43 protein-coding genes and 2 pseudogenes (1 of these 45 only partly in view) are annotated in these 44,423 nt (G+C 63.1%); 22 read left to right on the top strand and 23 right to left on the bottom strand.

What is annotated here, in order from left to right:
* Positions 1–353 precede the first annotated feature (353 nt).
* Both V7E26_RS05000 and V7E26_RS04995 read right to left on the bottom strand, forming a co-directional pair.
* Entirely contained in the window at positions 354–545 is a 192-nt protein-coding gene (locus V7E26_RS05000; RefSeq protein WP_324414091.1) for a hypothetical protein, read from the bottom strand.
* A 141-nt stretch (positions 546–686) separates the two neighbouring features.
* A complete protein-coding gene (locus V7E26_RS04995; RefSeq protein WP_324414089.1) occupies positions 687–881 on the bottom strand; it encodes a hypothetical protein in 195 nt (64 codons plus the stop codon).
* A 999-nt stretch (positions 882–1,880) separates the two neighbouring features.
* On the opposite strand from V7E26_RS04995, the gene V7E26_RS04990 reads away from it, so the two are divergent.
* Complete coding sequence (locus V7E26_RS04990) at positions 1,881–2,804, top strand: septal ring lytic transglycosylase RlpA family protein (RefSeq protein ID WP_324414102.1); 924 nt, start codon at positions 1,881–1,883, stop codon at positions 2,802–2,804.
* Here V7E26_RS04990 and V7E26_RS30005 read toward each other — a convergent pair.
* Positions 2,801–2,974, bottom strand: a pseudogene (locus V7E26_RS30005) (alpha/beta fold hydrolase); the annotation flags it as partial. The gene V7E26_RS04990 and the pseudogene V7E26_RS30005 sit on opposite strands and share 4 nt — an antisense overlap.
* A gap of 58 nt (positions 2,975–3,032) precedes the next feature.
* Positions 3,033–3,173 (bottom strand): annotated as a pseudogene (locus V7E26_RS30000) (alpha/beta fold hydrolase); the annotation flags it as partial.
* 168 nt (positions 3,174–3,341) lie between these two features.
* Here V7E26_RS30000 and V7E26_RS04980 point away from each other — a divergent pair.
* The 7 genes from V7E26_RS04980 (at position 3,342) to V7E26_RS04950 (ending at position 10,716) form a co-directional block, all read left to right on the top strand.
* Positions 3,342–4,604 (top strand): D-alanyl-D-alanine carboxypeptidase family protein, encoded by a 1,263-nt coding sequence (locus tag V7E26_RS04980; protein WP_324414087.1) that lies wholly within the window; start codon positions 3,342–3,344, stop codon positions 4,602–4,604.
* 2 nt (positions 4,605–4,606) lie between these two features.
* Positions 4,607–5,293: a dTMP kinase gene (gene tmk, locus V7E26_RS04975; RefSeq protein WP_324414085.1), complete on the top strand. Its 687-nt coding sequence runs from the start codon at positions 4,607–4,609 to the stop codon at positions 5,291–5,293.
* The gene (locus V7E26_RS04970) at positions 5,290–6,330 is read left to right on the top strand and encodes a DNA polymerase III subunit delta' (RefSeq protein ID WP_324414083.1); all 1,041 of its coding nucleotides are present in this window, start codon (positions 5,290–5,292) and stop codon (positions 6,328–6,330) included. The genes tmk and V7E26_RS04970 overlap by 4 nt, the downstream gene beginning before the upstream one ends.
* Positions 6,331–6,383: 53 nt before the next feature.
* Positions 6,384–8,303 carry a methionine--tRNA ligase gene (gene metG / locus V7E26_RS04965; protein WP_324414081.1) on the top strand — a complete coding sequence of 640 codons (1,920 nt, stop codon included), beginning with the start codon at positions 6,384–6,386 and terminating at the stop codon, positions 8,301–8,303.
* 14 nt (positions 8,304–8,317) lie between these two features.
* Entirely contained in the window at positions 8,318–9,109 is a 792-nt protein-coding gene (locus tag V7E26_RS04960) for a TatD family hydrolase (protein ID WP_324414079.1), read from the top strand.
* Complete coding sequence (locus V7E26_RS04955; RefSeq protein ID WP_324414077.1) at positions 9,106–9,903, top strand: MBL fold metallo-hydrolase; 798 nt, start codon at positions 9,106–9,108, stop codon at positions 9,901–9,903. Before V7E26_RS04960 ends, V7E26_RS04955 begins: the two co-directional genes overlap by 4 nt.
* Before the next feature lie 192 nt (positions 9,904–10,095).
* Positions 10,096–10,716, top strand: coding sequence for an antibiotic biosynthesis monooxygenase family protein (locus V7E26_RS04950; RefSeq protein ID WP_324414075.1), 621 nt, complete (start codon positions 10,096–10,098; stop codon positions 10,714–10,716).
* A 126-nt stretch (positions 10,717–10,842) separates the two neighbouring features.
* Here the strand turns inward: V7E26_RS04950 and V7E26_RS04945 are convergent, their stop codons facing one another.
* The 5 genes from V7E26_RS04945 to V7E26_RS04925 all read right to left on the bottom strand — a co-directional run bounded on the left by V7E26_RS04945 (position 10,843) and on the right by V7E26_RS04925 (position 17,099).
* Positions 10,843–12,492, bottom strand: coding sequence for an acyl-CoA synthetase (locus V7E26_RS04945; RefSeq protein ID WP_324414073.1), 1,650 nt, complete (start codon positions 12,490–12,492; stop codon positions 10,843–10,845).
* A 29-nt stretch (positions 12,493–12,521) separates the two neighbouring features.
* Positions 12,522–14,420, bottom strand: a complete 1,899-nt coding sequence (locus tag V7E26_RS04940; protein ID WP_324414071.1) for a TRAP transporter large permease — start codon at positions 14,418–14,420, stop codon at positions 12,522–12,524.
* A 75-nt stretch (positions 14,421–14,495) separates the two neighbouring features.
* Entirely contained in the window at positions 14,496–15,515 is a 1,020-nt protein-coding gene (locus V7E26_RS04935; protein WP_324414069.1) for a TRAP transporter substrate-binding protein, read from the bottom strand.
* Positions 15,516–16,076: 561 nt separating this feature from the next.
* Positions 16,077–16,523, bottom strand: coding sequence for a nucleoside diphosphate kinase regulator (gene rnk / locus V7E26_RS04930; RefSeq protein WP_324414068.1), 447 nt, complete (start codon positions 16,521–16,523; stop codon positions 16,077–16,079).
* A gap of 15 nt (positions 16,524–16,538) precedes the next feature.
* Complete coding sequence (locus V7E26_RS04925) at positions 16,539–17,099, bottom strand: GreA/GreB family elongation factor (protein WP_324414066.1); 561 nt, start codon at positions 17,097–17,099, stop codon at positions 16,539–16,541.
* Between the two features lie 284 nt (positions 17,100–17,383).
* Between V7E26_RS04925 and V7E26_RS04920 the strand changes: the two genes are divergently transcribed.
* Genes V7E26_RS04920 through mnhG form a run of 6 tightly spaced genes read left to right on the top strand, consistent with a single transcriptional unit; the run spans position 17,384 to position 23,387 of the window.
* Entirely contained in the window at positions 17,384–20,305 is a 2,922-nt protein-coding gene (locus V7E26_RS04920; protein ID WP_324414064.1) for a monovalent cation/H+ antiporter subunit A, read from the top strand.
* On the top strand, positions 20,305–20,646 hold the full coding sequence (locus tag V7E26_RS04915) for a Na+/H+ antiporter subunit C (protein ID WP_324414062.1): 342 nt from the start codon (positions 20,305–20,307) through the stop codon (positions 20,644–20,646). The genes V7E26_RS04920 and V7E26_RS04915 overlap by 1 nt, the downstream gene beginning before the upstream one ends.
* 17 nt (positions 20,647–20,663) lie before the next feature.
* Entirely contained in the window at positions 20,664–22,277 is a 1,614-nt protein-coding gene (locus tag V7E26_RS04910) for a monovalent cation/H+ antiporter subunit D (protein WP_324414101.1), read from the top strand.
* A complete protein-coding gene (locus V7E26_RS04905) occupies positions 22,274–22,762 on the top strand; it encodes a Na+/H+ antiporter subunit E (RefSeq protein WP_324414060.1) in 489 nt (162 codons plus the stop codon). The genes V7E26_RS04910 and V7E26_RS04905 overlap by 4 nt, the downstream gene beginning before the upstream one ends.
* Complete coding sequence (locus V7E26_RS04900; protein ID WP_324414058.1) at positions 22,759–23,040, top strand: K+/H+ antiporter subunit F; 282 nt, start codon at positions 22,759–22,761, stop codon at positions 23,038–23,040. Before V7E26_RS04905 ends, V7E26_RS04900 begins: the two co-directional genes overlap by 4 nt.
* A complete protein-coding gene (gene mnhG, locus V7E26_RS04895; RefSeq protein WP_324414055.1) occupies positions 23,037–23,387 on the top strand; it encodes a monovalent cation/H(+) antiporter subunit G in 351 nt (116 codons plus the stop codon). The genes V7E26_RS04900 and mnhG overlap by 4 nt, the downstream gene beginning before the upstream one ends.
* 54 nt (positions 23,388–23,441) lie before the next feature.
* On the opposite strand, the gene V7E26_RS04890 is transcribed toward mnhG, so the two are convergent.
* Positions 23,442–24,302 (bottom strand): universal stress protein, encoded by an 861-nt coding sequence (locus tag V7E26_RS04890; RefSeq protein ID WP_324414053.1) that lies wholly within the window; start codon positions 24,300–24,302, stop codon positions 23,442–23,444.
* A 443-nt stretch (positions 24,303–24,745) separates the two neighbouring features.
* Here V7E26_RS04890 and V7E26_RS04885 point away from each other — a divergent pair, with 443 nt between their 5' ends.
* The gene (locus V7E26_RS04885; RefSeq protein WP_324414051.1) at positions 24,746–25,012 is read left to right on the top strand and encodes a hypothetical protein; all 267 of its coding nucleotides are present in this window, start codon (positions 24,746–24,748) and stop codon (positions 25,010–25,012) included.
* Between the two features lie 42 nt (positions 25,013–25,054).
* Here V7E26_RS04885 and V7E26_RS04880 read toward each other — a convergent pair whose 3' ends face one another.
* The 3 genes from V7E26_RS04880 to V7E26_RS04870 form a co-directional block, all read right to left on the bottom strand.
* Complete coding sequence (locus V7E26_RS04880) at positions 25,055–25,837, bottom strand: peptidoglycan recognition protein family protein (RefSeq protein ID WP_324414050.1); 783 nt, start codon at positions 25,835–25,837, stop codon at positions 25,055–25,057.
* A gap of 78 nt (positions 25,838–25,915) precedes the next feature.
* Complete coding sequence (locus tag V7E26_RS04875) at positions 25,916–26,134, bottom strand: hypothetical protein (RefSeq protein ID WP_324414048.1); 219 nt, start codon at positions 26,132–26,134, stop codon at positions 25,916–25,918.
* Between the two features lie 140 nt (positions 26,135–26,274).
* Positions 26,275–27,081: an NAD-dependent protein deacetylase gene (locus V7E26_RS04870; RefSeq protein ID WP_324414046.1), complete on the bottom strand. Its 807-nt coding sequence runs from the start codon at positions 27,079–27,081 to the stop codon at positions 26,275–26,277.
* 381 nt (positions 27,082–27,462) lie between these two features.
* On the opposite strand from V7E26_RS04870, the gene V7E26_RS04865 reads away from it, so the two are divergent.
* Complete coding sequence (locus V7E26_RS04865; protein WP_324414044.1) at positions 27,463–28,098, top strand: hypothetical protein; 636 nt, start codon at positions 27,463–27,465, stop codon at positions 28,096–28,098.
* A gap of 37 nt (positions 28,099–28,135) precedes the next feature.
* On the opposite strand, the gene V7E26_RS04860 is transcribed toward V7E26_RS04865, so the two are convergent.
* Both V7E26_RS04860 and V7E26_RS04855 read right to left on the bottom strand, forming a co-directional pair.
* Positions 28,136–28,942: an enoyl-CoA hydratase/isomerase family protein gene (locus V7E26_RS04860; RefSeq protein WP_324414042.1), complete on the bottom strand. Its 807-nt coding sequence runs from the start codon at positions 28,940–28,942 to the stop codon at positions 28,136–28,138.
* Between the two features lie 72 nt (positions 28,943–29,014).
* The gene (locus V7E26_RS04855; RefSeq protein WP_324414040.1) at positions 29,015–29,776 is read right to left on the bottom strand and encodes a hypothetical protein; all 762 of its coding nucleotides are present in this window, start codon (positions 29,774–29,776) and stop codon (positions 29,015–29,017) included.
* A 62-nt stretch (positions 29,777–29,838) separates the two neighbouring features.
* Here V7E26_RS04855 and nthA point away from each other — a divergent pair, with 62 nt between their 5' ends.
* The 3 genes from nthA to V7E26_RS04840 are packed head-to-tail and all read left to right on the top strand — an operon-like array spanning position 29,839 to position 31,513.
* On the top strand, positions 29,839–30,477 hold the full coding sequence (gene nthA, locus V7E26_RS04850; protein WP_324414037.1) for a nitrile hydratase subunit alpha: 639 nt from the start codon (positions 29,839–29,841) through the stop codon (positions 30,475–30,477).
* Positions 30,474–31,133 carry a nitrile hydratase subunit beta gene (gene nthB / locus V7E26_RS04845; protein ID WP_324414035.1) on the top strand — a complete coding sequence of 220 codons (660 nt, stop codon included), beginning with the start codon at positions 30,474–30,476 and terminating at the stop codon, positions 31,131–31,133. The genes nthA and nthB overlap by 4 nt, the downstream gene beginning before the upstream one ends.
* Complete coding sequence (locus V7E26_RS04840) at positions 31,133–31,513, top strand: nitrile hydratase accessory protein (RefSeq protein WP_324414034.1); 381 nt, start codon at positions 31,133–31,135, stop codon at positions 31,511–31,513. The genes nthB and V7E26_RS04840 overlap by 1 nt, the downstream gene beginning before the upstream one ends.
* Here V7E26_RS04840 and queC read toward each other — a convergent pair.
* The gene (gene queC / locus V7E26_RS04835; RefSeq protein WP_324414032.1) at positions 31,510–32,223 is read right to left on the bottom strand and encodes a 7-cyano-7-deazaguanine synthase QueC; all 714 of its coding nucleotides are present in this window, start codon (positions 32,221–32,223) and stop codon (positions 31,510–31,512) included. The two genes, V7E26_RS04840 and queC, sit on opposite strands and share 4 nt — an antisense overlap.
* A gap of 132 nt (positions 32,224–32,355) precedes the next feature.
* Here queC and mazG point away from each other — a divergent pair, with 132 nt between their 5' ends.
* Complete coding sequence (mazG, locus tag V7E26_RS04830) at positions 32,356–33,174, top strand: nucleoside triphosphate pyrophosphohydrolase (protein WP_324414030.1); 819 nt, start codon at positions 32,356–32,358, stop codon at positions 33,172–33,174.
* A 9-nt stretch (positions 33,175–33,183) separates the two neighbouring features.
* Here mazG and hflX read toward each other — a convergent pair whose 3' ends face one another.
* The 7 genes from hflX to dusB all read right to left on the bottom strand — a co-directional run bounded on the left by hflX (position 33,184) and on the right by dusB (position 42,641).
* Positions 33,184–34,560, bottom strand: a complete 1,377-nt coding sequence (gene hflX, locus V7E26_RS04825) for a GTPase HflX (RefSeq protein ID WP_324414028.1) — start codon at positions 34,558–34,560, stop codon at positions 33,184–33,186.
* 11 nt (positions 34,561–34,571) lie between these two features.
* The gene (gene hfq / locus V7E26_RS04820) at positions 34,572–34,820 is read right to left on the bottom strand and encodes an RNA chaperone Hfq (protein WP_006020546.1); all 249 of its coding nucleotides are present in this window, start codon (positions 34,818–34,820) and stop codon (positions 34,572–34,574) included.
* A 303-nt stretch (positions 34,821–35,123) separates the two neighbouring features.
* Positions 35,124–36,494: a nitrogen assimilation response regulator NtrX gene (ntrX, locus tag V7E26_RS04815; RefSeq protein ID WP_324414026.1), complete on the bottom strand. Its 1,371-nt coding sequence runs from the start codon at positions 36,492–36,494 to the stop codon at positions 35,124–35,126.
* Between the two features lie 17 nt (positions 36,495–36,511).
* Positions 36,512–38,848 (bottom strand): sensor histidine kinase NtrY-like, encoded by a 2,337-nt coding sequence (locus V7E26_RS04810; protein ID WP_324414024.1) that lies wholly within the window; start codon positions 38,846–38,848, stop codon positions 36,512–36,514.
* A 167-nt stretch (positions 38,849–39,015) separates the two neighbouring features.
* A complete protein-coding gene (ntrC, locus tag V7E26_RS04805) occupies positions 39,016–40,458 on the bottom strand; it encodes a nitrogen regulation protein NR(I) (protein ID WP_324414022.1) in 1,443 nt (480 codons plus the stop codon).
* A gap of 9 nt (positions 40,459–40,467) precedes the next feature.
* Entirely contained in the window at positions 40,468–41,643 is a 1,176-nt protein-coding gene (locus V7E26_RS04800; RefSeq protein ID WP_324414020.1) for a two-component system sensor histidine kinase NtrB, read from the bottom strand.
* Complete coding sequence (gene dusB, locus V7E26_RS04795; protein ID WP_324414099.1) at positions 41,640–42,641, bottom strand: tRNA dihydrouridine synthase DusB; 1,002 nt, start codon at positions 42,639–42,641, stop codon at positions 41,640–41,642. Before dusB ends, V7E26_RS04800 begins: the two co-directional genes overlap by 4 nt.
* 284 nt (positions 42,642–42,925) lie before the next feature.
* On the opposite strand from dusB, the gene V7E26_RS04790 reads away from it, so the two are divergent.
* Positions 42,926–44,122: a bifunctional 2-C-methyl-D-erythritol 4-phosphate cytidylyltransferase/2-C-methyl-D-erythritol 2,4-cyclodiphosphate synthase gene (locus V7E26_RS04790; protein ID WP_324414018.1), complete on the top strand. Its 1,197-nt coding sequence runs from the start codon at positions 42,926–42,928 to the stop codon at positions 44,120–44,122.
* A gap of 1 nt (position 44,123) precedes the next feature.
* A protein-coding gene (locus tag V7E26_RS04785) for a CinA family protein (RefSeq protein WP_324414016.1) crosses the window boundary here: on the top strand, positions 44,124–44,423 show its start. It continues 303 nt past the right edge of the window; only the first 300 of its 603 coding nucleotides appear in the window; the start codon lies at positions 44,124–44,126; its stop codon lies beyond the right edge, outside the window.

The raw sequence follows: 44,423 nt of genomic DNA, 5'->3' as shown, positions 1-44,423 counted from the left end.
CCATCCTCGAGTGGCTCGGTATCAAAACGTCAAAACCACTGTGATGAACCACTAGATGGAATGCCGAGCCGGCGCTCGGCTGATCGGACCATCTCTCTCAATCGGCGAATTTCCGTCATCTTTCTGGAAATCTCGGACTCACGCCTAGTCAGATGCTGCTCAAAAGCGAAACGCTCAAACTGCCCCATCTAGAACACTCCGCCAGACGCAATGGCCGGGGATATAGGCCGACCTCTCTGACGGTCCGATGAACAAATTGGTTCGAATTTTAGACAGGGGAAAGGCGCTGGGCGCGCATCGGAGTCACTTTGGTGTCAGCGGGAAAACAGCCGCCCGCCAGCCTGGATGCGAACTCACTGCTCGGTGCTGGTGATGCGGCCTTTGAATTCGAGATCGGCTGATGGCGGCGACGTGCGAGTGACAGCACCATCATCATATCTCGACAACAAGGCGAGGAGACGCCGCTTGATGAACGGGTCCGTCGTACTTTCCGCCAGATCGCGGACGACCTTGGCGCGCTGTCGCTTGAATTCGGCTTCCAACATCGACGATCTTCAATTGCAATTATTTGATGGCTTCATCCTAGCAGAATGGTGTTCGGGACAAACAGGCACGTGCGTTGGGCATGTGGATAACCATGAAAATGCGGTCGCATCACTGCGCCCCAACGCTCGATTCCAGGGTCCCTAGGCGGCTTGAGGATCCCAGGATAACGCCGCGGGCAACGTCGCAGAGAGCTTCTCGACAGAAGAAAGTTCTTCCGAAAGGCGCCGGTCAATAAATTGGCGCTCAAGGTCTGTCAGGTTGGTTTCCAGCAATTGGCGATACCGTTGAATATTGCTGCGGTGTGTTCGCAGCAGCGTGACAGTCTCCTCAAACATCTTGTACTCCGAGACGCGTGTTCAAAATGGATGATGCAAAAGTGGCGCGAGATGCATGCAGCATCCCGGCTGGGTCAAGCACAAATTGGGCCATTGCTTAATGTAGGTGCCTAACGCTTCAGTTTCGCGACAGTGGAAACTCAATCGCGACAGGAAGGCGTTTATATAGGGTATCAGGATACTCCATCTGATATCGCACGACCGTTGCTTCGTGGCTGCAGAGTTAGAGCAGGCGACCCGCGCGCAATGTGGAGCAGGTCACAGATGTCCGGAAAAAAATAACAGGGAGCCGCATCGGCCCTGCTCCAGGGGTGTGGCCTGGCGCGTCTCTAGCCGAATGCCATCGCCAGCAGGCTCGAGCACAGAAGCACGAGGCTGGCTGTCGTCAGGGCAAGAAAACCGCTGGAGACGATGTCGTGGTTGCGCATGATACACCTACCACCAGAGATTCTCGTCCAAATTTATTAAAGCTTTCCGAATCCCTACTGAGCCAAATATTCCAAAGCCCGGCGGTCCCCCGACCGCCAGACGTTCAAAATTCACGCCCTGTAACGATAGCCTTCAAATGCGTGAGCAATAAAAATGCCTGCGCTCACCAGGCCCATCAATGCTGTAACCGTCTCGATCATCGCACAAATCCTTATGCGCCCCTGCATCCACAGAACGACTGCAGGCTTGCACAGTCAAAAAGATTCACGGAAGGATTCGTAGAAGGGGCGTGAGTGATGATTTGCTGCAACAGATTGTCTGAAAGCGGCACAAACAGACGGCATGCTCTGCCGATATCGATAGCGTAGGCCCCCAAATCAACGGATGCGCGCAGCAACCATTCATTCACCACGCAGGGGCAGACATTCACCATGCGCGACCACACCCCATTTCCGCCGTGTTCCGGTTGCGATATCTTCATCACGTGATGCGGAGGGTGGGCCGCATCCTGGGGTTCAGGCCGCAAGCTTCGATATGGGCAGCCGGCCGCTGTAAATGGTAATTGGGGTGATGGGGATTCGACGGCCAAAAACGATTGTTCTGGCAGTTCGCGGGACTGTTGCCGTGGCAACCTGCCTCATCCTCGCCAATTGCGCCTCATCCGAGAAGTTCGCCAAGCGCATCGATCCGAAATATGGCGTCTCCTCCAGCCCTCGCGTGGTGGCGCTGGGCGATCCCGTTCCGAAGGGCGGCGGAACCTACCGGATCGGCAAGCCCTATACCGTCGCAGGCCGGGTCTATGTGCCGGAAGAGGATCCGAACTATCGCGCAGAGGGAATGGCGTCGTGGTACGGCGATGACTTCCATGGCCGGCTGACTGCGAACGGCGAAGTCTTTGACATGGGATCGCTGACGGCGGCCCATCCGACCCTGCCGATCCCGAGCTACGCCCGCGTCACCAATGTCCGGAACGGCAAGTCGCTGATCGTGCGTGTCAACGATCGCGGCCCCTATCACGGCAACCGCCTTATCGATGTCTCCAACAAGGCCGCGGAACTCCTTGAGTTCAAAGCGAACGGTGTCGCCAAGGTCCGGGTTGAATACGTCGGACGGGCGCCGCTGGAAGGTTCTGACGACCGCCAGCTGCTGGCGACGCTGCGAACCGGGGAGCCGGCGCCGTCACCATCCACGGTCAGGATCGCTTCGGCCCATCCGTTTGTTCCTGACATGCCGACCTCCGCGTCCCGAATCCGGGGCGAAGTTCCGCTGCCGGAGGGCAGGCCCTACAGCCTCGGCAATACCTCGGCTGACCACGCCTCGATCAACGCAACCTCGGAAATGTCGGCTTCCAGCCGCTCGCGCGGCCGGCATATGGAAAATCCGCGCGCCGTGTCCTACGAGAACGACGCCAATTATGCCGCTCCCGGTCAGGCCTACGTGCCGGTCGATCCGCGTGGGCCGAGCGAAGTCCTCAGCGGCCGCGGGTTGTATTAGCCTTTGAGGAAGTCGATCAGGGCGGCGTCGACCTCGCCGGGCCGCTCCTGCTGAATCCAGTGACCGGCCCCGTCCAGGATGAGCTTCTGCCGCAGGTTCGGCAGCACGCGCTCCATCTCCTTGACCTGCTTGGCGCCGATCAGCCCGGTGATGACCCCATCCTTCGAGCCCATGCGCGCTGGTCCGTCCGAACCCGCGCATGTCAGGCGCCATGACGTGGAAGCCGGCTTCCGCAATGGCGGGGATCTGGTGCCGCCAGAAGTAGGATAGTTCGGGCCAGCCGTGCCAGAGCACCACCAGCGGACCGCGGCCTTCCTCGACGACGAAGAAGTCGAGCCCGTTGGCGGAAATAGTGCGTGAGGATGGCATCGCGTTTCCGCCCTGTTTTTCGTATCCTGTACGGAAGTTGCCGCATCGCCACGATACGTTCCCTGGATTGATTGGTGCCGCAATCCGGTCGGCACGGCGGCACGTCCAAAACCTGTGTTGTTTGCGATACTTCCAACTGTTAGAACGCGCGGATTCAGGACATTGCCGATGGCTGCAGCGACTTCCGTTCCCCGCACATCCCGCGCCGCGGATCTCATCCCGTGGCGCGGCCTGACGGCGGCCGTCCTGGCGCTCGCGGTCGGCTGGGGCGGGATCGTCTATGCCGCCAACAACAGCGTGCAGGGCGCCCCGAAGAAAGAGGATGGCGGCTTCGACGGCGATGCGCCGACCGCGATCCTGATGGAAGCCTCCAGCGGCAGCGTGCTGTGGGAAAAGAACGCCGACGAATTGCGGGCGCCGTCCAGCATGATGAAGCTGATGACGGTCGAGGTGGTCTTCAACGCCCTCAAGGAAGGCAAGGTCGCGCTGACCGACGAATACCGGATCAGCGAGAACGCCTGGCGCAAGGGCGGCGCGCCGGCCGGCGGCTCCACCATGTTTGCCGTTCTCAACAGCAAGGTGCCGGTCGAGGACCTCTTGAAGGGCGCGATCATCCAGAGCGGCAATGATTCCTGCATTGCGCTCGCCGAAGGCATGGCCGGCAACGAGCGGATCTTTGCCGCCGACTTCATGACCAGGCGCGCCCGCGAACTCGGCCTGACGAAATCGACCTTCGGCAATTCCAACGGTCTGCCTGATCCCGCCAACAAGATGACGGTGCGAGAGCTGGGCAAGCTCGCCCGCCACCTGATCGTGGCCTATCCGGACATGTACAAATTGTTCGGCGAGCGGGAATTCACCTGGAACAAGATCCGGCAGCAGAACCGCAATCCGCTGCTCAACTCGCTCAACGGCGCCGACGGGTTGAAGACCGGCTACACCAAGGAGGGGGGCTACGGCATGGTCGGCTCGGCCGTACAGAACGACACGCGGCTGATCGTCGTGGTCAACGGGCTCGAGGATTCCGACGATCGCGCCTCCGAAGCCAAGAAGATGCTGGAATGGGGTTTTCGCAATTTCGAGACGCGCACCCTGTTCGCAGCCGACCAGCCTGTCGGCTACGCAAAGGTGTTCGGCGGTGAAAGCCGTTCGGTGAAGCTTGCCAGCCCGGTGCCGGTCAAGGTGATGGTGCCGAAGAACGGCAGCGAAAAACTGATCGCGCGGATCGTCTACAGCGGTCCGGTGCGGGCGCCGGTGCAGGCCGGCCAGCCGGTCGGTGTCGTCAGGGTGTGGCGCGGCACCCACGTTGCGGGGGAGACGCCGGTCTTTGCAGCCGAATCGATCGGCACCGGCTCGACAATGCGCCGCGCGCTCGACGGCGCCAGCGAACTTGTCATCGGCATGTTCCGCGCGAGTGCAGAGAAGCTCTGAGCATGAACCAGGCAACGCGGCAGCGGCCATCCGGGCGCGGCAAGTTCATTACCTTTGAGGGTGGTGAGGGCTCCGGCAAGTCCACGCAGATCAAGAAGCTCGCCGAGCGCCTTGCCGCGAAAAAGCTGCGCGCCATCGTTACCCGCGAACCGGGCGGCTCGCCCGGCGCCGAAATCATGCGCCATCTCGTGCTGTCGGGCATGGGCAAGCTGCTTGGGCCCGACGCGGAGACCTTGCTGTTCGCGGCCGCCCGCGACGATCACGTCCGCACGGTGATCCAGCCCGCGCTGAACCAGGGTACCTGGGTGCTGTGCGACCGCTTCTCGGATTCGACCCGCGCCTACCAGGGCCGTCTGGGGAAGGTCGCGCCCGGCGTCCTCAACGCCATGCAGCGCGTCACGATCGGCGATCTCAAGCCGGACCTGACCATCATCCTGGATATCCCCGTGGAGGTCGGCCTGCAGCGGGCCGCGGCCCGCCGCGGCAGCGGGACGCCCGACCGGTTTGAGGCGGAAGATCTGCAGTTTCACAGGGATCTGCGCGATGCCTACCGCCAGATCGCCACGGAGGATCCGCAGCGCTGCGTGCTGATCGACGCCGATGCCGACGCCGATACGGTCGCCACGCGGGTCTGGGACGCATTGCGCGATCATGTACCAACGCTTCGCAGCAAGGCGGGGACGGCATGAGCGCACGCAAGACCGAGCAGGAGGTGGCGGTCAGGCATCCCCGCGAAACGGCCGACCTGTTCGGCCACCGCGAGGCGGAGGCGGCGCTGCTCAACGCCTATCGCAGCGGTCGCATTCCGCACGCCTGGCTGATCGGCGGCCCGCAGGGCATCGGCAAGGCGACGTTGGCCTATCGCATGGCGCGCTTTGTGCTCGCCCATCCGAGGCCCGATGCGCGTTCGGTGCAGCGTGCCGAGACGCTTGCGATCGACCCGAACGATCCCGTCACGCGCCAGATTACGGCCGGCGCGCATGGCGGGCTGCTCGTCCTCGAACGCGGCCTCAACGATCGCGGCGTGATGCGGACGGTGATCACCGTCGACGAGACGCGGGAGACGATTTCGTTCTTCGGCTCGACCGCCGCGGTGGACGGCTGGCGCGTCTGCATCGTCGACACCGTCGATGAGCTCAACCCGAACGCCGCCAATGCGCTGCTCAAGATCCTCGAGGAGCCGCCGCTGCGATCATTGTTCCTGCTGGTCAGCCATTCGCCGGCACGGGCCTTGCCGACTATCCTGTCGCGCTGCCGCAAGCTGCCGCTGCGCCCGCTTGCGACCGACGACGTCATGCGCGCGGCGTCGCGTGCCGCCGACATCGCGCCCGGGGATGCGGCGCTGTCGGAGGCGGCCGATGCCTCGGAGGGAAGCGTGTCGCGCGCGCTGGCGCTGCTCGGCGGCGATGCGCTGAAACTGCAGCAGCGGACCGCGGCGCTGCTGGCGACGCTGCCGCAGGTCGACCCGCGCGAGCTGCACGCGCTTGGCGATGCGCTCGGCACCAGCGACCGCGTAGCGCTGGCCGCCTTCATCGACGGCATCGATCGCTGGATCGGCGAAAAACTGCGCGCCGGCGATGCCAACGCGAATCTGCCCCGCCTTGCACGGCTGGCGGAGGTATGGGAAAAGATCGTCCGCGCCGCGCGCGACACCGAATCCTACAATCTGGAGCGAAAACCACTGGTTTTCTCGGTGTTCGGGATGCTCGCGGAAGCAACGCGGTAACGCGCCGTCCCGACAACAATCTCGGCAATTTTTGATACATAAAGGAATTCGTGGTGGCGAAGGCTGCAAGGAAAGCTTCGAAAAAGCGCAAGGCGAACAAGGTTCGCAAGGCGCCACCCGCGCGCGCCGGCAAGAAGGCGGCGGCGAAGAAGAAGACGGCCAGGACCAGCGCAACCAAAAGCAAACGTTCCGCGAAAAAGGGCGCCAAGGCGTCGAAAAAGCCCGCCGGCAAAGTCGCGAAAAAAGCGCCAAAGAAAACAGCGAAGAAGGCTGCCAGGAAAGCTTCACCGCCTTCCGCCAACAAGGCGCCTGCCGGAAAGGCTGCGCCGAAGCCGCCCAGGAAGGCGGCACCGAAGAAGCGTGCCGTAGCGAGCGAGACGAAGGTCGAGGTGCAGGCGACGCCAGTCCCCGCGGCTGCGCCGACGACGGCTACCGAGCGCAACACCTATTTCATCACCACCGCGATCGCCTATCCCAACGGCCTCCCGCATATCGGCCACGCCTATGAAGCGATCGCGACCGACGCGCTGGCGCGGTTTCAACGGCTCAATGGCAAGGACGTGTTCTTCCTGACCGGCACCGACGAGCACGGCTTGAAGATGGTGCAAACGGCTGAAGCGGAAGGAATGAGCGTTGCCGATCTCGCCGCTCGCAACGCCGACCGGTTCAGGGAGATGGACCAGCGCCTCAACGTCTCGTTCGACCGCTTTATCCGGACCACGGAGCCTGATCATCACCGTTCGGTCCAGGCGGTCTGGAACCGGATGCAGCAGAACGGCGACATCTATATCGACACCTATTCCGGCTGGTACTCGGTGCGCGACGAGGCCTATTACGCCGAGGAGGAGACCGTCCTCGGCGAGGACAATGTGCGCCGCGGCCCGCAGGGTTCGCCGGTCGAGTGGGTCGAGGAGAAGAGCTACTTCTTCCGCCTCTCGGCCTATCAGGACCGCCTGCTGAAGCTCTATGAGAGCCAACCGGATTTCATCGGCCCGGATTCGCGCCGCAACGAAGTCACCAGCTTCGTCAAAAGCGGGCTGAAGGACCTCTCGATCTCGCGCACCACGTTCGACTGGGGCGTGAAGGTGCCGAACGACCCGGACCACGTGATGTATGTCTGGGTCGATGCGCTGACCAACTACATCACCGGCGTCGGCTTTCCGGACGAGAGCAGTCCGAACTGGCGCTACTGGCCGGCGGACGTGCACATCATCGGCAAGGACATCATCCGCTTCCATGCGGTGTACTGGCCGGCTTTCCTGATGTCGGCGGGCATCCCCGTGCAGAAGCGGGTCTATGCGCACGGCTTCCTGTTCAACAGGGGCGAGAAGATGTCGAAGTCGGTCGGCAACGTGGTCGATCCCTTCAACCTGGCCGACCAGTACGGCGTCGACCAGATGCGCTATTTCTTCCTGCGCGAGGTGCCGTTCGGACAGGACGGCAACTACAACCACGAAGCCATCGTCGCGCGCATCAATGCCGACCTTGCCAACGATCTCGGCAATCTGGCGCAACGCTCACTGTCGATGATCGCCAAGCAGCTCGGTGGCGTGCTGCCGGAGCCCGGCGAGTTCTCCGGCAACGACAAGGAGATCCTGGCGGAAGCCGATGCGATGCTGGAGGCGTCGCGGACGGCGATGGCGAGCCAGCAGATCCATCAATGGCTGAACGTGGTCTGGGCCGTGGTGGCGGAAGCCAACCGCTATTTCGCGGGCGAGGCGCCGTGGGCATTGGCCAAAACCGATCCCGACAGGCAGAAAACCGTGCTCTACGTCACCGCCGAAGTGGTGCGCCAGGTCGCGATCCTGACCCAGCCGGTGATGCCGGATGCGTCGAGCAAGCTGCTCGACAGCCTGGGTGTCCCCTCGGATGCCCGGGACTTCACGGCGATCGGCACGCGGATCAAGGCGGGCGCGACGCTGCCCGCGCCGGTCGGCGTATTTCCGCGCTACGTCGAACCAAAGGCGGATTGATCCGTTTGCCAGCCATGCTCGTCGACAGCCACTGCCATCTCGACTTTCCGGACTTCGCCGAGGATCTCGACGCGCTGGTCGCGCGCGCCGAGACCGCGGGCGTCGGCCGAATCGTCACCATCTCGACCCGGGTGAGGCGGCTTGCCGGCCTGCTGGCGATCGCCGAGCGGTTTCCCAACGTCTATTGCTCGGTCGGCACTCATCCGCATCATGCCAATGAGGAAGACGGCATTCCCGCCGGCGAACTGGTCGAGCTGACGAAGCATCCGAAGGTCGTGGCGCTCGGCGAGGCGGGGCTGGATTATTTCTATCAGCACGGCTCGCGCGAGGCGCAGGAGCGCGGCTTTCGCGCTCATATCGCCGCGGCGCGCGAGACTGGGCTGCCGCTGGTGATCCACACCCGCGAAGCCGACGAGGATTGCGGCCGCATTCTCGAAGACGAAGTCGCGAAAGGGCCGTTCCGCGCGGTGCTGCATTGCTACACCGGCGGGCGCGAACTGGCGACGAAGGCGATCGACCTCGGCCTGTCGATCTCGTTCACGGGCATATTGACCTTCAAGAAGTCGGAAGCATTGCGGGAGCTTGCCGCCGAACTGCCGGCCGACCGCATCATGGTCGAAACCGATGCGCCATATCTGGCGCCCGGCAAGTTTCGCGGCAAACGCAATGAGCCGTCCTATGTGGTGGAGGTCGCAAAGGTGCTGGCGGAAACGCGCGGCGTTTCGCTCGAGGAGATGTCGCGGCAGACCACTGAAAATTTCTTCCGCCTGTTCTCGAAAGTTCCGGCACCGAAGGTTACGGCATGACGGTGACGCTGACGATCCTCGGCTGCGGCTCCTCGGCCGGCGTGCCGCGCCCGGCGCTCGGCTGGGGCGCCTGTGACCCGAAGAACCCCAAGAACCGCCGGCGCCGCTGCTCGCTGCTGGTCGAACGCACCGGCGCGCACGGCACCACACGGATCGTGATCGATACGTCGCCAGATCTGCGCGAGCAACTGATCGATGCCGAGGTCGACCATATCGATGCTGTGTATCTGACGCATGAGCACGCCGACCAGACCCACGGCATCGACGACCTCCGTTCGGTCGTGCTGCACCAGCGCCGCCGGATTCCGGTCTATTTCAACCAGTCGACCGCCAAGGACATCATGGCGCGGTTCTCCTACTGCTTCATCGCGCCGGAGGGCAGCGACTACCCGCCGATCCTGGCGCGCCATTCGATCGAGGCGGGCGAGAGCCACACCACCGAAGGGAAGGGCGGTCCGGTCAGGCTCTCCGCCTTCCTGGTCCACCACGGCAAGATACCCGCGCTGGGTTTTCGTGTCGGCAACGCCGCCTACTCGCCCGATCTCCACGACATTCCCGAGGAGAGCTGGCCGGCGCTGGAAAATCTCGACCTCTGGATCGTCGACGGGCTGCGCTATGCCGGCCATCCCAGCCATTTCAGCGTCAACGATGCGTTGGCCTGGATCGAGCGCTTCAAGCCGAAGCGCGCGGTTCTCACCAACATGCATTCCGACCTCGATTACGAGGTATTGCGGCAGAGCCTGCCGGCGGGGGTGATCCCCGCTTATGACGGAATGCGGCTCGAACTCGGCTAGAGGCCGCAGCGAGGAGTGCGCGGCCAAATATGCCATCCTCATCAACTCGCGTTGTAGACTAAATGACACCGCGGCGGGACCTTCCGCAGGACCTCACAGCGGCCTATGAGGGAGACAGGCTGGCGCTTGAGAACCGGATAGAGCAGGTCGGTTGCGCATTGCATCCCGATCGCATGCGGCGGAGGAACGTCGATGATTGGCCTGTTCTTTGAAGTGCAGACGAAGCCCGGGCATCGCGAACAATATCTCGACCTGGCGGCCTCGCTGAAACCCGACCTTGAGGCAATGGGTGGCTGCCTCTTCATCGATCGCTTCAGGAGCCTGACGCGGGAGAACCTGCTGCTCTCCTACCAGATCTGGCAGGACGAGGCCGCTCTGACGGCCTGGCGGGCGCACGCGCGTCACCATGATGTGCAGACCATCGGCCGCGAGAGGGTCTTTTCGGACTACCGTATCCGCGTCGCCCAGCTCATTCACGAAGCAAAGCCGGGACAGCCGGTCTGGCAGCCGGCGCGGCGCACGCCCTACAACGATCCGGCGAGGCGCAAGCCCACCTACATGCTCGCCGCGGAATCCAAACATGCCACGCTTCCGGCGGAGACCGAATGGCTCGGCGAATCGTTCGCCAGCGTCTATCGCGACGGGCACTTTGCGCATCTGGTCGACCTGCCGGACGATCACGCCGGCGTCGAATTCGGCCCCCGCCTGTTTACCGACCCGACGGTCCAGTACTTTCGCGTTTTCGAAGTGATGCGCGACTACGCAATGCACGAGCGAGCTGAAGCGCCGCAGTACTATCCGCCGGTCAGATGAAGGCAGCCGTAGGCCTGTCAGGTCGTCATTGCGAGCGTAGCGAAGCAATCCATCGTGCTGCTGGCGCAAGAGGAGAGATGGATTGCTTCGTCGCTTGCGCTCCTCGCAATGACGGCAATAGGTGGACTACGCCGAGATCGCTTTCGCCGAGTCCACCTGGTTGCGCAGCATGAACTTCTGGATCTTGCCGGTGGAGGTCTTCGGGATCGGACCGAACACGACCGCCTTCGGCGTCTTGAAGCCGGACATGTGACTGCGGCAGAACGCGATGATCTCGGCTTCCGTCGCCTTAGCACCGTCCTTCAACTCGACGAAGGCGCAGGGTACCTCGCCCCATTTGGGATCGGGCTTTGCGACGACGGCCGCGAACAGCACGGCCGGATGCTTGTAGAGGATGTCCTCGACCTCGACAGAGGAGATGTTCTCGCCGCCGGAAATGATGATGTCCTTGGAGCGATCCTTGATGATGACGTAGCCGTGCTCGTCGAGCACGCCGAGATCTCCGGTGTGAAACCAGCCGCCGGCGAAAGCTTCCTCGGTCGCCTTCTCGTTCTTCAGATAGCCCTTCATGACGATATTGCCGCGGAACATCACCTCGCCGATGGTCTCGCCGTCGCGCGGCACTTCCTGCATGGTCGCGGGGTCGAGCACGGTGACGGCTTCTTCCAGCGGGTAGGGGACGCCCTGCCGCCGCTTCAACTGGGCGCGCTGGTCGGCCGGCAGTTCGTCCCAGCCGGGCTGTTCGGCACAGACCGAGGCGGGGCCATAGACTTCGGTCAGGCCGTAAACATGCGTCAGCTTGATGCCGATGCTTTCGGCGCCTTCCAGCACGGCTACCGGCGGCGCCGCGCCGGCGATCAATCCGACCACGGGTCGCGCGGCCTTGCCCTTGGGCGCGTCGGGTGCGTTAATCAGCGTGTTGTACACGATCGGCGCGCCGCACATGTGGGTGACGCCGTGCTTGGGGATCAACTCAAAGATCTTGGCAGGATCGACCTTGCGCAGGCAGACATTGATGCCGGCGGACGCCGCGACCGTCCACGGGAAGCACCAGCCGTTGCAGTGGAACATCGGCAGCGTCCACAGATACACCGGATGCTGGCCGAGATTACCGGCCAGGATGTTGCTGACGGCATTGAGATAGGCGCCACGGTGATGGGTGACGACGCCCTTTGGATTGCCCGTGGTGCCTGAAGTGTAGCTCAACGCGATGGCGTCCCATTCGTCACCGGGAAGTCTTGCGATGAATCCCGGATCGCCTGCGGCGACGGCAGCCTCATATTCGATTTCGCCGATGCGCTTGCCGCCGGAAAACGCTGCGTCATCAACATCGACGACGAAAGGCTTCGACCCTTTCATCAGCGTCAACGCCTCGGCGATCACCGCGGAGAATTCGGGATCGACCAGGATGATCTTTGCGCCGCCATGGTCGAGCTGGAACGCGATCGAGGGCGCATCGAGGCGAATGTTCAGCGCGTTCAGCACGGCACCCGCCATCGGAACCGCGAAGTGCACTTCGTTCATGGCAGGAATGTTCGGCAGCATCGCCGCCACCGTGTCGCCGGTTCCGATGCCGCGGCCGGCGAGCCAGGACGCAAAGCGCCGGCAACGCGCATGGGTCTCGGCCCAGGTGAAGCTGCGGCCTTCATAGACCGTGCTGACATGATCCGGATAGACGGCAGCGCTGCGCGCAAGGAAGCTCAGCGGCGTCAGCGGCACGTAGTTCGCCGGCGTCTTGTCCAATCCGATCGAATACTGGTTCTGGGCTGCGCTCATCGGCTTTGTCCCACCTGAAATGTCTTACGCTACAGGAACCCGATGGAAATCCACGGGAAGATCGCCACGATGATCAGGCCGACCATCAGCGCCATCAGGTAGCCCCAGATCGGTCGGATACCCTCCGCCGGATCGACGCGTCCGATGGCGCAGGCCGCATAATAGCCCACTCCGAAGGGAGGTGCGAATAGTCCGATGCCCATCGCGAGGATGACGATCATCGCATAATGGACCTCGTGGACGCCGACCGCGCGGGCGATCGGAAACAGCAGCGGCCCGAACAGCACGATCGCCGGGATACCCTCGAGCACGCTGCCCAGAATCACGAAGGCCACGATCGACACCGCAATGAACGTCGCCGAGCCGCCGGGCAGGCCGGTCATGGCCGCCGCCAGCGTCCGCGAGAAGCCTGACTGGGTGAGCCCCCAGGCCATGCCGGTGGCGCAGCCGATGATCAGCAGGATCGCGCCCGACAGGCAGGCGGTCTCGACCAGCATCGGCATGATCCGCCGCCAATCGAAATTGCGGTAGATCAGCAGGCCATAAATCAGATAGCCGACGACGAAGGCATACACGATGCCGATGGTGGAGACCTCGGTCGCGGTGGCGATGCCTTCGACCACGGCGTAGCGGATCACGAAGGGGAGCGCGATCGCGGGCAGGGCGATGGCGAAGGCGCGGGCGATCTCTCCGCCGCTCGCCCGCGTAACATGCCTGAGATCCTCGTGCCGGTAACGCCACCACACCAGCGCCGACAGGGTGATCGCCAGCACCAGGCCCGGCAGCAGGCCGCCGGTGAACAGCGCCGCGATCGAGACGCCGGTGACCGAACCAATGGTGATCAGCACCAAGCTCGGCGGAATGGTTTCGGTCTGCGCGCCGGTGGCGGAGAGCAGGGCGACCAGATCGCCCGGCTTGGCGCCCCGCGCCTTCATTTCCGGAAACAGCACCGGCGCCACCGCGGCCATATCGGCGGCCTTCGAGCCCGAGATGCCCGATACCAGATACATCGCGCCGACCAGCACGTAATGCAGGCCGCCGCGGACGTGGCCGAGCAGGCTGGCCAGGAATGCCACCATGGCGCGCGCCATGCCGGTCATTTCGATCAGAAGACCGAGGAAAACGAACAGCGGCACCGACAGCAGGATGAGGTGGCTCATGCCCTCGTCCATGCGTCCGACCAGCACCATCAGCGGCGTGCCCGTCGTCAGCGCCAGGTAGCCGTAGGTCGCAAGCCCGAAGCCGAACGCGATTGGCACGCCGGCGAACACGCAGAAGCCGGCCACGCCGACGAAGAAGATGATCAGGTTGAGATTGCCGAGTGGCTTGAGCGCGCCCCTGAGCAGCCAGAATATCCCGATGATGAGCACGACCGAAAGAACCGCTGAGATCATCGTGCGCCAGTTGCCCGAACGGGCAAGCCGCATGAAAGCAAACAGCGCCATCAGCGCGATGCCGACCGGCAGCGCCGCCGCCCGCCAGATATTGCTGATCTGCAGCGCCGGCGTCGTGATGTAGCTTTCCTCGTAGGCGTATTCGTAGGCCGGCCAGGCGATCAGGATCAGGAACGCCAGCGCAGCCGCGGTGGCCACCAGATCGAGATAGGCGCGCATGGCGGGCCTGGCGCTGGCGACAATAGCCGTCATCCGCATGTGCTCGGCGCGGCGGAATGCGACCGCAGCGCCCAGCATGGCGAGCCACAGAAACAGGATCGACGCCAGTTCGTCCGACCAGATCAGCGGCTGGTGCAGCGCGTAGCGCGCCACCACGCCGGCAAACAGGATGACGATCTCGGCTACCACGAGCAGTGCCGCCGGTATCTCGACCAGCGTTCCCAGCGCATGTTCGATCGATGACAAGAGCTGGCGGCGGCGAGGGGACTGCCCTACCTCGCCGCCAACGCCCTCACTCAATCCGGCATGAGCCATGATGGCCGCCCGCACCCTTGTTTCGAAGCGTTTTCACGCGAAGCGGCAACCACTTCGCGTGAAGACTTGAGGCTATTACGACAGCTTGCCGACGGACTTTTCGAGCAAGTCCCAGGCCTGGTCGCCGTATTTACCTTTCCATTCCGAATAGAAGCCGGCGGAACGCAGCTTGTCACGGAAGGGCGTCACGACAGGCTGGTTGAAGGTCAGGCCCTTGCCCGCCAGTTCCTGCTGCAAGCCGGCATTCAGCTTGGCGACATCATCGCGCTCCTTGACGGCCGCCGCGTTGATGTTTTTGGCGACGATCGTCCTGACATCCTCGGGCAGCTTTTCCCAGGCGCGGCGGTTCGCCAGGAACCAGAAGCCGTCCCACATGTGGTTGGTCAGCGAGCAGAATTTCTGCACTTCATAGAGCTTGGCCGTGGAGATGATCGCGAGCGGGTTTTCCTGGCCCTCGACGATCTTGGTCTGCAGCGCGGAGTAAACCTCGCTGAAATTGATCGAGGCGGGCGCGGCATCGAACGCCTTGAACATGGAGGTCCAGAGCGGCGAAACCGGAACCCGGATCTTGAAGCCCTTGAAGTCATCGGGGCCGTTGATCGGCTTGGTCGACGACGTCGTCTGGCGGAAGCCGTTGTCCCAGATTTTATCCATCACCACGAGGTTTGCCTTGGTGATCTCACCCCGGATATGAGCGCCCAGGCCCCCGTCCATGGCCTTCCAGACCGTGTCGTAGTCCGGGAACGCAAAGCCGATGCCACTGATCGATGCCGCCGGCACCAGCGTTGCTAGGATGAGCCCTGAGAGCGTGAAAAAGTCGATGCCGCCGGACCTGATCTGGCTCAGCATGTCGGTATCGGAACCAAGCTGGTTGTTCGGGAAAATCTGGAGGTCAAACCGGCCATTGGTCTCGGCCTTGATCGCCGCCGCCATTTCCTTCGCACGGGCGTTCATGGGATGCCCGTCAGGAAGATTATTGGCGTACTTGTAGGTAAATTCGGCGGTCTGGGCCCGTGCCACCAATGGCGCGCCAATGCCGCCCAAAACCGCTGACGCAGCGGAAGCCTTAAGTAGCGCGCGTCGTGAAAAACTCATCTCTGTGCCTCCCTTGAGGGTTCTTGTTCTTGCGACGACCCAGTGCAGCGAGTCATCAGCGATGACGCGCTTATTGCAGCGTCCGCAGGCGGCGGCAACAGAGCGTTTGGCGGATCAGGATTGCCAGGGTCAAATCAAGCGTCTCAGAAGCCGCCTGGCTGGCTTGGCGTGCGAAAATATCCGGCTAAATATCTGATCTAATTGGAGCTCTTTATATTCCATAATATACCTTATGCGAATTACAACTATCTGGCTGCGGATTATGGAGGTTTGCACCTCGCCGCTCGACTAGACCAACCCGCAGGACGCGCAATGCGGCACAGCGAAGCCCGAGACGTCCATGTGGTCGAGCTCTGCTTGAAAGTCGGCCCGGCGCTGGACAGCCGAGCAAGGTCATGCAGCGGACCAGGTCGAGGCGCCCGTGAATGTCCATCACCGCCCTGCTTCCCAGCACGGCCTGATGCAGCCGCCGGGCAACTGGACGATCAGATGATTAGCTGCGCAACATAAACCAGGCCAATCAACCCTATCGTGGTGCAAATCACGATCAGCATGACCTGTTCAGACAGACTTTCGCGCATGGTGATGGACTTTCTCTTCCCGCGGCGAAACGCGGAGAACGGTCAGTTTTCGCGTTACGTGACCTGGCGTCTGGAATTCGATCGCCTGTCCGACCGACATGCCGATCAGCGCCGCGCCGACTGGCGTAAGAACAGAGATCCGCCGGTGCGAGATGTCGGCTTCGTGCGGATACACCAACACCAAATCCCGGACCTCGTCGGTCTTCTCGTCGCGATAGCTGACCTGGGATCCCATTCGAACCACACTTGGCAAATCGCTATCATCTTGCATCACGCTGGCGCGGTCCAACTCGCGCATCAGGAAGGTCGCAACGCGCGGGAACACGTCCATGCTGGAGTTTGCAAGCGTTCTTAATCGGCGCATCTCGTCGCCTCTGACGTGAATCGGCGGCAGTTCGGGTTCAGTCCTGCGCGTATTCGGGCTCATGGCAGTCTCCCTGGATCAGGCGGCGGTGGGCCCTGGATCGTCATCGACGGGGTCGTTGTCGGCGAACACGGGAGCGCGAATCAGCGGCACGACATTGGACTCGGATTCCGAGACGCTTTCGATCCTGACCACGTTCATGCAGCCCGCTACGAAGTATGGCATCTGGTCGCCGACATGAAGTCCAATCAATGCAGCCCCCAACGGCGACAGGACGGATATCCGGGCAAGGTCGGACGTGCAGTCCTCGGGCCAAACTAGCTGCACCGTTTTTCGCGGCATGCCCCAATTCGTCCAGTACGTGATCCACGATCCGATCGTCACGATCGATCTGATATCGCAGGCATCGCCCGGAATAATCTCCGCGCGGTTGATCTCGCCCATCAGAAACATCGCACTGATGTCTCCTCGTTGCGCGGCAACGCGCGCGAGTTGCTCAAGACGAGGATAGTCGGACGCCGAAAGGGCAATCTTGGGAAGAGGCAGCACAGCGCACTCCTTCTGCTCAAGGCAGGTCGGGCTCCTGCACGGGAAGCCAAAAACCGAACTGTTGTTGAGACGAAAGCCCGGACGGCGCAATCGGCCGTCCGGCTAAACGCGTGCTTGCAAGCGGCCAGCGTGTGGACAGAGCCGGGCTATGCGCGGATCGATGTCAAAGAAATGCGTCATGCCATCCAACATAGTCCCAGTTCGCGTCGCCAACATTGCGGCGAAAGCGCGCACTTTTCCATCGTTCACCGCGCCTGTCCGCCTGCGTTCATGGTCGTAGCGGCGAGTTGATTTGACGCCAAAGTGAGCCGCAGTTCTGCGGATGACCGGAACAAATTCTTCCGGAGCCTCCCAGTTAGGGGTAATGAACGCAAATGCTCCTTCTTGCCGTTCTCGTCCTTCCTTTCGCTGGAAGCTGTATCGCCGCCGTCCTGCCGGTCAATGCCCGCAACGCCGAGGCATGGCTCGCCGGCTCGATCGCTCTTGTTGCTTTCAGCCTCATGGCTGCCGCCTACCCGAACGTGGACAATGGTGGCGTGATCCAATTGAGAGCGGAGTGGATCGCGGATCTTGGCCTCGAGTTCGTGTTGAGAGCAGATGGATTCGCATGGGCCTTCGCCATGCTGATCACGGGGATCGGCTTTCTGGTGGTGCTGTATGCCCGCTACTACATGTCCCCCAGCGATCCCGTTCCGCGCTTCTTCTCGTTCCTGCTCGCGTTCATGGGAGCGATGCTAGGCATCGTGCTCTCCGGCAACCTGCTCCAGCTTGTCTTCTTTTGGGAGTTGACGAGCCTGTTTTCGTTCCTGCTGATCGGCTATTGGCATCACAACGCGAACGCGCGCGACGGCGCGCGAATGGCCCTGATCGTCACGTCTGCCGGCGGCCTTTGCCTCTTCGCCGGCGTGCTGGTGATTGGACAAATTGTCGGCAGCTACGACCTCGAGCGGGTGCTGGCGTCCGGTAACGCGATCCGCTCGCACGCGCTTTATCTTCCAGCGTTGATCCTGATTCTACTCGCCGCTTTCACGAAGAGCGCCCAGTTTCCATTTCATTTCTGGCTGCCCCACGCGATGGCCGCTCCAACGCCGGTCTCGGCGTATCTCCATTCAGCAACGATGGTGAAAGCCGGCGTATTCCTTCTGGTGCGGCTCTGGCCTGCGCTGGGCGGAACGAATGAATGGCTGTGGCTGGTGGGATCGGTCGGCTTGATCACGTTCTTCCTGGGCGCGTTTCTCGCGGTGTTCCAGCAGGATCTCAAGGGACTGCTGGCCTACTCGACGATCAGCCACCTCGGGCTGATCACGCTCTTGACCGGACTCGATACCCCCTTCGGGCAGATCGCTGCGATCTTCCATATCATGAACCATGCCACCTTCAAGGCGTCGCTGTTCATGGCGGCAGGCATCATCGATCACGAAACCGGCACGCGCGACATTCGTCGCCTCAGCGGCCTGTGGGCCTTCATGCCGATCACGGCGACGCTGGCGATGGTGGCCGCCGCAGCGATGGCTGGGGTGCCCTTGATGAACGGCTTCCTCTCGAAGGAGATGTTTTTCGCCGAGACGATCGAGATCCATGACAACTCGCTCGTCGATCAGGCGCTTCCGTACATCGTTACCCTCGCCAGCACATTCACCGTTGCCTATTCGCTGCGTTTCATTCGCGACGTGTTCTTCGGCCCGGCTCCGACCGACCTGCCTCGCATTCCACATGAGCCGCCGCTGCTGATGCGACTTCCAGCCGAGCTTCTCGTGCTGGCATGCCTCGTCGTTGGCATCGCGCCGGCTTGGACCGTGGCGCCGATCCTCGATACGGCCGCCCGATCCGTTCTCGGCTCGGCGATGCCGGAATACAGCCTTGCCCTCTGGCACGGCTTTACCCCCGCACTCCTGATGAGCATCGTCGCGATGGCCGGCGGCCTCGCCGTTTACGTGGTGCTGCGCCCCTATCTGCTCACCCATGAGGGGCCGCCGCTGCTGCACCGTATCAATGGCAAGCGGATCTTCGACTGGGTGCTCGTGACGTTATCCTGGCGGCTTGCACGATGGCTCGAGGGCAATTTGGGGACAAGGCATCTGCAGCCGCAGTTGCGGCTCCTGGCCGGGGCGGCGTTCGTCGCCGCCCTGGTGCCGGTTTATGCACGCGGAATCCTGGTCGGGGGTTCGTCCCGGGCCGAACTCGACCTCGCCTTTGGACTGCTCTGGGCGGTCGGGATTGCTTGCGCGCTGGGCGCCGCCCTCCAGGCCAAATTTCACCGCGTGGCTGCGCTGATACTGCTCGGGGGCGCCGGCGTCGTCACCTGCGTCAGCTTCGTCTGGCTGTCCGCGCCCGATCTCGCCCTGACGCAGATCGTCGTCGAGACCGTCACGACAGTGCTCCTGCTGCTCGGCTTGCGATGGCTGCCGAAGCGCGTCGCGGAAACCCGCCCAGGCGTCGCCGTCGGCAGGATCCGATGGCACCGCGTTCGCGACTTTACCATAGCGCTCGTCGCGGGGGTCGGGTTGGCGACCCTCGCATTGGCGGTGATGCAGCGCCCTGCCGCCGACAGCATTTCGCGGTATTTCGTCGAGAACGCCTACACCTTGGGCGGCGGCACGAATGTGGTGAACGTCATCCTCGTGGATTTCCGCGGCTTCGATACGCTGGGCGAGATCACCGTGCTCGCGGTCGTTGCACTGACGGTCTACGCGCTGCTGCGCCGCTTCCGTCCGGCGCCGGAAAGCATTCCGGTTCCCGAACAGCAGCATGCCCAGGACGTCTATGACCACACGCATCCCGATCGTCAGAAGGGCGACACCGTGAAGGATACGATAGCTACTGCGGCGCTGATGATGGGGCTGCTGTTTCCGGTGATCGGCGTCGTGGCGATCTTCCTGCTGTTGCGCGGGCACGACCTTCCGGGCGGAGGCTTCGTCGCCGGCATCACCATGGCGTCCGCATTCATCCTGCAGTACATCGCTCGCGGCACGACATGGGTGGAGGCGCGTCTCCACGTCATGCCGGTGCGCTGGATGGGCTTTGGGCTCCTGCTGGGAGGCGGTACGGGAACTGCCGCCTGGGTTTTCGGACGCCCGTTCCTGACCTCGTACTTTGCCTACACCGAACTGCCTCTGATCGGACGCGTTCCGACGGCCAGCGCCCTCCTCTTCGATATCGGCGTCTTCTCGCTCGTTGTCGGGGCAACGGTGCTGATGCTGATTGCGATCGCGCATCAATCCCTGCGGCGTTACGGTGTCCCGCACCAGAGAGGGCAGCGCGCATCCGTGGACCGGCCGAAAGAGGAGGTAGCGTGATGGAGCTCGTCCTGGCGGTCGGCATAGGTGCGCTTGCGGGTTCCGGTGTGTGGTTGATCCTGCGGCCGCGCACATTTCAGGTGATCATCGGGCTGTCGCTGCTCTCCTACGCGGTCAATCTCTTCATCGTAGCCATGGGGCGGTTGCGAACGGGAGCACCGGTGCTCATTGCACCGGGAACCGGAGATGCAGCGCAATATGCCGATCCGCTCCCGCATGCGCTCGTCCTGACCGCGATCGTCATCAGCTTCGCCACGACGGCCCTCTTCCTGGTTGTTCTCCTTGCATCGCGGGGCCTGGCGGGGACTGACCATGTGGATGGCCAGGAGCCGGACGCGTGATCGGCGTTGCAAACCTGATGATCGCACCGATCGTCCTGCCCCTGCTGGCCGGTGCGGGCATGCTGCTCCTCAGCGGAGAGCGCCAGCGCAGCATCATGGCTGCCGTCAATGTTGCCGTGACCTTTGCACTCGTTTGCATCGCGATCGCGTTGCTTGGAATGTCGGATGCAAGTCAGACCGGGATCAGCCAGGTCTATCGCCTCGGCGATTGGCCCGCGCCGTTTGGAATTGTGCTCGTTCTGGATCGCCTCTCCGCCCTTATGCTGCTCCTGACGAGCATCCTGGCCCTGGCTGCCGTGGTGTTCTCGCTCGCCCGCTGGCATCGCGCCGGCGCGCATTTCCATCCCCTCTTCCAGTTCCTGCTGATGGGCCTCAACGGCGCTTTCCTGACCGGCGATCTCTTCAACCTGTTTGTTTTTTTCGAATTGTTGCTGGCGGCGTCATACGGCCTTCTGCTGCATGGCTCCGGCCTTGCGCGGGTCAAGGCCGGGTTGCAGTACATCGTGGTGAACCTGGTGGCATCGCTGCTGTTCCTGATCGGCGTCAGTCTGATCTACGGCGTTACCGGGACCCTCAATATGGCGGATCTTGCGGCGCGGATACCGACCATCGCCGCGGAGAACCGCGGCTTGCTCGAGGCAGGCGCAGGCATTCTGGCGATGGCGTTCCTGCTCAAGGCCGGAATGTGGCCCCTGTGCTTCTGGCTGCCCACGACGTACGCAGCGGCGTGTCCTCCCGTAGCCTCGATCTTCGCGATCATGACAAAGGTCGGCGTCTATATCGTGTTGCGACTATCGCTATTGCTTTTTGGCGACGGCGCGGGCGCATCGGCGGGCTTCGGCAGCAGCTGGCTGTTGCTGGGTGGATTGGCGACGATCATATTCGGCGCAATCGGAACCCTGGCATCGCAGGATACGGCTCGCCTCGCCGCTTTCTCCGTACTCGTGTCCTCCGGAACGGTGCTGGCCGCCACCGGCATGGAACAAGCCGATGTCACCGGCGGCGCGCTCTTTTACCTGGTCAGTTCGACGCTCGGCATAAGCGCGTTCTTCCTGCTGGTCGAACTGATCGAGCGCGGGCGCGAACCCGGAGCCGACATGATCGCCGTGACCCGGGAGGCTTACGGAGAAGGTGATGATGACGATGAGACGGAGGAAGAGAAAGACGAGGTCGGCATGGCCATCGTCGCCACGATGGGGCTGCTCGGCGTCGCGTTCATCGGATGCGCGCTCGTCGTCGCCGGACTGCCGCCATTGTCCGGGTTCATCGCCAAATTCGCGCTCCTCACCGCCGCCCTTCGTCCCTCCGAAGTGCACGGCTCCATCCCCGGCGGCGGATGGGCTCTCCTCGTGGTGCTGATCCTGTCCGGCTTCACGACGCTGATCGCGATGACGCGAGCGGGCATCCGCTCCTTCTGGGCCGCACCGGATCGCACCGTGCCGCGCGTGCGCGTCATCGAGATGGCGCCGGTCATGTTCCTCCTGCTCGCTTGCGCGGCCCAAACCGTCCAAGCCGGGCCGGTCATGCGGTTCATGCAGGCCACGGCGCAATCGCTTCACGCGTCGGGCGGCTACGTCCGCGGCGTCCTGGAGACCGGCGAGCAGGGCAACCGAAAGGCAGGCGGCATATGACACGGCTGCTACCTTTTCCGTTCCTGAGCTTCGGCCTGCTGGTGCTCTGGCTACTGCTCAATCAAACAATTTCATTGGGGCAGTTGCTCATCGGTTGCGTGATGGCGCTGGCCGGCGGCTGGATCCTGACCGCCCTGCAGTTGCCAGGAACGCGCGTTCGCCGGCCGGCTGTCGTCGTCCGATTGGTGGGCCTGGTAACCGTGGATATCATCCGTTCGAACATCGCGGTCGGCCGGATCATTCTTGGCCTCGGAAGGCGAGAGCGAACGCCCGGATTCGTGAACATCCCGCTCGAACTCCGCAATCCCTACGGGCTGGCCGTACTGGCGTGTATCATCACTTCGACTCCGGGCACCCTGTGGGTGAACTTCGACAGGCAGAAGGGCATGTTGATGATCCATGTACTCGACCTGATCGATGCAGACGAATGGATCCGCACGGTCAAGGGCCGCTACGAACGTCGTCTGCAGGAGATATTCGAATGAACGCGCTCGTGCTGACATACTCGCTTGCGGTGGCGCAGATACTTCTTGCGACGGCCATGGGCTGCGCCGCTTTCCGAATCTTTCGGGGTCCGAGGGCGCAGGACCGCGTACTGGGCTTCGACACCATGTACGTAAACGCGATGCTGTTGCTGCTGACGTTCGGCATCCGATCAGGCAACACGCTCTATTTCGAAGCGGCCCTGGCGATGGCCCTGTTAGGTTTTATCGGCACCGTCGCGCTGGCCAAGTTTCTGCTGCGTGGCGAGGTGATCGAATGAACGGTATCGAACAAGTGCCGGCCTGGGCTGCCGTTCTCGCAGCGGCTCTGGTTCTAATGGGCGCCGCGGTCACGCTGGTCGGCTCCCTCGGCCTGCTGCGGCTCGGCACCTTCTACGAGCGGGTTCACGCTCCGACGCTCGGGACAACGCTCGGCACCGTGTTCGTCGCGCTTGCTTCGATCGTTTACTTTTCAGTCCTCCAGAGCCGGGCGGTACTGCACGAAATCCTGATTGTTGGTTTGGTCGCCGTGACGACGCCTATCGCTCTGACGGTATTGGTCGGCGCCGCCCGGTTCCGCGACACGGCCGAAAACGCGACCGACGTTCTCGAACGTGAGATCGAATAGGCGACGGATCACGCTGCTCGCCACGCATGTCTTGCTCAGCGCCCGACGGCGACACTATTGCCGCCTGGCAGGTGGCACAGCCAGAATGTCCACGTTCAACGAACGCAGAACCGCTTCGGTGACGCTTCCGAGCAGCACCTTCAGCAATCCAGACCGGCCATGCGTTCCAATAACCAGCAGATCAGGCCGCATTCTATCGACTCCCTCCGAGATGACGTCGAAAGCATCTCCTTCCTCAACGTGCAGAGATGCTCCAAGCCCACCAAGATCGCTCTCGAGCAAGAACGCTGTCAGGTCCTCGATCACCTCTTGACGTTCACTCGAAACGTACGCGTCAATATCGGCTTGATCGAGACCCGCCATCGACATCTTTCCCTTTCCCACCGGCAGGAATGCGTGAAGGATCTCCAGGCGGACTCCGTCGATAAGTCTCGCGGTTCGGGCAGCCCTGATCGCGTTCGCCGACGCGTCCGACAAGTCGACAGGAGTCAGTACGACCTCGTAAGGTGCGTTCACTTCGTTGTTTACCATGAGCACCGGATGATGTCCGGTGCGGATCACGCGCTCAATTGTCGTGCCGACGAGAATATCGCGCAGCAACTGCTTGCGGTGTGCACCCATCACGATGAGATCGGCCGTTTGCGCCGCGGCTGTCCGCACGATGGCGTCGAAGGGGTCACCCTTCACGACCATCGGGTGGCATCGCACGTCGCGCAATTCCGATACTGCGCTGATCAGTTCCGCAAGCATGCGCTCGCTCTCCCGCACCTCCATCTCGACGAGACGTTGCGGTTGATCATCATCGACAACATGGATGATTGCGAGTTCCGCGGCCTCGGCTCGAGCCAACAGCCCGGCTCGACGCAACGCCCGCTGGGATCGCGTGGAAAAGTCCGTTGCTGCCAGGATCTGCATTCGATCGCTCCTAACGAAGATTGCCGGGGTCCATCCATCAAGAGACCCGGCCCGCCACGTTGCTAACTCCCTCCCCTATCAGTTGGTCCGTCCCACTCCAGAAACCACCCTTTGACGGGACGACAGGACGCGACGCGTTGTCGCTAAGCCTTCTTTGCATTGGCGGCAGAATTTCGACGCGCCGCTCGACACGCGCCATTGCATGAGAAGTCGGCTTCGACAAATCCGCGGGAAATTGCTCTCCGGCCGGAGAGAGAGATATCCATGACTTATCCAACAGGAAAAATACACTCACGCGCCAATTAATTTCGTTTGCATGCTGCATCCCGGGGTGAGAAAATGTTCTGCGAAAGGCCTTGTTGAGCGATCGCTTCACTGTGCAACGGACGCTTTCCCTGATGGTTCAACTCGTCCGTCGGGGCCTAACGCAAGAGGCGCAACCCATGCGAAGCCTTAGCTTTGGCCAGATCGCTCTTCTCGTAGCGCTGACCGTCTTGCTCCTGCTCACTGGCTTCTGGGCCATGTCGGTATGGAACTCCACTAGCGACGTCGTGATGGATAAGCACGGCTGGATCGCTCTTGGTCTCGGAACTTTCTTTTCGCTTCTCATCGGGTGCGGGCTGATGGCCTTGATGTTCTTCAGCAGCCGCAGCGGTCACGATGACGCAGCCGATCCGTTCCGGAAAGAGCGGGAGCCGCCCGTCGAGTAAGCTCTTGCTGATCAATGACCGCCCTTACCACCTCGACCAAATCTACGCGGCGATGGTGGCCCATGTGCGAGGGCCAACGATGCCATCCGGAACCAGTTTATGCTTGCGCTGAAATCGCCTGACCGCGGCCTCGGTAGCAGCATCGAAAGTCCCATTCATCGGCACATCGACCTTTGCTTGGACGGCCTCAACTGGTTTGCCGGTATCGCCGCGTCTCAAGGTGGGACGATTTTCCGAGTCCGTTGCGGGAACAATCGAAGGAGCCGGAGCTACGCCGGCCATGATCGCGGCGACCTGCGATCGAAAGTCATTCATGTCGAAGTCCGGGTCCGGTTTGCGGCCCATTGGCAGAGCATATTCCTTGTGGCCACAGCACATGATGGCGTTAGCCCTGATCTTCTTCAGGATCGCCGCAACGCCCCGGCGATAGGCATCCATTTGCACGGCCGGCCAGGGATCAGCCTTGGGCCCGGTAAGGAAACCCGTATTCTCGGCTTCGATGCCGATAAAATTCGTATTGCCTGCTGTGAAACCCTGCCAGTTGCCGCCTCCGGCGTGGTTGCAGCGGCCGGCCGCAACGACAAAATATGTGCCGTCGCGTCCAAGGCAGAGTTGCGCAAGCGGGCCTGGTAGATCCGACCTTCCATTGGTCACAATCCCCAGGCTGGGCATATTTCCCGTTTTCGCGCCAGCAGTGTGATGGCACATGACGCCCTTGGTCGGGCCGACATCGCCGCGGCCGCGATCGCGCCATCCCGGCTGCTCCGCTACTTTGAGGCCGGCGTCTAACAGGACTTTGGGTAGCCAGGTCAATGAAAATGCCATCACCTACTCCTCAATAAGGGACGCATCGCAATGGAAGCACGCAAGATCGTGCCCCACCCTGCATGCCGATGCTTGTGGCTATGGTCGCCCTTCTACGCCGCCTCGGGCCGCCGGCAGGGCCTCGTCGGGCGTGGCCTCGCGCTCGCTGAATTCGATGTCGCAACCGCAACTGTCGATGTGGTCTTCTTCGTGGACCGGCGACGCTTTGGCCTTGGCTGATGCCCTTCTGGCCGGCTTCTTGCGCTTCGCTTTGCTGATCCCTTTGCGGGCTTTCGACTTGCTTGCACTTTTCGCCAATTTTCCCTCCCCGACATCAAGGAAGAACACATCGATAAAAAATGAAGAGCGCGAATATGGAATCGATGATAGTTGCGCCTGCGACGCGGGTCAATGCAAGGTTGATCCGGGATGAGATTCCGAGATTGCGCCAGTTCGCCTCAGAGCAAGAATGAAAGCGCCGTCTCGCAGCGCTCTTCTGCCTTGAGCGCCAACAGATCGTCTGCACGGGTCCGGCCGAGGTTGACCGCTGCGATGGGGATACCGCGGCGCGCCGCTGCCAAGGCAAAACGATAGCCGGAATAGACCATCAACGACGAGCCGACGATCAGCATCGCGTCCGCGGCTTCCATGTGCTTCTCAGCCTCGGCGACCTGATCGCGAGGAACGTTCTCCCCATAGAACACGACGTCGGGTTTGAGGACACCGCCACAGCTTTTGCAAGCCGGTACGACAAACGCCGAGAAATCCAAACGTTCGAGGTCGGCGTCGCCGTCCGGCAGCATTTCGGCGTCGAGCTGAGCCCAGGCAGCGTTGGCGTGGACCAGTTCGTCCTGGAAGTGGGCACGTCGGATCGTCGCCGCGCAGGCCATACAGCGGACGAGGTCGAGGCGTCCATGGAGGTCGATGACCTCCCTGCTCCCGGCGGCCTGATGCAGGCGATCTACGTTCTGAGTGAGGAGCAGCCGGCATTGCCCTCTGGCTTCCAGCCGGGCCAGCGCGTGATGCGCATCGTTGGGCTGAGCCTGTCCGAACCGTCGCCAGCCGATCATGCTTCGCGCCCAATAGCGTTGGCGCGTCTCTTCCTCGGCAACGAAAGCCTGGAAGCGAACGGGCTGCGTTCGTTTCCAGTCGCCATTGCCGTCGCGATAGTCGGGAATGCCAGAGTTCGTACTGCAGCCGGCGCCGGTCAGGACGAATAGCCGTCGATGCTGTTGGATAAAGGTTGTGAGTGCAGAATTTCGCATGCGAAAGGCATCTAATCGGCCCGTGCCCGCGATGCTAGTCGCACGGGATATCCCTGGGGCGCTTGATCGTGCCCTCCCCTACGGCTCATCGCGCCGCCGGAGAGCTGCGATTACCGCACTACCTTTCAAATCGCAGCGGCACCGATGCCGGACGGTCATTACACGACTTCCGGCGCGCTCGGGCCTGGTTCCACGGAACATTCGGGGCCCGGCGGGCTGTAAAACCGGCGCTTTCGGCCGGGATTCTCAAGAAAAGTCCGGTCGATTTGAAGAATAGCCCTGTGCATAAACCTGTGGACAATTGCCCCAATTAAGACCCAATTGGCGGCGCAAGCTTCTGATATTGCGGGTCTTTTGTTCCATCAGTTGCGTAGGTATTCGATGAACAAATTTCGGTTGATTGTTCTCGGCGCCGAGATCGTTGGCGCTCTAACCTTTACATTCCTCGGTTCGGCGAAGCCTGCGCTGGCGAAAGAGTGCAGCTCAGACCGGCCTTCAAATGCGCGGTCGTATTGGTCCTATCGTCTGATCGACGGCCGCAAGTGCTGGTACGAAGGCAAGCCGATGCTTTCAAAATCATTGTTGCACTGGCCGAAGTTGCGAAGCGCACGCGCCGCCCCCGCCCAGGAGCCGAACGTTACTCCGGCGAACCGTTACAATCTGCTGGATGCACAGGCGTCGATTTCCAGCGATGCCGCCGCCCAACCTGCGTCAGAAGCAAGGCCGGAAACGGTTGATGCCGGCCCGGTGTCAATGCCGGAGCGAACTCTGACGCGAGATCATTTGCGCGTGTGGGCAAACAGCATGGCGGCGATGCCGGCAGAGCCCGTCGTGACAATTCTGGATCGCTGGCCCGACAAGGAATTGCGGCAGCATCGAACCAAGCCGGCGCCGAGTGAAGAACCGTCACTGATAAGCACCCGAACGATCCTGATGGTCGGCGTCATGTTCATGGCGCTGGTGGCGCTGCTGTTTCACCTAACGAACCTGCACCGTAGAACTCTCTTGGAGGCCTAGGCGCACGGGCAGCGCAGGGATAGCGGCTTGTCGCCCGCTACCTTCCCCTGAACCGCGGCTTCCGGCGCTCCAGGAACGCCGCCACGCCTTCCCTGTGGTCCTCGCTCATGCTCGCCAGCGCGAACTGGTCGAGGTCCATGTGACTGGCGAGATCGTCGAGTGCGTGGGCCAGTCGGTTGACCGTCAGTTTGGTCATGGCGACCGACAGCGGCGGCTGGGCGGCAACTTTCGCAGCCAGCGCCATGGCAGCATCGAAGGCCTTGCCGGGATCGGCGACCTCCTCGACCAGCCGCCATTCGTAGGCCTCGGCGGCCGAGATGCGCTGGTCGGCCAGGATCACGGCCTGCTTGGTGCGGGCCGGTCCCATCAGGTGCAGCATGCGCGGCACGCTTTGCCAGCTCATGTTCATGCCGAGCCCGATCTCGGGCACGCGCATATGGCCGTCGCGGGCCATCACGCGGAAATCCAGCGCCACCGCCAAAGCCACGCCGCCACCGACGCAGAAGCCCTCGATGGCGCCGATGGTGATCTGCTCCATCTCCTGCCAGGCCCGCGTCAGCCGCGGTCCAAGCTTCAGGTGTCGGCGCAGGGTGCCGAGATCCATGGCTTGTCGAGACCGCCCTTCCGGATCCTTCAGGTCGAAGCCCGCGCTGAATGATTTGGATCCGCCCGTGAGCACGACGACCGAGGTCTCGGCGTCATCCTCAAAGCTGCGCGCGGCGTCCGTAAGCTGGCGCATCGCGTCAGGCGATAGCGCATTGATGCCGTCGCCGCGGTCGAAACGTACGACGGCGATACGTCCATCCGGCCCCAGGCCTTTTTCGATATTCACCAATTCAGCCAAAGCCCTGCCCTCCCTGCCCGTTACTTTCGGAAATGTTAGCGTACAATGGACCGTTTGGGGGCGGCGCCGCCGCTACAGATGGCCGGTGCGATGATAGTCCGGCTTGCCGCCGGGTACCGGGAAGCGAATGGTCGTGCCAAGCGTGATCCAGTTGGCGTTCTCGCCGGTGATGTTGCGGCCATAGATCAGGTCGACCGAGAAAATCTCGTTGGGCCGGTAGCGCATGCCGGTCTGGAACCGCGGCTGCACGACAGCGGGCGTGTCCGATCGCCCCGCCTGCCCGAACGCTTCGATCGTCCACTGCAGCGTTTCCGTGAACTTCCAGTCGAAGCCGATCCCGTAAGTGAGGTAATGACGATCGACGCTGCGATCCCATAGCCAGCCGCCGTTGAGATTGATGCGCGTGTTTTCGCTGAGCCGGAACGTCGCCGGCACCACGGCAAAGGCCGTGAGGTTGTCGCCGGTCAGGGCGTCGAAGGACCCGCCGGCATAGATGGAATAACCCAGCCTCCCGACTCCCGTGGGAGCGATGTTCATCTTGGCCTTCGGCTGCAGCGTCATGCTCCACTCGCCCTCGCTGCGCGCGCGGTCGGTGAGCATGCTGAGCTCAACCGGCTTGAAGGGGTTGACGACGCAGGACGGGTTGACCACTGCGGTAAAATCCGTGTTTGACGCCGCCGACAGCCAGCTCTCGATCTTGCACGAACCGGGGTCGCCGATATCGGCCGCATCGACGGCGTAGGCGCCGTTCGCGGCCCGCGCCGCCCCCGGCGGAAGCAAGGCCAAAATGCCCGCCGCGACGGCCGCTCCGATCTGCCCTGCCCGGATACCCATCGCCAAATGCTAGCCGAGTCCCCGCCTCGACATAGCCCGGATTTTGCGACTATCCTCACCCCATGAGCGACCATGATCACGACCACCATCATCACCACGATCACGACCATTCGGAGCTGTCGGAGACCGAACTGCGCGTGCGCGCGCTGGAGACGATCCTGACCGAGAAGGGTTATGTCGATCCGGCCGCGCTGGATGCCATCATCCAGGCTTATGAGACCAGGATCGGCCCGCATAACGGCGCACAGGTGGTCGCCAAGGCCTGGACCGATCCCGCTTTCAAACAGGCGTTGCTGGACGACGCCTCCGCGGCCGTGAGTACGCTCGGCCATGTCAGCCGGGTTGGAGACCACCTCGTCGCCGTAGAGAACACGCCGCAGCGCCATAACATGGTCGTCTGCACGCTGTGCTCCTGTTATCCCTGGGAAATGCTGGGGCTGCCGCCGGTCTGGTACAAGGCTGCGCCCTATCGGTCCCGCGCCGTCAAGGATCCGCGCGGCGTGCTCGCCGACTTCGGCGTCAGCCTTCCGAAGGAAACCGAGATCAGGGTGTGGGATTCGACCGCCGAGACGCGTTTCCTGGTGCTGCCGATGCGTCCCGAAGGTACCGAGGGATGGAGCGAGCAGCAGCTCGCCGAACTCGTGACGCGCGATTCCATGATCGGCACCGGATTTGCGAAAGCGCCGGGAGCGCCATCGTGAACGGCGTGCACGACATGGGCGGCATGGACGGCTTTGGCAAGGTCGAGCCCGAGCCGAACGAGCCGATGTTCCACACCGAATGGGAAGCGCGCGTGCTGGCGATGGTCCGGGCGATGGGCGCCGCCGGCGCATTCAACATCGATACGTCGCGCTTCTATCGGGAGATGCTGCCGCCGCACGTCTATCTCGCGAGTTCGTACTACAAGAAATGGTTTCTCGGCCTCGAAGATCTCCTGGTCGACAAGGGTTTCATCGCCGCCGAGGAAGTTGCCGCCGGACACGCGGTGCAGCCGCCGAAGCCGCTCAAGCGCGGTAAGTTCGCACTTGCAGACGTCGAACGCGTGATGGTGCGCGGCAAGTTCGGCCGCGCCGCACCGGCAGGTGCGAAGTTCAAGCCGGGCGATCGCGTCCGTGCCAAGAACATTCACCCGGCGACGCACACGAGGCTCCCGCGCTATGTTCGTGGCCATGTCGGCGTGATCGAGCGCGATCACGGCTGCCACGTCTATCCAGACACCGCCGCGATGGAGGCCGGCGAGAACCCGCAGTGGCTGTACACCGTCGTGTTCGACGGAGCCGAACTGTGGGGGCCGGACGCCGATCCGACCGTCAAGGTATCCATCGATGCGTTTGAACCCTATCTGGAGGCGGCCTGATGGACTCCGCTGCCGCCGCACGCGCCGCCGCCGCTGTACCCGGCGTTCCGCGCGACGATTCCGGCCCGGTGTTTCGCGAGCCCTGGGAGGCGCAGGCCTTCGCGATGGCGCTGGCCCTGCACGAGCGCGGACTGTTTAGCTGGACCGAATGGGCCGCATCCCTCGCCGATCAGATCAAGCGCGCGCAGGCCGCGGGCGATCCGGATACGGGCGAGACATATTACCGGCACTGGCTGGCGACGCTGGAGCATCTGGTTGCCGCCAAGGGCGTCGCCACGACCGAAACCCTGCATCGCTACCGCGACGCCTGGGACCACGCCGCCGACCGCACGCCGCACGGCATGCCGATCGAACTGACCCCCGCGGATTTCGGCCGCTAGGCCTGCGCTGCGTATTCCCGCCAGCCCTTGGCCCGCAACGCGCAGGCCGGGCATTCGCCGCAGCCATGCCCCCATTCGTGCTGCGCACCGCGCTCGCCGAGGTAACAGGTATGGGAGTGCTCGCGGATCAGGTCGACCAGCCCTGCCCCGCCGAGTTCATGTGCAAGCTTCCAGGTGGATGCCTTGTCCAGCCACATCAGCGGCGTATGCAACTCGAAATTCTTCGCCATGCCGAGATTGAGCGCGGACTGCAGCGCCTTGATCGTCTCGTCGCGGCAATCCGGATAGCCGGAGTAATCCGTCTCGCACATGCCGCCGACGATGTGGCGGATGCCGCGCCGATACGCCAGCGCGGCCGCGAAGGTGAGGAATACCAGGTTGCGGCCGGGGACGAAGGTATTGGGCAGGCCGTCCTCGCCCATCCTGATCTCGACGTCGCGCGTCAGCGCCGTATCGGATATTTCTGCCAGCGTCGGAATTTCCAGCGTATGGCTGTCGCCGAGCCTTGCCGTCCACTCCGGCCGCAGCGATCTGATGCCGGTCAGCAGGCGATCGCGGCATTCAAGCTCGATCGCGTGGCGCTGGCCGTAGGCGAAGCCGAGCATCTCGACGCGGGCAAAACGCTGCAAGGCCCAGGCCAGGCAGGTGGCGGAATCCTGCCCGCCGGAAAACAGCACCAGCGCGGTCTCGGTTGATGATGGGTCGCTCATGGGAGGCCAATAGCATTCCCGGCAGCGAAGGCCAATCGGTGGAAATGGCATTGATCTCTGCCGGTTCTGCTGGGATCGGCGGCCCGCCTACGGCATAAAGCCGTCAGCCTTGGTTCGATAATGGAAATACCCATGACCCCTTCCCGCGATATTTCACGGCTGATCGAAATCATGGCGGCGCTGCGTACGCCGGTCACGGGCTGCCCATGGGACCTCGAGCAGGATTTCGCGACGATCGTGCCCTACACCATCGAGGAAGCCTATGAGGTAGCGGATGCGATCACGCGCGGCGATCTCGATGATCTTCGCGAGGAGTTGGGCGATCTCCTGCTGCAGGTGGTCTATCACGCCCGCATGGCGGAAGAACAACACGCATTTTCCTTCGGCGACGTGGTCGAGGCGATCACCAGAAAGCTGATCCGCCGCCATCCGCACGTGTTCGCGGACAAGGACGGCAACATCGCGCCCGCCGGCGTCAAGAGCGCCTGGGAGCGCATCAAGGCCGAGGAAAAGGCCGAGCGCGCCGCGCGGCGGCCGCCGGAGCAGGCCATGCACCAATCGCTGCTGTCCGGTGTCAAGGCCGGGCAGCCGGCGCTGACGCGCGCGATGGAATTGCAGCGCAAGGCGTCGACCGTCGGCTTCGACTGGAACGATCCGCGTGCGGTGCTCAGCAAGATCCGCGAGGAAGCCGACGAGATCGAGGCCGCGCTCGATCGCAACGACAAGCAGGAACTGGCCGAGGAAACCGGCGACCTGCTGTTCGCCCTCGTCAATCTGGCGCGCCACGTCGACGCCGACCCCGAAACCGTCTTGCGCGGCACCAACGCGAAGTTCGAACGGCGGTTTGCCTATATCGAGCGTGCGCTGGCCGCGAAGGGCCGCTCGCTCGATGATGCCACGCTGCAGGAGATGGATGCGCTGTGGAACGAGGCGAAAGGCGCACCGCGCTAAATTACGAGTTCACGCCACGTGCGGCACGGCGTCGAACCGCGACACTACGATATTGCGCTTGGTCTCGTCGACGCGCACCGTCATGTCGAAGCGGCCGTCGTGGAGCTCCTTGTTGAGCACTTCGGCATTGCGGTGCAGCCAGCTGATGCCGGCGCCGTCGGCGGCATCGATCGACAGATCCAGCGTCGTGCGGGTGGCTGCCAGCCGGTCCTCGATCGCCGTCGACAGTTCGTCGATCCCCTCGCCTGACACGGCGGAGACCAGGAAGCATGGCCGCTCCGGCGGCCGGCGGGCCGCGATGTTGCGCAGGTTCTCGCGCTCCTCGGGATCGAATCGGTCGATCTTGTTCCAGACCTCGAGAATGCGCCCGCCCGAGTCCGGATCGATCCCGAGCTGGCGCAGCACGGCGTCGACATCGCGCTCCTGCGCCTCGGCATCTTCATGCGAGATGTCGCGGACGTGCAGGATGATGTCGGCTTCCAGTACCTCTTCCAGCGTGGCGCGAAAGGCGGCGACGAGTTGCGTCGGCAAGTTCGAGATGAATCCGACGGTATCGGACAGCATCGCCTTGCCGCCATGCGGCAGGCTCAGCGCGCGCAAGGTCGGATCGAGCGTCGCAAACAGCATGTCGGCGGCCTGCACCTCCGCGCGCGTGAGGCGGTTGAACAGCGTCGACTTGCCGGCATTGGTGTAGCCGACCAGCGCCACCACGCGGTACGGCACGCGCTGCCGGCCGGCGCGATGCAGCCGCCGCGTCGCCTGCACCTTTTTCAGTTCGTTCTCGAGCCGCGTGATCCGGTCGCCGATCAGCCGGCGGTCGGCCTCGATCTGGGTCTCGCCGGGGCCGCCCATGAAGCCGAAGCCGCCGCGCTGCCGCTCCAGATGGGTCCAGGACCGCACCAGGCGGCTGCGCTGATAGTTCAGATGGGCAAGCTCGACCTGCAGCGCGCCTTCCTTGGTCTTGGCGCGGCGGCCGAAGATTTCCAGGATCAGCCCGGTGCGGTCGAGCACCTTGGTGCTCCAGGCCTTCTCGAGATTGCGTTGCTGGATCGGCGACAGCGCGCAATCCATCACCACCAGTTCGATGTCATGGCCCGCGATCAGGCCGGATATTTCCTCGACCTTACCCTTGCCGAGATAAGTTGCCGGCCGTATCTGTGCGACCGGTGCGATCACGGCGTCGGCGATCACAAGATCGATCGCCCGCCCCAGGCCGGCGGCTTCATCGAGCTTGGCTTCAAAATCACGCACAAAGTCATTCGCCTGCGCGTCGGAATCGCCGCGGCGCATTCGCAAGTAAGGGCCGATGACGATCACCCGCCCGGTTTGCTTACCCTCCGCCGACCGCGTACGATCGGCGCTCCCTTTACGGTCGAGGGGTTCCAATCAGTTCACTCTCAAGCCGGAGCATCCTCGCCGCCTTCGAACAACTGGATCGGGGCCCCCGGCATGATGGTCGAGATCGCATGCTTGTAGACAAGCTGCGAATGACCGTCGCGCCGCAGCAGCAGGCAGAAATTGTCGAACCAGGTGACAATGCCTTGCAGCTTCACTCCGTTGACCAGAAAGATCGTCAGTGGCGTCTTGGTTTTGCGTACGTGATTGAGGAAGGTGTCTTGTAGGTTTTGTGCGCGGTCTGCCGCCATTGTTTTTGTCCCGCCGTCTCGTGCTTTTCTTGTTAAGCCGGTTGTTGCTCTCTGACGGAGCCTGCCCCGACTCGCCGGCTCCCCCTGAGATCCCCCTCTGGTCGGCTCGGCAGTTCGATTAGAAGGCACGCGACGTTTTTAGGCAAGCAAGTTCAGGCACCGCCTGCCCGGAACCCAGTGGCCATTCTCCCTAAGTGTACGGAAATAGATAAATATTCCAAAGCAAGTGCATGGATCGGTGCAATCAAGACAAACTGTGCCGCGCATTTCGGCGCGCGGCAAACAAGCGATTCACGCCAGTCCTCAGCCGACTCCAAGCGCCTTGAGCTTGCGATGGAGCGCCGAACGCTCCATGCCGACGAATTCGGCGGTGCGCGAAATATTACCGGAGAACCGGCTGATCTGCGCGATCAGGTAGTCGCGTTCGAACACTTCCCGGGCCTCGCGCAGCGGCAGCCCCATGATGTGCTCGCCATTGTTGCTGGTCGGCATTGCCGGCACCATCGAACCCACATCCTGAGGTAGCATGTCAGCGGTAATGATGGCTTCCGGACCGCCGCCGGCCAGGATCATGACGCGCTCGACATTGTTGCGGAGCTGGCGGACGTTGCCGGGCCAGACATGCGACTGCAGCACGGCCATCGCATCCTGTCCGATCTGCCGCTTCGGCAGGCCGGTCGCGATGGATATCTGGTCCATGAAATAGTCGATCAGTTCGGGAATGTCCTCCCGCCGCTCCGACAGCGGAGGCACGCGGATCGGCACGACAGACAGGCGGTGGTAGAGATCCTCCCGGAAGCGCCCTTCCGCGATTTCCTCCTCGAGATTGCGCGCCGTCGAGGAGATGATGCGGACATCGACGTGAATCTTGGCGGTGCCGCCCGAGCGCTGGAACGTCTGGTCGACCAGCACACGCAGGATCTTGTTCTGGGTCTCGCGCGGCATATCGGCGATTTCGTCGATGAACAGCGTGCCGCCATGGGCCTCTTCCAGCGCGCCCGGCTTGCGCGCCTGCTCGCCGTTGGACTGCTCGATGCCGAACAGTTCGACTTCCATCCGCTCCGGCGTGATCGCGGCGGCATTGATGACCACGAACGGCCCCTCTGCACGGCCCGATGCATTGTGCAGCGTGCGCGCGACCAGTTCCTTGCCGGCGCCGGACGGGCCGACGATCAGGATGCGGCTGTTGGCCTTCGCCGCCCGGTCGATGGTCTGCCGCAGCTGGTTCATGCAGGCGGAGCGCCCGGTAAGCGTGCTCGCGGTGGGCGCGAGCTGCTTGAGTTCCTTCACTTCGCGCTTGAGGCGCGAGTTCTCCAGCGCCCGCGTCGCGACCAGGATCAGCCGGTCTGCCTTGAACGGCTTTTCGATGAAGTCGTAGGCGCCACGCTTGATCGCAGCCACCGCGGTCTCGATGTTGCCGTGGCCGGAGATCATCACCACGGGGACGTCGGCGTGCTCCTTCTTGATCTGCTCGAGCAATTGCAGGCCGTCGAGCTTGGAACCCTGCAGCCAGATGTCGAGAAACACCAGATGCGGACGGCGTCCGGCGATCTCGGCCAGCGCCGAATCGCTGTCGCGCGCTGTGCGTGAGTTGAAGCCTTCGTCCTCCAGGATGCCCGCAACGAGGTCGCGAATATCGGCTTCGTCGTCGACAATCAGAATGTCACTGGCCATGGGTTACACCTGTCTTGTCAGTTGCCTGTCGCGGCTTCGGCTTTTGCTTGGTCATTGGTCGCGGCTGCCGCCTCGCTGGTTTGCCTGGACGGCGCTTTTGTTGCATTGCCCTGCTGATTTGCTTCCGCAGACGGCTGCTTCGCCTGGCCGGAGACGGCGAAGCGCAGCCGCATCCACGCGCCGCGCTGGCCGGGCCGGAAATCGGAAGCGTCCTTGAGTTCGATGCGGCCGCCATGGTCTTCCAGCACGCGGCCGACGATGGCGAGCCCGAGCCCGGTGCCCTTCTGGCGCGTCGTCACATAGGGCTCCAGCAGCCGTGCGCGGCTGGTCTTGGGAAGGCCGATGCCGTTGTCGATCACGTCGATCAGGATGTCGTCGCCTTCGCGCGCTGCCACGACGTCGATGCGGCCCTTGCCGAGTTCCTCCGGCGGCACCTGTTCGATCGCCTCCGTCGCATTCTTGATGATGTTGGTCAGCGCCTGCGAGATCAGCCGGCGGTCGAACTGCGCGCGCATCGGATCCTGCTTGATGTCGGCCTCGATATCGAGGTCGGGATGACCGACCTTCATGAGGAATACCGCCTGCCGCACGGTATCGGCGACGTCCTCGCCCTCCATGACCGGCTTCGGCATCCGCGCAAAGCGGGAGAATTCATCGACCATCCGTCTGATGTCGTCGACCTGTCGCACGATGGTATCGGTACATTGTTCGAAGATGTTCTTGTCTTCGGTGATGACCTTGCCGAATTTGCGGCGGATACGTTCGGCCGAAAGCTGGATCGGAGTCAGCGGATTCTTGATCTCGTGGGCGATGCGGCGCGCGACGTCGCCCCACGCCGAGGTACGTTGCGCGGAGACGAGTTCGGTGATGTCGTCGAGCGTGATGATGTAGCTGTCGCGCGACTGGCTGGTCTGTTCGGCGCTGACGCGGACCGACAGATTGCGCTCATGGCCGTCGCGCATGATCGTGATCTGGCCCTGCACCAGCCGCTGCGTCCCCTCGCGCGCGGTCTTCATCATGTCGTCGAGCTCGGGCAACACGTCCGAGAGCGGATGATCCAGCGTTTCCGACTCGGCATGGCCGATCAGCTTCTCGGCCGAGCGGTTCAGGATGCCGACGCAGCCTGACGCGTCGACGCCGATGATGCCGGCGCTGGCCGAGGACAGCACCGCCTCGATGAAGCGCCGCCGGCTGTCGATCAGGTCCGAGGCGCTGACCAGTTCGTCCCGCTGGCTGCGCAATTCGGCCGTCATCTTGTTGAAGGTCTCGCCGAGTTGCGCCAGATCGCCTTCGGATTTGTGGACCGGCACCTGGACGTGCAAATCGCCGGTCGAAACGATATTGGCCGCGCTCATCAGGTTGCGGATCGGCGCGACCAGCCAGTTGGCGAAGTTCAGTCCGATCAGCACCGACGCCATCAGGATGGTCAGCGCGATCACGGCAAACATCAGCGCGAAAGCGACCTGGATGCCGAGCCGGCGGGATTCGATCTGGGCGTATTCGGCGACGCTGGCCTCGGTCTGCTTGAGCTGCGTCACCACGCGGGGATCGAGCAGCCGCGCCACATACAGGAACGTGTCGTCGAAGGCTCGCAGCCGGATCACCGCCGCGACGTAATTGGCGTCGGGAAAGACCGCGATCTGCGGTTCGTCCTCGTTGACGTTGCTGAGGAAATCCTGCGGTGGCGTCGTAAAGTCCTGCTTGATGCCGGTCTGCGCGGTCTCCAGGATGTTGCGATCCTTGTCGATCAGCATGGCTCCCGGCAGATTCCGCGAACTGGCGCTCATCGTCAGCAATTCGCGAAACGATCGGCGGTCCTGGTCGAACAGCGGCCTGGAGCGGGCGATGTCGTCGGCCATCCCAAGGATGTCGCCACGGATCAATTGCGCGTGCTCATAGGTGTAGGCCCGTGCGACGATCAGCGAGTTCTGCATCACCTCGCGGGTCGGCCCCGAGAACAGCCGGTCGAGGCCCCGGTCGATGGTCACGTTGGCGACGATCGCGACGAGCACGGCGGGCAAGACGGCGATGATGGAGAACAGGCTGACGATCTGAACATGCAGCCGCGCCGCCGCCCGCCCTCGCCGCCGCGCCTGGATCACCAGCCAGACTTCACGGGCGATAATGGCGACGAGCAGCAGGATGGTCGCCGCATTGATCAACAGGAACGAATAGACAACGTTGCGGGTCGGCTCGATCGGCGTGAGCCCGCTCAGGACCACGAAAGTCAGAAACGCCGACAGCAGCGCGATCGCGACCGCAAACGGCGCCACCCACTTCCGCAGGATCCCTCCTCCGGATTCGGTGAACGACGGATTAAGCGCTGGTGCCGAGGTCGTCTCTGCGGTGGTCATTCCGGCAATCGTGAGCTGAAAGGGCAAACGCCCGCCTGTCGCGGACTGATGCATTCATATCACAATGTTGCCGAATTGCGACAATTCCACGGCGCACACGACCGCCAAAACTATCGTTCTCCACCGAATCAAGCCGCCATCCCAGTCCTGACTAGGCGGCGCAACCCCTAGCCGCCGCTCCGGTAGACCTGGATGTCGAGGTCCCTGATCTTCTTGCGCAGCGTATTGCGGTTCAGGCCAAGCAGGTCCGCCGCCCGGATCTGGTTGCCGCGGGTCGCCGCCAGCGCCGCGGTAAGCAGCGGCACCTCGATCTCCTTGAGGATGCGGTGGTAGAGGCCCGGCGGCGGCACACCGTTCGGAAAGCCGGAGAAGTGCGAGGACAGGTAGGCTTCGACCGCCCCTCCGAGGTTCTCCACCCCCATCGGCGCGTTGCCGCCCGAGGTGACGGCCGGCGGCGCCAGTTCGCCGTCGATCACCGACGCCGTAATGACGTCCTGCGGATAAAGCGCGGCGAGCCGGCGCGCGAGGTTTTCGAGTTCGCGCACGTTGCCGGGCCAGCGGTGCTGCTTGAGACGCTCCAGCGCCAGGGCGTCGAGCTTCTTCGGCGGCAGGCCGTCCTTTTCGGCGAGCGAGAAGAAGTGCCTGATGAGATCGGGCAGGTCCTCGATCCGCTCGCGCAATGGCGGCAGCCGTAGCGGCACCACGTTGAGGCGGAAGAACAGGTCCTCGCGGAATAGCCCCTGCTGGATCAGGATGCGCAGATCCTTGTTGCTGGCCGCCACGATCCGAACGTCGGTCTTGATCGGGGTGCGGCCGCCGACCGTGGTGTATTCGCCCTGCTGCAGCACACGGAGCAGCCGCGTCTGCGCCTCCATCGGCATGTCGCCGATTTCGTCGAGGAACAGCGTGCCGCCTTCGGCCTGTTCGAACCGTCCGGAAGCCCGGGTATTGGCGCCGGTGAACGCGCCGCGCTCATGGCCGAACAATTCGGATTCGATGAGGTCGCGCGGGATCGCAGCCATATTGACCGCAACGAACGGGCCGTTGCGGCGCTTGCCGTAATCGTGCAGCGCGCGCGCCACCAGTTCCTTGCCGGTGCCGGACTCGCCGGAGATCATCACCGTGAGGTCGGTCTGCATCAGCCGCGCCAGCACGCGGTAGATTTCCTGCATCGCCGGCGAGCGGCCGACCAGCGGGATCGAATCGAATTCGGATTCGTCGGCCGCGCTCGCCACCCGTTCCTTCGGCTCGGCCAGCGCGCGGCCGACGATGGTGATGAGTTCCTTCAGGTCGAACGGTTTCGGCAGATATTCATAGGCGCCGCGCTCCGAGGCGCGGATCGCCGTCATGAAGGTGTTCTGCGCGCTCATGACGATGACGGGAAGGTTCGGCCGCATCTTCTTGATGCGCGGCAGGAGGTCGAACGCATTCTCGTCGGGCATCACCACGTCGGTGATGACGAGATCGCCCTCGCCCTGGCTCACCCAGCGCCACAACGTTGTGGCGTTCCCGGTCAGCCGCACCTCATATCCGGCACGCGAAAGGGCCTGGTTCAAAACCGTGCGGATGGCGGTGTCGTCATCGGCAACGAGTATGCTACCTGCGGGCATTGGTGTTCCTCATCTTGCGTCCTGTGAGGCAGGCGACAGCGTACCCGGAACGCCGTCGCGGTTGCTTTGGTCGAACTGTTTGGCGGGATTGAACATCGGCATCAGCACGCGGAATGTCGTCTTCCGCGGCTGCGATTCACATTCGATGATGCCGCCGTGATCGCCGACGATCTTGGCAACCAGCGCAAGGCCGAGGCCGCTGCCGGTCTGTTTCGTCGTCACGAAGGGATCGAACAGGTTCGGCAGCAGGTCTTCCGGCACGCCTGAACCATTGTCCTTGACGCAGAACTCGAGCGGCAGCGACACCCGAGATTTCTTGCCCGGCACCGACAGGCGCACGCCGGGGCGGTAGGCCGTGGTGAGCTGGATTTCCGCATCGCTGCCGAGATCGGCGACCGCCTCGGCGGCGTTCTTGACGAGGTTGAGGAAGACCTGAATGAGCTGGTCCTGATTGGCGAGAACCGGAGGCAGCGACGGATCGTATTCCTCGATGAAGCGGACGTTGCGCGCGAAGCCGGATTGCGCCAGCCGTTTAACGTGGTCGAGCACGGAATGAATGTTGACCGGACCGCGGGCCACCGGGCGGTCGTCGCCGAACACTTCCATGCGGTCGACCAGGGTAACGATGCGGTCGGCCTCGTCGCAGATCAGCCGGGTCAGCATGCGGTCTTCGGAGGAAGCCGCCTGCTCCAGCAGTTGCGCCGCCCCGCGAATGCCGGACAGCGGATTCTTGATTTCGTGCGCCAGCATCGCGGCAAGCGCGATCACCGAGCGTGCCGCACTGCGGTGCGTCAGCTGCCGGTCCATCTTGTCGGCGATCGTGCGCTCCTGCAGCATCACCACGATGTGGCCGGCCCGCTCGGTAACCGGCGCGACGTGCAGGTCGACCTGCCGATCCCCACCGATCCGAGGCGTCCCGAGATCGACCTTGTATTCGTTGACCGGCGAGCCACTCGAACGCACCTGATCGATCAGCGCGAGCAACGGGCTGCCGAATGGCACCAGCTCTTTCAGGGACTGGCGGCGAAGGAACTGCGTCGAAATCTCGAAGAAGGATTCGGCCGCGATATTGGCGTCGACGATACGACCATCCGGCGCGATCAAGAGCACCGGGTTGGGCAGCGCGTTGAGGATGGCTTCGCTGTCGGTGGGCACGGTACGGCGATATTCTGCGACGGACGTCATGCAGCAGCACTCCATGCGAAATCGTCGAAGGCGTCCTGCAGCGATCGATGAACGCGGTGCGGATCCTCCGACGTCAGAATCTTTCGGCGCCAGCCCTTCAGCGTCTCCGCCGGCGCGCAGCTATGCTGGGCTGCGATCTCCAGGGCCCAGCCAAGATGCTTGCGTGCGTGCTTGAGCCCGATGCGTAGCCCGTAATGGCTGCAAACCTCGTCGTAGAGGGCGCGTACATGCGCGAGCTGTTCGGCGAGCGACGGCGCGGTCTCCACCTTCCCGGTCTCGAGCCGGCGTCCGATCTGCCCGGGCAACCAGGGCTGACCCTGCGCGCCGCGCCCGATCATCACGGCGTCCGCACCCGATGCTTCCAGCGCCTGCACCGCCTGGTCGAACGAGGTGATATCGCCATTGACGACGAGCGGCACGGAGACCGCATCCCTGACTGCGCGCACCGCGTTCCAATCGGCCTCGCCCTTGTAGAACTGACAGCGCGTACGACCATGCACGGTGATCATCTGCACGCCGGCGTCTTCCGCGCGACGCGCCAGTTCGGGCGCATTGAGCGAGCGCTCGTCCCAGCCAAGGCGCATTTTCAGCGTCACCGGCACTTTGACTGCGGCGATCGTGGCTTCGATCAGCTTGAGCGCGTGGTCGAGATCGCGCATCAGCGCCGATCCGGACTGCCCGCGCGTGACGTGCCGCGCCGGACAGCCCATGTTGATGTCGATGATGTCGGCGCCGCCGGCTTCCGCCACCCGCGCGCCCTCCGCCATCCAGTGCTCCTCACAACCCGCGAGCTGAACGACGTGCGGACCGACGCCCGCCTTCTCGCTGCGCAGAACCGACATTGGCCTGCCATGCACAAGTTCATCGCTGGCGGTCATCTCGGAGACCACCAGCCCCGCGCCAAGGTTGGCGGCAAGAAGTCGAAAGGGGGCGTCAGTAACGCCGGACATCGGCGCCAGGAGAACCCGGTTGGCGATAGCAATATCGCCTACTTTCAACGGCTTAGAGTGCGAACTTTCCGGGCCGGTCACGGGGTTCTCATGTTTGGGGCGGCGGCTTCATTGCAACCGTCGACGCCTATTGTGAGCACAAATCTTGGGCAGTCAAGCTTCTTGCCTACACTTTAGACAGAACTATCATTTGCGCAAGTGCACTGCAACAAAAACTGCTTTTCCCACAGCGCATGGGAAACGCTCTGTTTTTCCGTATCCGGCATGGTAAGGGCTGTGCGCAGCGCAACCGCCGCCCTCCTCAACCCTGATACCCTTGTATTTGAGTCCTGATGCCCAGACCTGAGCGCACCGCAGCCATCCTCGTTGCCGCCGGACGCGGGCTTCGCGCCGGCGCGGGAGGGCCGAAGCAGTATCGTGAAATCGGCGGGCAGACGGTGATCTTCCGCGCCATGCAGGCATTCTGCCGTCATCCGGATGTGTTCGCGGTGCAGCCGGTGGTCAATCCCGATGATGCCGCCATGTTCAATCAAGCCGCCGCGGGACTGCGCCATGAACCGCCCGCCAACGGCGGAGCTACCCGCCAGGCATCGGTGCATGCCGGCCTGGAGGCGCTGGCGGCGCAGAGGCCCGACATCGTTCTGATTCACGACGCCGCCCGGCCCTTCGTAACGCCGGGCGTGATTTCGCGCGCCATCGACGCGGCCGGCCGAACGGGCGCCGCCATTCCGACCGTTCCGGTCACCGACACGATCAAGCAGGTCTGTGATGCTGGTAACGTCGAGGCGACGCCCGAACGTGCAAGGCTGCGAATCGCGCAAACGCCGCAGGCGTTTCGCTTCGATGTCATTCTCGATGCCCATCGCCGCGCCGCGCGCGAGGGCCGCAGCGATTTCACTGATGATGCGGCGCTCGCGGAGTGGGCGGGATTGACGGTGGCGACCTTTGAAGGCGATCCTGTAAACATGAAGTTGACGACACCAGAAGATTTCAGCCGCGAGGAAGCCCGCCTCGCCGCCCAGCTCGGCGACATCAGGACCGGCACCGGTTACGACGTGCACGCCTTCGGCGACGGCGATCATCTGATGCTCTGCGGCGTGCGCGTGCCGCACACCCGCGGCTTTCTCGCCCATTCCGACGGCGATGTCGGCCTGCATGCCCTGGTCGACGCCATCCTCGGCGCGCTGGCGGATGGCGATATCGGCTCGCACTTTCCACCGACCGATCCGCAATGGAAGGGCGCCGCGTCAGATAAATTCCTGAAATATGCCGTCGATCGCGTCACCGCGCGCGGCGGCCGAATAGCCAATCTCGAAGTCACGATGATTTGCGAGCGTCCGAAGATCGGCCCGTTGCGCGATGTCATGCGCGCCCGCATTGCCGAGATCACCGGGCTCAACATCTCCCGCGTTGCGGTGAAGGCAACGACCAGCGAACGGCTGGGCTTCACCGGCCGCGAGGAAGGCATCGCCGCGACCGCGAGCGCCACCATCCGCCTGCCCTGGAACGACAAAGGTTGGGGCGAGTGAAATGAGCAGCAGCGATGCGCGCGCCCTCTCCCGCTCGCTGCTCGATCTGTGCCGGATGCGCAAGTTGACGATCGCGACGGCGGAATCCTGCACGGGAGGCCTCGTCGCCGGCGCGCTCACCGACATTCCCGGCTCGTCCGACGTGATCGACCGCGGCTTCGTCACCTATTCCAACGACGCCAAGCGCGCGATGCTCGGCGTCAAGGCCTCGACGCTCACGACCTTCGGCGCGGTCAGCAAGGAAACCGCCACCGCCATGGCGGTGGGCGCGCTCGAAAAGGCCGGCGTCGACCTCGCAGTA

The sequence above is a fragment of the Bradyrhizobium sp. genome, assembly GCF_036735945.1.
In the GTDB taxonomy this organism is placed as follows: domain Bacteria; phylum Pseudomonadota; class Alphaproteobacteria; order Rhizobiales; family Xanthobacteraceae; genus Bradyrhizobium.
This window is presented reverse-complemented; position numbering and strand designations above follow the sequence as displayed.

Bases quoted from the DNA above. Each gene is read 5' to 3' on its own strand.
- V7E26_RS04920 (WP_324414064.1), top strand. From the start codon at position 17,384: ATGCTCCTTCTTGCCGTTCTCGTCCTTCCTTTCGCTGGAAGCTGTATC.
- V7E26_RS04915 (WP_324414062.1), top strand. From the start codon at position 20,305: ATGGAGCTCGTCCTGGCGGTCGGCATAGGTGCGCTTGCGGGTTCCGGT.
- V7E26_RS04880 (WP_324414050.1), bottom strand. From the start codon at position 25,837: ATGGCATTTTCATTGACCTGGCTACCCAAAGTCCTGTTAGACGCCGGC.
- V7E26_RS04955 (WP_324414077.1), top strand. From the start codon at position 9,106: ATGACGGTGACGCTGACGATCCTCGGCTGCGGCTCCTCGGCCGGCGTG.
- V7E26_RS04980 (WP_324414087.1), top strand. From the start codon at position 3,342: ATGGCTGCAGCGACTTCCGTTCCCCGCACATCCCGCGCCGCGGATCTC.
- V7E26_RS04945 (WP_324414073.1), bottom strand. From the start codon at position 12,492: ATGAGCGCAGCCCAGAACCAGTATTCGATCGGATTGGACAAGACGCCG.
- V7E26_RS04910 (WP_324414101.1), top strand. From the start codon at position 20,664: ATGATCGCACCGATCGTCCTGCCCCTGCTGGCCGGTGCGGGCATGCTG.
- V7E26_RS04865 (WP_324414044.1), top strand. From the start codon at position 27,463: ATGAACAAATTTCGGTTGATTGTTCTCGGCGCCGAGATCGTTGGCGCT.
- V7E26_RS04995 (WP_324414089.1), bottom strand. From the start codon at position 881: ATGTTTGAGGAGACTGTCACGCTGCTGCGAACACACCGCAGCAATATT.
- V7E26_RS04885 (WP_324414051.1), top strand. From the start codon at position 24,746: ATGCGAAGCCTTAGCTTTGGCCAGATCGCTCTTCTCGTAGCGCTGACC.
- V7E26_RS04950 (WP_324414075.1), top strand. From the start codon at position 10,096: ATGATTGGCCTGTTCTTTGAAGTGCAGACGAAGCCCGGGCATCGCGAA.
- V7E26_RS04855 (WP_324414040.1), bottom strand. From the start codon at position 29,776: ATGGGTATCCGGGCAGGGCAGATCGGAGCGGCCGTCGCGGCGGGCATT.
- V7E26_RS04940 (WP_324414071.1), bottom strand. From the start codon at position 14,420: ATGGCTCATGCCGGATTGAGTGAGGGCGTTGGCGGCGAGGTAGGGCAG.
- V7E26_RS04990 (WP_324414102.1), top strand. From the start codon at position 1,881: ATGGGGATTCGACGGCCAAAAACGATTGTTCTGGCAGTTCGCGGGACT.
- queC (WP_324414032.1), bottom strand. From the start codon at position 32,223: ATGAGCGACCCATCATCAACCGAGACCGCGCTGGTGCTGTTTTCCGGC.
- V7E26_RS04840 (WP_324414034.1), top strand. From the start codon at position 31,133: ATGGACTCCGCTGCCGCCGCACGCGCCGCCGCCGCTGTACCCGGCGTT.
- tmk (WP_324414085.1), top strand. From the start codon at position 4,607: ATGAACCAGGCAACGCGGCAGCGGCCATCCGGGCGCGGCAAGTTCATT.
- mazG (WP_324414030.1), top strand. From the start codon at position 32,356: ATGACCCCTTCCCGCGATATTTCACGGCTGATCGAAATCATGGCGGCG.
- V7E26_RS05000 (WP_324414091.1), bottom strand. From the start codon at position 545: ATGTTGGAAGCCGAATTCAAGCGACAGCGCGCCAAGGTCGTCCGCGAT.
- V7E26_RS04905 (WP_324414060.1), top strand. From the start codon at position 22,274: ATGACACGGCTGCTACCTTTTCCGTTCCTGAGCTTCGGCCTGCTGGTG.
- V7E26_RS04900 (WP_324414058.1), top strand. From the start codon at position 22,759: ATGAACGCGCTCGTGCTGACATACTCGCTTGCGGTGGCGCAGATACTT.
- V7E26_RS04790 (WP_324414018.1), top strand. From the start codon at position 42,926: ATGCCCAGACCTGAGCGCACCGCAGCCATCCTCGTTGCCGCCGGACGC.
- mnhG (WP_324414055.1), top strand. From the start codon at position 23,037: ATGAACGGTATCGAACAAGTGCCGGCCTGGGCTGCCGTTCTCGCAGCG.
- nthA (WP_324414037.1), top strand. From the start codon at position 29,839: ATGAGCGACCATGATCACGACCACCATCATCACCACGATCACGACCAT.
- rnk (WP_324414068.1), bottom strand. From the start codon at position 16,523: ATGAGCCCGAATACGCGCAGGACTGAACCCGAACTGCCGCCGATTCAC.
- hfq (WP_006020546.1), bottom strand. From the start codon at position 34,820: ATGGCGGCAGACCGCGCACAAAACCTACAAGACACCTTCCTCAATCAC.
- V7E26_RS04970 (WP_324414083.1), top strand. From the start codon at position 5,290: ATGAGCGCACGCAAGACCGAGCAGGAGGTGGCGGTCAGGCATCCCCGC.
- V7E26_RS04890 (WP_324414053.1), bottom strand. From the start codon at position 24,302: ATGCAGATCCTGGCAGCAACGGACTTTTCCACGCGATCCCAGCGGGCG.
- ntrC (WP_324414022.1), bottom strand. From the start codon at position 40,458: ATGCCCGCAGGTAGCATACTCGTTGCCGATGACGACACCGCCATCCGC.
- V7E26_RS04960 (WP_324414079.1), top strand. From the start codon at position 8,318: ATGCTCGTCGACAGCCACTGCCATCTCGACTTTCCGGACTTCGCCGAG.
- V7E26_RS04935 (WP_324414069.1), bottom strand. From the start codon at position 15,515: ATGAGTTTTTCACGACGCGCGCTACTTAAGGCTTCCGCTGCGTCAGCG.
- ntrX (WP_324414026.1), bottom strand. From the start codon at position 36,494: ATGGCCAGTGACATTCTGATTGTCGACGACGAAGCCGATATTCGCGAC.
- V7E26_RS04810 (WP_324414024.1), bottom strand. From the start codon at position 38,848: ATGACCACCGCAGAGACGACCTCGGCACCAGCGCTTAATCCGTCGTTC.
- V7E26_RS04870 (WP_324414046.1), bottom strand. From the start codon at position 27,081: ATGCGAAATTCTGCACTCACAACCTTTATCCAACAGCATCGACGGCTA.
- V7E26_RS04800 (WP_324414020.1), bottom strand. From the start codon at position 41,643: ATGACGTCCGTCGCAGAATATCGCCGTACCGTGCCCACCGACAGCGAA.